At 37.7% G+C, this 57,671-nt stretch carries 55 protein-coding genes and 3 riboswitches (1 of these 58 only partly in view); of the genes, 28 read left to right on the top strand and 27 right to left on the bottom strand.

Annotated features, from left to right (window positions below; genetic code table 11):
• Together ACFOUV_RS13850 and ACFOUV_RS13845 are read left to right on the top strand one after the other, a co-directional pair.
• Nucleotides 1–876: the 3' portion of a glycogen synthase gene (locus tag ACFOUV_RS13850; RefSeq protein WP_379497378.1), read on the top strand. 555 nt of this gene lie to the left of the window's left edge; only the last 876 of its 1,431 coding nucleotides appear in the window; its start codon lies beyond the left edge, outside the window; its stop codon occupies nucleotides 874–876.
• Nucleotides 877–891: 15 nt separating this feature from the next.
• Nucleotides 892–3,321 carry a glycogen/starch/alpha-glucan phosphorylase gene (locus ACFOUV_RS13845; protein WP_379497377.1) on the top strand — a complete coding sequence of 810 codons (2,430 nt, stop codon included), beginning with the start codon at nucleotides 892–894 and terminating at the stop codon, nucleotides 3,319–3,321.
• 80 nt (nucleotides 3,322–3,401) lie between these two features.
• Here ACFOUV_RS13845 and ACFOUV_RS13840 read toward each other — a convergent pair whose 3' ends face one another.
• The 4 genes from ACFOUV_RS13840 to ACFOUV_RS13825 form a co-directional block, all read right to left on the bottom strand.
• On the bottom strand, nucleotides 3,402–4,541 hold the full coding sequence (locus tag ACFOUV_RS13840) for an alpha-hydroxy acid oxidase (protein WP_379497376.1): 1,140 nt from the start codon (nucleotides 4,539–4,541) through the stop codon (nucleotides 3,402–3,404).
• Between the two features lie 33 nt (nucleotides 4,542–4,574).
• Nucleotides 4,575–5,237: a methionine ABC transporter permease gene (locus ACFOUV_RS13835; protein WP_379497375.1), complete on the bottom strand. Its 663-nt coding sequence runs from the start codon at nucleotides 5,235–5,237 to the stop codon at nucleotides 4,575–4,577.
• Nucleotides 5,230–6,255, bottom strand: a complete 1,026-nt coding sequence (locus ACFOUV_RS13830; RefSeq protein WP_379497418.1) for a methionine ABC transporter ATP-binding protein — start codon at nucleotides 6,253–6,255, stop codon at nucleotides 5,230–5,232. The genes ACFOUV_RS13835 and ACFOUV_RS13830 overlap by 8 nt, the downstream gene beginning before the upstream one ends.
• A gap of 130 nt (nucleotides 6,256–6,385) precedes the next feature.
• A riboswitch (SAM riboswitch) is annotated at nucleotides 6,386–6,496 on the bottom strand.
• Nucleotides 6,497–6,615: 119 nt separating this feature from the next.
• Nucleotides 6,616–7,785, bottom strand: coding sequence for a pyridoxal phosphate-dependent aminotransferase (locus tag ACFOUV_RS13825; protein WP_379497417.1), 1,170 nt, complete (start codon nucleotides 7,783–7,785; stop codon nucleotides 6,616–6,618).
• Nucleotides 7,786–8,056: 271 nt separating this feature from the next.
• Between ACFOUV_RS13825 and brnQ the strand changes: the two genes are divergently transcribed.
• Entirely contained in the window at nucleotides 8,057–9,415 is a 1,359-nt protein-coding gene (gene brnQ / locus ACFOUV_RS13820; RefSeq protein WP_379497374.1) for a branched-chain amino acid transport system II carrier protein, read from the top strand.
• Between the two features lie 907 nt (nucleotides 9,416–10,322).
• On the opposite strand, the gene ACFOUV_RS13815 is transcribed toward brnQ, so the two are convergent.
• From ACFOUV_RS13815 to ACFOUV_RS13800, 4 genes are all read right to left on the bottom strand, one after another.
• A complete protein-coding gene (locus tag ACFOUV_RS13815) occupies nucleotides 10,323–10,967 on the bottom strand; it encodes a GntR family transcriptional regulator (RefSeq protein ID WP_379497373.1) in 645 nt (214 codons plus the stop codon).
• A 788-nt stretch (nucleotides 10,968–11,755) separates the two neighbouring features.
• The gene (locus tag ACFOUV_RS13810; protein WP_379497372.1) at nucleotides 11,756–12,322 is read right to left on the bottom strand and encodes a 5' nucleotidase, NT5C type; all 567 of its coding nucleotides are present in this window, start codon (nucleotides 12,320–12,322) and stop codon (nucleotides 11,756–11,758) included.
• 10 nt (nucleotides 12,323–12,332) lie between these two features.
• Nucleotides 12,333–13,439: a bifunctional diaminohydroxyphosphoribosylaminopyrimidine deaminase/5-amino-6-(5-phosphoribosylamino)uracil reductase RibD gene (gene ribD / locus ACFOUV_RS13805; protein ID WP_379497371.1), complete on the bottom strand. Its 1,107-nt coding sequence runs from the start codon at nucleotides 13,437–13,439 to the stop codon at nucleotides 12,333–12,335.
• Complete coding sequence (locus ACFOUV_RS13800; RefSeq protein WP_379497370.1) at nucleotides 13,432–14,187, bottom strand: GTP cyclohydrolase II; 756 nt, start codon at nucleotides 14,185–14,187, stop codon at nucleotides 13,432–13,434. The genes ribD and ACFOUV_RS13800 overlap by 8 nt, the downstream gene beginning before the upstream one ends.
• Before the next feature lie 228 nt (nucleotides 14,188–14,415).
• Here ACFOUV_RS13800 and ACFOUV_RS13795 point away from each other — a divergent pair, with 228 nt between their 5' ends.
• On the top strand, nucleotides 14,416–15,144 hold the full coding sequence (locus ACFOUV_RS13795) for an EcsC family protein (protein ID WP_379497369.1): 729 nt from the start codon (nucleotides 14,416–14,418) through the stop codon (nucleotides 15,142–15,144).
• On the opposite strand, the gene ACFOUV_RS13790 is transcribed toward ACFOUV_RS13795, so the two are convergent.
• Nucleotides 15,141–15,728: a TetR/AcrR family transcriptional regulator gene (locus ACFOUV_RS13790; RefSeq protein ID WP_379497368.1), complete on the bottom strand. Its 588-nt coding sequence runs from the start codon at nucleotides 15,726–15,728 to the stop codon at nucleotides 15,141–15,143. The genes ACFOUV_RS13795 and ACFOUV_RS13790 overlap by 4 nt on opposite strands.
• A gap of 170 nt (nucleotides 15,729–15,898) precedes the next feature.
• On the opposite strand from ACFOUV_RS13790, the gene ACFOUV_RS13785 reads away from it, so the two are divergent.
• Genes ACFOUV_RS13785 through ACFOUV_RS13775 form a run of 3 tightly spaced genes read left to right on the top strand, consistent with a single transcriptional unit; the run spans nucleotide 15,899 to nucleotide 20,204 of the window.
• Complete coding sequence (locus tag ACFOUV_RS13785; protein WP_379497367.1) at nucleotides 15,899–16,816, top strand: ABC transporter ATP-binding protein; 918 nt, start codon at nucleotides 15,899–15,901, stop codon at nucleotides 16,814–16,816.
• Nucleotides 16,813–18,417 (top strand): ABC transporter permease, encoded by a 1,605-nt coding sequence (locus ACFOUV_RS13780; RefSeq protein ID WP_379497416.1) that lies wholly within the window; start codon nucleotides 16,813–16,815, stop codon nucleotides 18,415–18,417. Before ACFOUV_RS13785 ends, ACFOUV_RS13780 begins: the two co-directional genes overlap by 4 nt.
• Nucleotides 18,418–18,467: 50 nt before the next feature.
• Entirely contained in the window at nucleotides 18,468–20,204 is a 1,737-nt protein-coding gene (locus ACFOUV_RS13775; RefSeq protein WP_379497366.1) for an ABC transporter ATP-binding protein, read from the top strand.
• 62 nt (nucleotides 20,205–20,266) lie between these two features.
• Here ACFOUV_RS13775 and ACFOUV_RS13770 read toward each other — a convergent pair whose 3' ends face one another.
• The gene (locus ACFOUV_RS13770; RefSeq protein WP_379497365.1) at nucleotides 20,267–21,880 is read right to left on the bottom strand and encodes a catalase; all 1,614 of its coding nucleotides are present in this window, start codon (nucleotides 21,878–21,880) and stop codon (nucleotides 20,267–20,269) included.
• A gap of 225 nt (nucleotides 21,881–22,105) precedes the next feature.
• Here ACFOUV_RS13770 and yfkAB point away from each other — a divergent pair, with 225 nt between their 5' ends.
• Entirely contained in the window at nucleotides 22,106–23,218 is a 1,113-nt protein-coding gene (yfkAB, locus tag ACFOUV_RS13765) for a radical SAM/CxCxxxxC motif protein YfkAB (protein ID WP_379497364.1), read from the top strand.
• Nucleotides 23,219–23,468: 250 nt separating this feature from the next.
• Nucleotides 23,469–24,377, top strand: coding sequence for a homoserine O-acetyltransferase MetA (gene metA, locus ACFOUV_RS13760; protein ID WP_379497363.1), 909 nt, complete (start codon nucleotides 23,469–23,471; stop codon nucleotides 24,375–24,377).
• Between the two features lie 85 nt (nucleotides 24,378–24,462).
• Here metA and ACFOUV_RS13755 read toward each other — a convergent pair whose 3' ends face one another.
• Both ACFOUV_RS13755 and ACFOUV_RS13750 read right to left on the bottom strand, forming a co-directional pair.
• Complete coding sequence (locus tag ACFOUV_RS13755) at nucleotides 24,463–25,230, bottom strand: DUF3891 family protein (RefSeq protein WP_379497362.1); 768 nt, start codon at nucleotides 25,228–25,230, stop codon at nucleotides 24,463–24,465.
• Between the two features lie 111 nt (nucleotides 25,231–25,341).
• Nucleotides 25,342–25,827, bottom strand: a complete 486-nt coding sequence (locus ACFOUV_RS13750) for a QueT transporter family protein (protein ID WP_379497361.1) — start codon at nucleotides 25,825–25,827, stop codon at nucleotides 25,342–25,344.
• A 7-nt stretch (nucleotides 25,828–25,834) separates the two neighbouring features.
• Nucleotides 25,835–25,879: riboswitch (PreQ1 riboswitch) on the bottom strand.
• Between the two features lie 186 nt (nucleotides 25,880–26,065).
• Here ACFOUV_RS13750 and ACFOUV_RS13745 point away from each other — a divergent pair.
• Nucleotides 26,066–26,926 (top strand): VOC family protein, encoded by an 861-nt coding sequence (locus ACFOUV_RS13745; RefSeq protein WP_379497360.1) that lies wholly within the window; start codon nucleotides 26,066–26,068, stop codon nucleotides 26,924–26,926.
• Between the two features lie 782 nt (nucleotides 26,927–27,708).
• Complete coding sequence (locus ACFOUV_RS13740) at nucleotides 27,709–28,662, top strand: calcium/sodium antiporter (protein WP_379497359.1); 954 nt, start codon at nucleotides 27,709–27,711, stop codon at nucleotides 28,660–28,662.
• Between the two features lie 45 nt (nucleotides 28,663–28,707).
• Here ACFOUV_RS13740 and ACFOUV_RS13735 read toward each other — a convergent pair whose 3' ends face one another.
• The 6 genes from ACFOUV_RS13735 to ACFOUV_RS13710 all read right to left on the bottom strand — a co-directional run bounded on the left by ACFOUV_RS13735 (nucleotide 28,708) and on the right by ACFOUV_RS13710 (nucleotide 32,971).
• Entirely contained in the window at nucleotides 28,708–29,307 is a 600-nt protein-coding gene (locus ACFOUV_RS13735) for an alpha/beta hydrolase (protein WP_379497358.1), read from the bottom strand.
• Between the two features lie 17 nt (nucleotides 29,308–29,324).
• Complete coding sequence (locus ACFOUV_RS13730) at nucleotides 29,325–29,933, bottom strand: flavin reductase family protein (protein ID WP_379497357.1); 609 nt, start codon at nucleotides 29,931–29,933, stop codon at nucleotides 29,325–29,327.
• A 29-nt stretch (nucleotides 29,934–29,962) separates the two neighbouring features.
• Nucleotides 29,963–30,898, bottom strand: coding sequence for a ring-cleaving dioxygenase (locus ACFOUV_RS13725; RefSeq protein WP_379497356.1), 936 nt, complete (start codon nucleotides 30,896–30,898; stop codon nucleotides 29,963–29,965).
• Nucleotides 30,895–31,329, bottom strand: a complete 435-nt coding sequence (locus tag ACFOUV_RS13720) for a MarR family winged helix-turn-helix transcriptional regulator (protein WP_379497355.1) — start codon at nucleotides 31,327–31,329, stop codon at nucleotides 30,895–30,897. The genes ACFOUV_RS13725 and ACFOUV_RS13720 overlap by 4 nt, the downstream gene beginning before the upstream one ends.
• A 143-nt stretch (nucleotides 31,330–31,472) precedes the next feature.
• The gene (locus ACFOUV_RS13715) at nucleotides 31,473–32,237 is read right to left on the bottom strand and encodes an ABC transporter permease (protein WP_379497354.1); all 765 of its coding nucleotides are present in this window, start codon (nucleotides 32,235–32,237) and stop codon (nucleotides 31,473–31,475) included.
• Nucleotides 32,234–32,971, bottom strand: a complete 738-nt coding sequence (locus tag ACFOUV_RS13710) for an ABC transporter ATP-binding protein (RefSeq protein ID WP_379497353.1) — start codon at nucleotides 32,969–32,971, stop codon at nucleotides 32,234–32,236. The genes ACFOUV_RS13715 and ACFOUV_RS13710 overlap by 4 nt, the downstream gene beginning before the upstream one ends.
• Before the next feature lie 1,221 nt (nucleotides 32,972–34,192).
• Between ACFOUV_RS13710 and hflX the strand changes: the two genes are divergently transcribed.
• The gene (gene hflX / locus ACFOUV_RS13705; RefSeq protein WP_379497352.1) at nucleotides 34,193–35,449 is read left to right on the top strand and encodes a GTPase HflX; all 1,257 of its coding nucleotides are present in this window, start codon (nucleotides 34,193–34,195) and stop codon (nucleotides 35,447–35,449) included.
• Between the two features lie 16 nt (nucleotides 35,450–35,465).
• Entirely contained in the window at nucleotides 35,466–36,374 is a 909-nt protein-coding gene (locus ACFOUV_RS13700) for a macrolide 2'-phosphotransferase (RefSeq protein WP_379497351.1), read from the top strand.
• A 64-nt stretch (nucleotides 36,375–36,438) separates the two neighbouring features.
• On the opposite strand, the gene ACFOUV_RS13695 is transcribed toward ACFOUV_RS13700, so the two are convergent.
• Entirely contained in the window at nucleotides 36,439–36,891 is a 453-nt protein-coding gene (locus ACFOUV_RS13695) for a YaiI/YqxD family protein (RefSeq protein ID WP_379497350.1), read from the bottom strand.
• 170 nt (nucleotides 36,892–37,061) lie between these two features.
• Here ACFOUV_RS13695 and ACFOUV_RS13690 point away from each other — a divergent pair, with 170 nt between their 5' ends.
• The 10 genes from ACFOUV_RS13690 to argF all read left to right on the top strand — a co-directional run bounded on the left by ACFOUV_RS13690 (nucleotide 37,062) and on the right by argF (nucleotide 45,081).
• The gene (locus ACFOUV_RS13690) at nucleotides 37,062–37,571 is read left to right on the top strand and encodes a GNAT family N-acetyltransferase (protein ID WP_379497349.1); all 510 of its coding nucleotides are present in this window, start codon (nucleotides 37,062–37,064) and stop codon (nucleotides 37,569–37,571) included.
• 165 nt (nucleotides 37,572–37,736) lie between these two features.
• Nucleotides 37,737–38,123 carry a GntR family transcriptional regulator gene (locus tag ACFOUV_RS13685; protein WP_379497348.1) on the top strand — a complete coding sequence of 129 codons (387 nt, stop codon included), beginning with the start codon at nucleotides 37,737–37,739 and terminating at the stop codon, nucleotides 38,121–38,123.
• The gene (locus ACFOUV_RS13680; RefSeq protein WP_379497347.1) at nucleotides 38,120–39,010 is read left to right on the top strand and encodes an ATP-binding cassette domain-containing protein; all 891 of its coding nucleotides are present in this window, start codon (nucleotides 38,120–38,122) and stop codon (nucleotides 39,008–39,010) included. The genes ACFOUV_RS13685 and ACFOUV_RS13680 overlap by 4 nt, the downstream gene beginning before the upstream one ends.
• A complete protein-coding gene (locus ACFOUV_RS13675) occupies nucleotides 38,994–39,740 on the top strand; it encodes a hypothetical protein (RefSeq protein ID WP_379497346.1) in 747 nt (248 codons plus the stop codon). Before ACFOUV_RS13680 ends, ACFOUV_RS13675 begins: the two co-directional genes overlap by 17 nt.
• Nucleotides 39,737–40,414 carry a hypothetical protein gene (locus tag ACFOUV_RS13670; RefSeq protein WP_379497345.1) on the top strand — a complete coding sequence of 226 codons (678 nt, stop codon included), beginning with the start codon at nucleotides 39,737–39,739 and terminating at the stop codon, nucleotides 40,412–40,414. The genes ACFOUV_RS13675 and ACFOUV_RS13670 overlap by 4 nt, the downstream gene beginning before the upstream one ends.
• A gap of 55 nt (nucleotides 40,415–40,469) precedes the next feature.
• Nucleotides 40,470–40,650, top strand: a riboswitch (cobalamin riboswitch).
• Between the two features lie 140 nt (nucleotides 40,651–40,790).
• Nucleotides 40,791–41,273, top strand: coding sequence for an acyl-CoA thioesterase (locus ACFOUV_RS13665; protein WP_379497344.1), 483 nt, complete (start codon nucleotides 40,791–40,793; stop codon nucleotides 41,271–41,273).
• Between the two features lie 75 nt (nucleotides 41,274–41,348).
• Nucleotides 41,349–41,642, top strand: coding sequence for a DUF3219 family protein (locus ACFOUV_RS13660; protein ID WP_379497343.1), 294 nt, complete (start codon nucleotides 41,349–41,351; stop codon nucleotides 41,640–41,642).
• Between the two features lie 152 nt (nucleotides 41,643–41,794).
• On the top strand, nucleotides 41,795–42,361 hold the full coding sequence (locus ACFOUV_RS13655; RefSeq protein WP_379497342.1) for a GNAT family N-acetyltransferase: 567 nt from the start codon (nucleotides 41,795–41,797) through the stop codon (nucleotides 42,359–42,361).
• A 62-nt stretch (nucleotides 42,362–42,423) separates the two neighbouring features.
• Entirely contained in the window at nucleotides 42,424–43,620 is a 1,197-nt protein-coding gene (locus tag ACFOUV_RS13650; RefSeq protein WP_379497415.1) for a class I SAM-dependent rRNA methyltransferase, read from the top strand.
• Nucleotides 43,621–44,115: 495 nt separating this feature from the next.
• Entirely contained in the window at nucleotides 44,116–45,081 is a 966-nt protein-coding gene (argF, locus tag ACFOUV_RS13645) for an ornithine carbamoyltransferase (protein ID WP_379497341.1), read from the top strand.
• Nucleotides 45,082–45,230: 149 nt separating this feature from the next.
• Here the strand turns inward: argF and thrB are convergent, their stop codons facing one another.
• Genes thrB through ACFOUV_RS13630 form a run of 3 tightly spaced genes read right to left on the bottom strand, consistent with a single transcriptional unit; the run spans nucleotide 45,231 to nucleotide 48,471 of the window.
• On the bottom strand, nucleotides 45,231–46,115 hold the full coding sequence (gene thrB, locus ACFOUV_RS13640) for a homoserine kinase (protein WP_379497340.1): 885 nt from the start codon (nucleotides 46,113–46,115) through the stop codon (nucleotides 45,231–45,233).
• Nucleotides 46,112–47,173: a threonine synthase gene (thrC, locus tag ACFOUV_RS13635; protein WP_379497339.1), complete on the bottom strand. Its 1,062-nt coding sequence runs from the start codon at nucleotides 47,171–47,173 to the stop codon at nucleotides 46,112–46,114. Before thrC ends, thrB begins: the two co-directional genes overlap by 4 nt.
• Nucleotides 47,170–48,471, bottom strand: coding sequence for a homoserine dehydrogenase (locus tag ACFOUV_RS13630; RefSeq protein ID WP_379497338.1), 1,302 nt, complete (start codon nucleotides 48,469–48,471; stop codon nucleotides 47,170–47,172). The genes thrC and ACFOUV_RS13630 overlap by 4 nt, the downstream gene beginning before the upstream one ends.
• A gap of 195 nt (nucleotides 48,472–48,666) precedes the next feature.
• Between ACFOUV_RS13630 and ACFOUV_RS13625 the strand changes: the two genes are divergently transcribed.
• The 3 genes from ACFOUV_RS13625 (at nucleotide 48,667) to ACFOUV_RS13615 (ending at nucleotide 50,780) form a co-directional block, all read left to right on the top strand.
• Nucleotides 48,667–48,828, top strand: a complete 162-nt coding sequence (locus ACFOUV_RS13625) for a hypothetical protein (protein ID WP_379497337.1) — start codon at nucleotides 48,667–48,669, stop codon at nucleotides 48,826–48,828.
• 189 nt (nucleotides 48,829–49,017) lie between these two features.
• Nucleotides 49,018–50,013 (top strand): D-cysteine desulfhydrase, encoded by a 996-nt coding sequence (locus ACFOUV_RS13620; RefSeq protein WP_379497336.1) that lies wholly within the window; start codon nucleotides 49,018–49,020, stop codon nucleotides 50,011–50,013.
• A gap of 104 nt (nucleotides 50,014–50,117) precedes the next feature.
• Nucleotides 50,118–50,780, top strand: coding sequence for a hypothetical protein (locus tag ACFOUV_RS13615; RefSeq protein ID WP_379497335.1), 663 nt, complete (start codon nucleotides 50,118–50,120; stop codon nucleotides 50,778–50,780).
• A 17-nt stretch (nucleotides 50,781–50,797) separates the two neighbouring features.
• Here the strand turns inward: ACFOUV_RS13615 and ACFOUV_RS13610 are convergent, their stop codons facing one another.
• The gene (locus ACFOUV_RS13610) at nucleotides 50,798–51,985 is read right to left on the bottom strand and encodes an MFS transporter (protein WP_379497334.1); all 1,188 of its coding nucleotides are present in this window, start codon (nucleotides 51,983–51,985) and stop codon (nucleotides 50,798–50,800) included.
• A gap of 225 nt (nucleotides 51,986–52,210) precedes the next feature.
• Here ACFOUV_RS13610 and ACFOUV_RS13605 point away from each other — a divergent pair, with 225 nt between their 5' ends.
• A complete protein-coding gene (locus ACFOUV_RS13605) occupies nucleotides 52,211–53,029 on the top strand; it encodes a squalene/phytoene synthase family protein (protein WP_379497333.1) in 819 nt (272 codons plus the stop codon).
• A 348-nt stretch (nucleotides 53,030–53,377) separates the two neighbouring features.
• Entirely contained in the window at nucleotides 53,378–54,934 is a 1,557-nt protein-coding gene (locus tag ACFOUV_RS13600; RefSeq protein WP_379497332.1) for a BCCT family transporter, read from the top strand.
• Nucleotides 54,935–54,985: 51 nt separating this feature from the next.
• Here ACFOUV_RS13600 and ACFOUV_RS13595 read toward each other — a convergent pair whose 3' ends face one another.
• The 4 genes from ACFOUV_RS13595 to ACFOUV_RS13580 all read right to left on the bottom strand — a co-directional run bounded on the left by ACFOUV_RS13595 (nucleotide 54,986) and on the right by ACFOUV_RS13580 (nucleotide 57,430).
• Nucleotides 54,986–55,654, bottom strand: a complete 669-nt coding sequence (locus tag ACFOUV_RS13595) for a DUF4956 domain-containing protein (RefSeq protein WP_379497331.1) — start codon at nucleotides 55,652–55,654, stop codon at nucleotides 54,986–54,988.
• Complete coding sequence (locus ACFOUV_RS13590) at nucleotides 55,654–56,415, bottom strand: polyphosphate polymerase domain-containing protein (RefSeq protein WP_379497330.1); 762 nt, start codon at nucleotides 56,413–56,415, stop codon at nucleotides 55,654–55,656. Before ACFOUV_RS13590 ends, ACFOUV_RS13595 begins: the two co-directional genes overlap by 1 nt.
• A gap of 225 nt (nucleotides 56,416–56,640) precedes the next feature.
• A complete protein-coding gene (locus ACFOUV_RS13585) occupies nucleotides 56,641–56,841 on the bottom strand; it encodes a hypothetical protein (RefSeq protein ID WP_379497329.1) in 201 nt (66 codons plus the stop codon).
• Nucleotides 56,842–56,917: 76 nt separating this feature from the next.
• Nucleotides 56,918–57,430, bottom strand: a complete 513-nt coding sequence (locus ACFOUV_RS13580) for a hypothetical protein (protein ID WP_379497328.1) — start codon at nucleotides 57,428–57,430, stop codon at nucleotides 56,918–56,920.
• Between the last annotated feature and the right edge of the window lie 241 nt (nucleotides 57,431–57,671).

Here is a 57,671-nt window from a genome sequence, read left to right as displayed (position 1 = left end):
AGTGGATTGGAATGGGATGGAATGCTTAATTGTCTGAAAAGCGCGCTATTCCATGCGGATAAAATTACAACCGTAAGTCCAAGTTACGCTGATGAGATAAAAGACCCCTATTACAGTGAAGGCCTCCATCCAATGTTATTGAATAGAGCAGATGATTTAGTTGGAGTTATTAATGGGATTGACACACGAGAGTATAATCCTTCTTCAGATCCATCCATTTTTATGAATTACCGTTCGGCTAGATCAAAAAAAAGAGAAAATCGGATGCATCTTCAGCAACAAATTGGACTTTCATATAAAGAAGACAGCCCATTATATGTCATCATTACCCGACTGGTGGAACAAAAGGGATTACATCTTGTTCAGCACATTTTGGATGAATTTTTAAATCAGGATATTCAATTTATCGTACTAGGAACTGGAGAGAAAGAATTTGAAGGTTATTTTGCGGATATTGCCTATCGTTATCCCGAGAAGGCTGCAGCTCTATTAACTTTCGATGAAGGACTCGCCCGACAATTATATGCAAGTGCTGATTTCTTCTTAATGCCATCTAAGTTCGAGCCGTGTGGATTGTCGCAGCTTATTGCTCTACAATATAAGACTGTTCCTATTGTAAGAGAAACGGGTGGTTTGAAAGATACTATCCATCCTTATAATGAATTAACAGGTGATGGGAACGGCTTTAGTTTTACGAATTATAATGCACATGATCTTCTGAATGTACTGAACTATTCGCTTGAGATATTTAATAATCCTTCTGAGTGGCAACAATTATTAAAGAATGTAAATAAAAGTCAGTTCAGCTGGAAGGATTCGGCACATCAATATGTGACAATCTATGAAAGCTTATTGCCGGAATTGGTTTATGGATAAGGGAGGAATGTTTCCTTGAAGGAGTTAACAGCAAATACATTGAAGGAACAAATATTAAAAAAGCTAATAACGGACAAGGGGAGAGATGTAAAGGAAGCGACATCCAAAGACATCTATTATGTTCTTGCTTCAATTGTAAATGAAGAAGTGAAACAGCGATGGTTTCAAACCAGGAAGAAATATAAGGATGAAAAATATAAAGAAGTTTATTACTTATCCATGGAGTTTTTAATTGGGAGACTATTGGAGAGCAACCTTTTAAACTGTGGGATGTTGGAAGAAGCTAAAGAGGCATTGGAACAGATTGGATTTGACTATGTAGAAGTTTTCGCTCAGGAGCATGATGCTGGTCTTGGTAACGGGGGATTGGGTCGTCTTGCAGCCTGTTTTCTAGATTCGTTGGCATCTTTAAATTACCCGGGTCATGGATTTGGAATCCGTTATCGCTACGGTCTGTTTGAACAGCGAATCATACACGGTAATCAAGTGGAACTTCCCGATTACTGGTTAACGGATCCTTATCCATGGGAAACAAGAAAAGAGGAAGAAGCGGTTGTTATTCAATTCCATGGTGATGTACATATGCATAAGCGAAATGATGGCGCACTTGAATTTGAATATCAAAACACGGATAAAGTAATGGCTGTTCCCTACGATATACCAGTTGTTGGATATGAAAACGATACAGTTAATACCTTAAGATTATGGAGTGCGGAGTCCATTTTCCAAAATAATACCGATACACTGGAAGAACACAAGCAATTTTACCGCGATCTTGACCATGAACATTCGATTGAACAGATTTCAGGTTTTTTATACCCGGATGATTCCAGTTATGAGGGAAAGGAACTTCGTCTTAAACAGCAATACTTTCTTGTCTCCGCCAGTATTCAAAACATCCTCAAACATTTTAAATTAAATAATAAAATGTCCCTGCGTCATTTGGCTGAAAAAGTTGTCATTCAAATTAATGATACCCACCCAAGTCTAGCAATTCCCGAACTGATGCGGATATTAATGGATGAGGAAGGTTTTAGTTGGGAAAAAGCCTGGAAAGTAACGACGAATGTTTTCGCATATACCAACCATACGACATTATCGGAAGCGCTTGAGACATGGTCAATGGAGATGATGCAGAACCTGCTGCCGAGGATATACATGATTATCGATGAAATTAATGAAAGATTTTGTAAAGGGATCTGGTTTGACCATGAAGAGTTAAGAGAAAAGATTCCGGAACTTGCAATAATCGCACATGACCGTGTTCATATGGCAAGGCTCGCTATTGTAGGTAGTTTCAGTGTAAACGGGGTCGCTAGAATTCATACGGAAATTTTAAAGAAACAGGAAATGAAAACTTTTTACAACCTTTTTCCTGATAAATTCAATAATAAGACAAATGGAATTACGCATCGACGTTGGTTGTTACAGGCCAATCCAAAAATGGCAGACTTAATAACCGATGTTATTGGCCCGCAATGGATCAAACGACCAAAACAACTGATCAGCCTATTAAAACATTCCAATGACAGTGCTTTATTGGAAAAATTTGATCAGGTAAAACATGAAAATAAAAAAGTATTAGCCAATTATATTCATCAACATTTGGGTATAACCGTCGATGAAAGGTCTATTTTCGATGTACAAATCAAACGGCTACATGAATATAAACGCCAGCTTTTAAATATATTCCATGTCATATATCTTTATAATGAATTAAAGGAAAATCCAAATCAGGATATGACACCACGTACATTTATCTTTGGAGCCAAAGCTGCTCCAAGTTATCACTTGGCGAAGGAAGTTATTAAACTGATAAACACAGTGGCATCCATCGTCAACTACGATCCGGTTGTAAAAGACAGGCTGAAGGTTATCTTTATGGAAAATTATAATGTCAGTTTAGCGGAAAAAATTATTCCTGCAGCGGATATTAGTGAACAGATTTCTACAGCCAGTAAGGAAGCCTCAGGTACAGGAAATATGAAAATGATGATGAATGGTGCATTGACTCTTGGAACCATGGACGGTGCCAATATTGAAATACATGATTTGGTTGGAGATCAGAATATGTTCATTTTCGGTCTGACTGCTGATGAAGTACTGAATTATTATCAGCATGGAGGTTACCATGCAAGAGATATTTATAATACCGATGACCGGGTTAAGCGGATATTGGATCAATTGAATCAGGGCGAGTTCGGGGCGCATAATATAGAATTTAAAGATATCTACTATAATATTTTGTATCATAATGATCCTTATTTTGTACTAAAGGATTTTGAAGCCTATTTGGAAACACATGAACTGGCAGAGCGTGCCTATCGTGATCGAATGACCTGGTTAAATATGAGTGTGACAAACATTGCCTACTCGGGGAAATTCTCTAGTGATCAGACGATTCAGGAGTATGCGACAGATATTTGGAAGATAAAGCGGGTGTGAAAGGATAGAAACCCAGCCATAAATAAAACTTAATAAAAGCCACCAATTTTATAATTAATTGGTGGCTTTTATTGAATTCTCTATAACGTCAACGTAACTTTCTTAGCTGCTTTTATGTTTACTGCGCCTGATAATGCAAGTGAAACACTAGTCTCCTGTTTAAAATTAGTAAGTACCTTTTCTACACCTTCTTGTCCACCTAGTGCTAAACCATACACGTATGGTCTGCCTAGTAAGACGGCATCTGCACCTAATGCCAAAGCTTTTACAACATCTGACCCGCGCCGAATACCACTATCAAGCAGAAGAGGAATTCTTCCATTCACCTCTTTAGCAATTCTGGGAAGAGCCTCAATGCTAGAAACAATCCCATCCATTTGCCGCCCACCATGATTGGAAACGATGATACCGTCTATTCCAGCTTCTATGGCAAGTTTCGCATCCTCAGGGTGCAGAATCCCTTTTATTACAACCGGTAGGGAGGTTCTTTTTTTAAGCTCTTCTACATGTTTCCAGTTAAGTGCAGGATGGAAAATGTTCGTTAAGATTGCTTGGATAACAGAATCATCGTCTTGGCTTGGCAAGGAATTCAAGAATACCTTATCGTTAATATAATTTGCTTTTCCGTAACCTTCTTTAAGTGGAGAGAAGCTATTACGTATATCTTCTTCCCGCCACCCCAGCATGATCGTATCGACGGTTAAAACAATGGCTTCGTAACCAGCCTCTTCGGCTCGGTTTACCATGCTATAGGAGATATTTTCGTTATTAGACCAATATAGCTGGAACCATTTTGAACTGCCGGGAGATGCTTTACTTACTTCTTCAATGGAAAAGCTGGAAACAGTGCTTTGAATAAATGGCACCTGATGTGAAGCAGCAGCTTTCACAACAGCTAATTCGGCATCTTCATGTGCTAACTTCAACATTCCAACCGGAGAGAGCAAAAAGGGCTGTGGATACGTACGTCCGAATAACTCAATACTTGTATCAGCTGCAGAAACATCATTTAAATACCTCGGCACGATAGACAACTTATTAAAGTCTGTTGTATTTATCCTTAATGTTTCCTCTCCGCCTGCACCTGACCGTATGTAGCCAAATGCCGCTTTAGGTATTACCTTACTTGCGGCTGATTCAAGATCAGAAAAATTAAGTGGGAAGGCTTCGGATGAAACAATCTGTTGTATAAAGGAATCTTCTATATTATTGATTGTCAAAATAGTCACCTCATCAAAGTATAATCAAGAGCATCAATCTTTTTTCAATCTTGCTGCTAGTCTATTTCCAATGGATTGGATACCTTGTACGATGATAATTAAAATAAAGACAGTCACGTACATAACATCCACTTCATAGCGAAGATGTCCAAAACGATAAGCTAAGTCACCGAGACCACCAGCACCAACAAGGCCTGCCATTGCTGTAGCTCCAATTAAGCTAACCGTGGCAATTGTCAGCCCCAAAATAATAGCTGGTCTTGCCTCTCTTAACATAACATTCCAGATAATTTGTCTGGTTTTGATACCCATTGCTTTATAGGCTTCAATTACACCGTTATCCACATCAAGTAATGCAGATTCAATTAACCTCGCAATATATGGGGCGGCATTGATAACCAAAGGTACGATAACACCCTTCACTCCAATAGTTGTTCCGACTAGCAGTTTTGTAAATGGCAGAATAAAAAACAGCAAAATAATAAATGGAACAGATCGAATAACATTAATAAATAAATTCAGTATTTGATAAATCCATCTATTCTCCAATGATTGTCCAGGTCTGGTTAGAATTAATAATATAGCTAAAGGTACTCCAATCAGAATGGCAAAGAAGAGGGAAATAAGTACCATTTGAAACGTCTCTACAACTGCTTCAGATATAATGGGAAACCACTGTTCGATAAACTCATTCATTTGTTTTCCCCTCCAATTCTTCTGTGGATACACCGTTATCGTCTAAAAATTTCAAAGCATTTGCAACTTCTTGAGACTCTCCGACTAGATGTATGACCAGGTTTCCTACAATTCCGTTTTTCAGTTCCATAATATTGGCTGTTAATATATTTGGTTCTACTTTAAATCGATGGCTCAGTTGAGCAAGCAAGGGTTGTCCGGTATTTTCGCCGATAAATGTCAATCTTGTAACCGTACCGTTTAATTTAAGCTGCTCTATTAAGCTATCAGATAACTTCCGTTGTGAGATTGTATTTAAAAATTTCTTTGTCGTTTTTTCTTTCGGGTTAGTAAATAGATTAATTGCTGTTCCTTGTTCAATCAAATCCCCATTTTCTATCACATATACATAATCACAGATTTTTTGAATGACATTCATTTCGTGAGTGATGAGTAGTATCGTTATTCCAAGCTCTTCGTTAATTTTTAAAAGTAAATCGAGAATGGAATTTGTTGTTTCTGGATCAAGTGCACTTGTTGCTTCATCACTGAGTAGGATTTGTGGTTCCTGTGATAATGCTCTTGCAATCGCAACACGTTGTTTTTGTCCTCCTGATAATTGAGAAGGATACGTATGTTTTTTTTCTAATAAGTCAACAATACCCAAATATTTATCTACACGGGTCTCAACCTCTTTTTTGTCATAGCCAAGAAGCTTAAGTGGAATTGCGATATTATCATATACCGTGGCCGTTTTCAGCAGATTAAAGTGTTGAAAAATCATACCGATTTTTTGCCGCGTTTTTCGTAATTTTTCCTGGGACATTGAGGTCATTTCTACTCCGTTTATGGAAACAGTGCCACTGGTTGGTTTCTCAAGTAAATTAACACAACGAATCAAGGTACTTTTACCTGCTCCACTATAACCAATTACACCGTGAATTTCGCCCTTCTTCACGTGAAGATTAACGTCATTTAGCGCTTTAACAACTCCATTTTTAGAAGGAAATACTTTCGTGATGTTGTTTAGTTTAATCATATATGTAAACATTCCTTTCAAAAGAGGCTGGCATCCTGATGAAGACCTCTATTTTTAGTATTCCTTACCCTTTAATTCAAAAAAGCCTCTCATTATAAGAGAGGCTAGTAAATTATAAATTCACGTTCCTCTCTCATCTTCCAAAACGTAATGTTTTGCTGGATTTAGCACCTTTCTATGTATAACACATAAAGGTTGCCGAGCATCAACGGGCCAGTCCCTCAGCTACTCTTGATAAGAGATTTATTTATTTATTTGTTTGTTTCGAGTTATTAGATAAAGTTACATTATATCAATCATTTCGTCAATACTTATTTTGAAAAAAGGATATTCCATTAAAACATCCTTATTATCAAAAGGTTATGGATTAAATATATTTAGCTTCTCAATTCTGGAGATGGCTTCTATGATGCGCGCTTCATCGACAAGTAATCCAATTCGTACGTATCCCTCTCCATACGTTCCAAAACCATTTCCAGCTGCAACTGCGACATCTGCTTTTGCCAACAGATAGTCTGCAAATTCCTCGCTTTGAAATTCCTCCGGTACTGGGAGCCAGGCAAAGAAGGACCCTTTTGGTGCGTTTACTTTCCACCCGATTCGATTACATTCAGTAATCAATGTGTTACGTCTACCTTCATATAAGTTAACCAGATCATCGACACATTCCTGACTACTAGATAAAGCAGTTGCTGCTGCATGTTGAAGCGCTGGGAAGATACTTACAAATAAGTGATCCTGTAAAAGATTGATCGCTTCAATCATTTTTGCATTACCTACAGCAAAACCTACCCGCCATCCAGCCATATTATAGGTTTTTGATAATGTATACAGTTCAATTCCAACTTCTTTTGCATCCTCTGCCTGCATGAAACTGACTGGTTTATCACCATCAAATCCAATAGCGCCATAGGCAAAATCATGAACAATACCTATGTTATTACATTTTGCCAATTCAACAGTTTCATCAAAAAATGCAACAGATGCTGTTGCTCCGGTTGGGTTGTTCGGGTAGTTTAAGTAAAGTAGTTTCGCCTTTTCTTTCTGTTTATCGGTTAGTTTTTTATAGTCAGGCAAAAATCCTTGTTCACTATGTAAAGGCATCGTATCATAGGTGACATTAGCTATACCTACACCAGACAAATAATCAGGATAACCGGGATCGGGAAGTAGAAGCAGGTCACCCTCATTCATTAAGGCCAAGGGTAATTCAACTAAACCGATTTTTGTACCAAATAAAACAGCAATCTCTAAGTCGGGGTCAAGATCTACATTGTATTCCCTTTTATAAAAATCAGCTGCTGCTTGCTTAAATTCATCGGTGCCTCTAAATGGTGAATATTTATGTGTATCTGGATTTTCAACCGATTTTTGCAATGCCTGGACAATATGCTTCGGGGTTGGTTGATCCGGATTCCCCTGGCCAAGATTAATCACATCCCGTCCTTCAGAAACTGCTACAGCAACTTTTTTCACCAAGGTTGCAAAGAATTGGGAAGGTAGTTTATTTAAACGATTAGAAACTTCCATCATAAAACACCTCATTTACAATTAGTTCAAATAATTATCTAAATATTATATCCTTATATAACATATGTGTATAGTAGAACATATTATTATATGAATATCCAACAGGAATGCTTTGTTTAATTTACAAAAATTGTCACATAAATTTCCTGCGATATATTGCATTTTGTTGAAGAAGGTAGTATGATATCTTCATTGAGACATTACACACAGCTCATTAAATATTTTGAAAATTTAATAAAGTATTTGAGCTTACAACAAGGGGGAACAACTTATGAAGGACAAGCTACCTTTTTCTTCTTATATGGCAATCGGATTTATGTTATTTGCATTATTCTTTGGAGCGGGCAATTTAATTTTCCCAGCTCAATTAGGTCAAAACGCAGGAACCAATTTATGGCCAGCGGCATTTGGGTTTTTAATTACTGGTGTAGGACTTCCATTACTAGGGATTTTGGCAATGGGCTTCTCGGGCAGCCGAAACTTGCAGGAACTTGCCGGCAGGGTGCATCCGATATATGGTATCTTCTTCACTGCATTGCTTTATCTGACAATTGGACCGTTCTTCGCTGCTCCTAGGACTGGAACAGTAGCGTTCGAAGTAGGGATCGCTCCATTTGTGAGTGAGGGGTCACAACAAACGGTATTGCTTATTTTTACCATTATCTTTTTTGCCATTGCTCTTTTATTCTCCTTATTTCCAGCGAAAATCGTTGATAACGTAGGTAAATTATTGGCACCATTTCTTGTCGTATTGCTTGTAGTTCTCTTGCTGGTTGCATTATTTAATCCAATGGGTTCGATTCAGGCACCACAAGAAGCATATCAAAGTGGAGCATTTATGGGCGGATTCCTAGAAGGATATAATACGATGGATGCATTGGCTTCCCTTGTATTTGGTATTATCGTTATAAATGTCATACGGTCGCTAGGGATTACTTCTAAAGGAGAAATTCTTAGGGCAACAGCTAAGTCAGGAGTTATTGCAATTTCACTTCTTGGAATTATTTATGTTGGTATTGCTTACCTAGGAGCAACAAGTACTAGTGTTCTAGGTTTATTTGATACAGGTGGCCCGGTACTGAGTGGTGCGGCATCCCATTACTTTGGAATGTTTGGATCAATTATGATGGCTATTGTCATAACATTGGCCTGTTTAACAACGGCAATCGGGTTAATTACAGCAAATGCTGAATATTTCCATACACTACTTCCAAAAATAAGCTATAAAGTGTTAGTTGTGTTCTTCTCCACATTAACTTTTGTAATTGCAAACTTTGGATTGGCAAATATTATCACTTATTCGATACCGGTATTAATGTTCCTATATCCATTAGCAATCGTACTCATGTTGCTTACATTTATTTCACCATTGTTTAATCATGCGAGAGTTGTTTATGTTGCAACCACTGCAGTTACATTCTTGATTAGTATTTTTGATGGATTGAAAGCATTATGTGATTCACTTGGTATGGATTACTTTAGCTGGATGAAACCAGTAGTGTCCTTCTATGAACAGGTTCTTCCATTCTACGATCAAGGTCTTGGATGGTTGCTGCCGGCATTAATTGTAATCTTAATTACAGGACTAGTCTCAAAATTTCAGAAAGTAAGTAGTGCTCAGGAAGCATGAAAAAGCACATGAACGAAAAACCTGTTTTCCTCTCTATATGAGGTAAACAGGTTTTTTTCATTATTCAACTTTCGTAGCAATAAATAGGTTCAAGTAGGTAACCGGTGTAAACTTAGGATGTCTCTACTAATTACCTTGCTCAACTTGGTAAAAATAAGGATATTTACATAATGTTTACTGCTTTTTAATCATCGCAGAGTTGAGATGAAATGCGAAGTAACTGCTTTTCCCTCCGTCCGGGATCACTCTGGGCGGATGCTTTCCGCGGGCACGGCCTCAGCCTCCTCGAGAAAACCACTCTGCGGGGTCTTCGGACACGTGCTTTTCCCGCAGGAGTCACCGCCCTCCGCTCACCCGGACTAGTGAAGCTGTATGATGCTATTTTAGCTATAGCAAGTATAGTAACTATCAGTAACCTTCTAAACAGCTCAGGGAAATACACGGAGACTCCTACGGGAAGAGAGGCCTAGGTGAGACACTGAAATGCGTTAGCATGAAGAGGCTCACCAGCCGCCCGCGGAAAGCGAAGTATATTTCCCAGAGCGGTCGCGAAGTTTCTGCATACGGATAGAAAACGAGCAGTTACTTCGTAGTTTATACAAAATCCAACGTAAGAAAAATGAATAGAGTTTAGAATCTCAATGTATCCGGAATGCTTTAGTGCAAACAGTTCATCCAAAGTTAACTTGAGTTGTGTGTCTTCCTAATTCTATCCAGGATAATTTATCCATTTCATTGTGCGAAAGTTGAGTTCATTATAGTAGAAAGTATAAGTTTTTGGGAAGAGTAACACCATTCAGTTCCAGAGGTAAAATTGTGATGGACTAATCGTTATCGCCGAATCTACATCAACATCAATTCAATACGCTCCCTTTATCTCAGGTGAACGTTTGTTCGACGATTACCTTTAGAACATCGTAATATTACGAATCCAGTTTTCTTTCATAATGGATGAGAGAGTTGGTATATCACCCTTCTTCATCAGTTCGATAATTTCCCAGTGTTCATCAACCGACTTTTCAGTCAGTACAATGGAATTGTGATAAAATTGCCTTCTTACATGAGCCTGTAAAGCTTCTAAGATGCTGTCTATGTATGGATTATTTGCTGTAGCGACTATTATTTTATGAAATTGTTCATCAATTTTTAAAGCGGAATAATAATTTTCCGAAAGAATGGCATGGGCAAAGCGTTCATTTGTTTGCTTTAGTTGTTTCAAAGTCTCTTCATTTAATTTAGGAATGGCTAATTCTGCTGATAATGATTGTAATGCTGCTAGTGGAGGGAGTAGATCTTTAATAGCTTCTTTCTCTACTTCTGTAACTTGTGTCGCTTTACCTGGGTACATTTTTACAAATCCCTGAGATTCCAGTAACTGCAAGGATTCCCGGATGGGTGTTCTGCTGACACCTAAAGCATTAGCAAGCTCAGTATCATTTAATTTCTCCCCTGGTAGTAACGTTCCATCAATAATCCATTGCTGAATCTGGTTATAGGCGTTTTCCTTTGCTGATAAGCGAATTGGTTTTGAATGATCAATTGGTATTGGCAAACTATTTCACACCTTCCCTGGAAAATTATAAAACTCTTTATTAAAAGTATACATGAAATTGCTTACAATTGGAATATGCAATATATCACATCAGGAATATTTTGGAAGTTACTGTAAAAATCTGGGAAGTTTGAGATGTAATTATAATACGTGTCGGTTAATGGAAAAGGAACTTTGATTAATGTTTGGGACAGCTGTTACTCAACTCACCGTAAAGAATCGTTGTTTTATAATCTTCGTATTTGAGATAAACTACGAACTAAGTTAAGTAACTTCGGCGACCGCTCTGGGGAAATATACTTCGCTTTCCGCGGGCGGCTGGTGAGCCCTCCTCGTGCTTCGCCCTGCTGGGTCTCACCGATGCCTTTCCTCCCGCTGGAGTCTTCGTATATTTCCCCAGAGCTGGTTTTAAGCTTACAAATTGCTAACTGCATTAGTGATTTATAAAAATCATATCACACAGCTTCACCAGTCCGGGTGAGCGGCGGGCGGTGACTCCTGCGGGAACAGCACGTGTCCGAAGACCAGAAGAGTGGTTTTCTCTTCGGGGCTGAGGCCGTGCCCGCGGAAAGCATCCGCCCAGAGCGATCCCGGACGGCGGGAAAAGCAGTTACTTAAAGAAACCAAACAACCAGCAGTTACTTCGCAGTTTATATATTATGCGGCAAGGCGGAGTGCGGAGGAGTGCGGAATTTATTTTGGGATGAGTATTCGTAGTTCAACCTTAAAAAAAGCCATGAGAAAAAGATATACCGATGAGAATCCGGAATATCTTTTCCTAACATTATTTATATTTTAATATCCTTTAAAAAGTCCGACCAGCCTTCAATCCTTGGAATGTTTTGTAAGTGTCGATTATAAGCTTGGTCTTTCACATATAATTTAGTTGAGCCGGCTAGAAGCGTTTGGAGAACAGCAGGTTTATCATCCACATAGTAATCAAGCTTCAGTTTTTGTATGGTATAGATCTTCTCTTCGTCCTTCATACCGTAGAAAAAGTGGTTATTCTGTACTGGAAATCCTTGTTCTTTTAACCACTCTTTTGATCTTTCTCCATGTTCTTCAGGGCGTGCTGTAATATAGTAAATTTTATGGCCATTTTTTTCAAGTGCGTGTAATGTTTCAACTGCACCAGGGAAAGGAGGACAGGATGTATAATAGATTTCTTCCAGGGAGTTGTTCCACATTGCTTTCCCTTGTTCATCTGACATACCAAAAGCTTCATGTATCTCGACCCGCTTTATATTGCTAAAAACTTCGATGCCGATCGCTTTCTTTAATTTTTCATTATAAATATGAAATGCATGTTCTCTCAAATTAATTAATGTATCATCAATATCAAATCCAAATTTCATAAATAACCCCTCAGTTATCGTATTTATTAGGATATCTCGGATAACCGACAAACTTGAAGTCTGGTCCAATCCGGTTTATATCTGTATGTTCCAAATCAATGGCATCTTTCATCAAGTCAATACCTGCACCCTCAAAGAACGTAGGTGCTTCTTTCCCGCCAATTAATTTCGGTGCAAAATAAAGAACTACTTTGTCAATCAGCTTATTTTTGAGGAACGAAGCATTTATATTCCCACCACCTTCGATTAACAGGGAGGAAATGCCTTTTTCTCCTATCTGTGTGACCACATCAACCGGATCTGTATGTAGGGTCCCACTAGTTTCCAATACAGTTATGTTCCGAGCTTCCAGTGCCTTTCTTTTTTCTTTATCATAGTCTTTACAAGTAAAGATTATTGTTTCTGCTTGGGTTTCAGTAATAACCTGTGATTCTAAAGGAATTTTTAACTTGGAATCCATAATGATGCGGATTGGGTTTCGTCCATTCGGAATTCTCGTCGTTAATGCTGGGTCATCTTTTAATACTGTATTTACTCCAACAAGAATTGCCATATTTTCATTTCTTAATTGATGAACATCCTGTCTTGCTTCCTCTGATGTAATCCATTTGCTATTGGAAGTATGGGTTGCAACTTTTCCGTCTAATGTAATTCCTGTTTTTAATGTAATAAACGGTTTCTTTGTCACAATATATTTATTAAATACTTCATTCATTTTTTGGGATTCCTTTTCCAGTAATCCGGTAACGACCTCGATACCAGCGTCTTGTAATATTTTAACGCCATTACCGGCTACAATTGGATTTGGATCCAGGGTGGCGATAATCACCTTTTTAATACCTGCTTCTACGATTGCTACAGCACATGGACCTGTTCTTCCGTAATGAGAGCATGGTTCAAGCGTGACATAGATTGTCCCACCTTTTGCATTTTCACCAGCCATCCGTAATGCATGAATTTCTGCATGCGGCTCACCGGCCTTTAAGTGGGTACCTATACCAACGATTCGATTATCGTTAACAATAACCGAGCCAACGAGGGGGTTAGGATCTGTTTGGCCCTTCATTGCTTGTGCATTTTTTAATGCGAGATCCATATAGAACTCATCATTAGTCATTGGAGCAAGTCCTTTCTTCTTTTAAATGTCCCGATTTTATCACCTTCGTTTGCAGGTATTTTTCGTTGTACTCGGAGACATCCCCCCATAAAGGTGTGCGTCCTGCAACAAGCATCCCTGAGTTTTCCAATGCTTCCATCTTTTTCGGATTATTAGTAATTAACGTTACTGGTTTCAGACGTAATGTTTTAAGTACTTTAATGGCATCCTCGTAGTCCCTGGAATCATTGACAAATCCCAGACTTTCATTTGCTTCCACGGTGTCGTAACCATTCTCCTGGAGAACATATGCCATTGCCTTACTGAACAGACCGATACCTCTACCTTCGTGATTTGCCAAGTAAAAGAGTGCTCCAGTGCCATGTTCTTTAATTTTCTTCATCGATTCTTTTAATTGGAAACCACAGTCACAGCGTTTACTACCGAAAATATCTCCCGTATGGCAGATGGAATGCATACGGATTAGTGCTTCGTCAGCATTTTCGAAATCTCCATAGACAAGTACACTCGATTGTTGGAATTCGGCCAGATTGGAAGATGACAATTTTTCAATTATCTTTTCGTAGTCTTCGGTTACTTCATCGTAATTCAGCCAGCAATACCACTGGAAGATGGTAGTCTCTCCATATAAATTAACAGGCAGTTGGATTGGCCCAACTAAATATATAGCACGATCCTGAGATCTGATTAATCGTATTTTGTCTTTCAGAACGGAAAACACTTTTGATTCAAGCTTCATTTGTACCATTGTTAAAACTCCCTTCACTTTCACCTTAGTATAATTAAAAATAGCATTATCATCAATTTTATTTTCTCGAATTAGCATAATTATTTACTAAACTTTTAATTGTTCGTGTTTTATAAAGTATAATTATGCTTAATTGAATTGATAAGTGTAGGCAGTAGGTACGAAGGGAACCTTTCATTGGGGCTATACGTATAATAAAATAGGTCACTAACTAGAGGATGATTAATAATGGCGGATAACTATGAATTAAAAGCCTATCAAGAAGTACAGGCATGGAGAATGAAAGTAATGAAGCAATCCGGATTGGTAAACCGATTTTCAAAAAAAGCACAGAATAAGATTAACAGCTGGATTCCGGAAAAAGCGCATAAAATAGTAACAGATAGTATTAAAAATATGGTCAAAGCTACTTTAACCGGCTCACATATGACGACGAAAAAACAACCAGAAAAAGATATGAGTCTACGTGAAAGGGACGAGCTTATAAGAGGAAAACATACATCGTATCGAAAAACAGCGGTAATTGAAGGTGCTGGTACTGGTGCAGGTGGCTTATTGCTTGGAGCAGCTGATTTTCCACTATTGTTATCCATAAAAATTAAATTCCTATTCGATGCTGCAGCTATTTATGGGTATGACACGAGTAAGTACGAGGAGCGTTTATTCTTGCTTCATGTTTTTCAACTGGCTTTTTCCAGTGAAGAAAAACGGAGAGAGACATTATTTATTATTGATAATTGGGATGAACAAAAAGAAAAACGCTTAGATATGGATTGGCGTGTGTTCCAACAAGAATATCGCGATCATATTGATTTAATAAAGATGTTTCAGTTAATTCCTGGATTTGGAGCAATTGTCGGTGCATACGCGAACCATAATTTAATGGATCAGCTTGCAGAAACGACGTTGAATGTTTATCGAATGCGGGAATTGGAAATGCAACCAAGGGACTATTAATCGTTGCCTTTCCCAATAATCCCATAAAAAAACAACGTTGTAATTTCTTCGGTCATTGGTAATATTTTTTGATAAATATCTTTCTTTTGCATCGCATCCTTTAGTATCTGAATATAAAATATAATGGCCTCATTAGATATATCATGGTTAATATAACCTTGCGCTCTTCCTTCATTGAATAACTCAATCAGTCTTGGGAAGATTTTCTCCGTATAAAGCTCTTCCATATAATTGATCCCTGTGGAATATTCTTTCATGAAATAAGTATAAAAATCTTCATGAATATTATCTGCTGCTTTCTTTTTATCAAAAATAATTCCCTTGATTTTATCGGGAAAAGCAATGTTCCTATTAAATAATTCTTCATACTCTTTCCAAATCTGATCTACATAATAAATAAGCACCTCATGGGCTAAGTTATCTTTACTTTTAAAGTAATTATATATGGTTACTTGAGATACATTAGCTTTCTTTGCAATTTCAGCAATCGATACCTTCTTTACACCATTATTTATAAATAAAGATAATGTTGCTTTTAAGATTATCTTCTTTTTCATCGCTTTCCGTCGCTCGAAACCGTCCATATTATTCACCTCCATAAATAGTTTAATAAAATTTATGTAATAAAACAATGTAAAAATTTCATAATTATATTGATAAAGGAATTATATTTATATATTATGAACTATATACGATAAAATATTTCATAAAATGCTTGTTGGAAGGATATTTTTTCCAAAGAGGGGGAGGAAGTATGTCCGTTTTAAAAACATCGAATTTAACAAAGAAGTTTGGAAAATTTACTGCACTAGATGGCGTTAATATTGAAGTGGGAAAAGGAGAAGTTTTCGGTTTTATAGGGCCCAATGGTGCTGGTAAATCAACAGCTATTCGTGTATTGCTTGGTATTTTGAAGGCTACAGAAGGAAGCGTAGAGATTTTTGGTAAGGATGCATGGAGTCATGCTGTAGAAATCCATAAGCGTATCGCATATGTACCAGGAGACGTAAATTTATGGCCAAACTTAACCGGTGGAGAAGTTATAGATCTTTTCATAAAATTGCGTGGGGCTAATAATAAAAGTAGACACGAAGAATTAATGAAGCGATTTGACTTGGATCCAACAAAGAAATGTAGAACATATTCAAAGGGGAACAGGCAAAAGGTTGCGTTAGTAGCTGCTTTTTCATCTGATGCAGACTTGTATATATTAGATGAACCGACATCAGGGCTGGATCCTCTGATGGAAAATGTTTTTCAGGAACTTGTAATGGAAGCAAAGAGTAAGGGCAAGAGTATATTGCTTTCCAGTCATATTTTATCTGAAGTTGAAAAATTATGTGACCGGGTGGGTATTATTCGTCAAGGTAAAGTGATTGAAACAGGTACACTAAGCGAGCTACGCCATTTAACCCGTACCCATTTTGTAGTAGAGACGAAACAGCCAATTCCATCATTGAATGAATTAAAAGGTGTCCATAGAATAGAAGAGGATAATCAAACACTTTCTTTCCAAGTCGATTCTGAAGAACTAAATGAAGTGATGAAGTATATTAGTCAATTCGAAATAGTTAAATTAGAAAGTGCACCTCCAAAGTTAGAGGATTTATTTATGCGCTACTATGAAGGATCTGGAAATCCTGCAGAATCAGGAGTGGGAGGTGCGGGATAATGAATCAGCTGTTTAAAAATACGGGGCGGCTATCTCGTTTTATATTTAGAGAAGATCGCGTTCGAATTCCTATTTGGTTAATTTCTTTATCTGGTATAACAATTGTCATTGCACTTGCATTTATTGATCTGTATCAGAATGAAGGGGAGAGGCAGGCAATGGCTGAAACAATGTGTAATCCTGCAATGACTGCGATGGTCGGCCAAGGTTATGGATTGGATAATTATACAGTTGGAGCTATGATGGCTCACCAGATGTTGCTTTTTACTGCTATTACCGTTGCGATTATGAGTATATTACTGGTTACACGACATACACGGGCAGAAGAAGAGGATGGACGTATTGAAATGATTCGTTCTTTGCCGTCAGGGCGTCTGGCGAATCTAGCTTCTGCAATGATAGCAGTGAGCGTTACAAACGTGCTATTGGCATTGATTACCGGATTTGGAATGTATGCTTTAGGTATCGAGAGCATGGACTTGGAGGGCTCCCTCTTGTATGGAGCATCTTTGGGAGCCACTGGTATTTTCTTCACTTCTTTGACAGCTGTCTTTGCCCAACTCTCTGAAAGCTCCAGAGGAACGATAAGTCTTTCTCTTACTGTATTGGGTCTTGCATATCTTATTCGTGCTATTGGTGATGTTGGAAGCGAAATCCTCTCCTGGTTTTCACCTTTAGGTTGGACGCTAGGTACAGAAGTTTATGTAAATAATTATTGGTGGCCCGTTTTATTGTTGCTCGTCGTATCATTTGTTTTAGCTCTTCTTGCATTCTATTTAAATGCAATACGAGATTTAAATTCTGGATTTTTACCATCAAAACCCGGGAGGAGAAATGCTTCTGTATTCCTACAAAGTCCAATTGGGTTAAGCTTTCGACTTCAGCGGACAACTATTTTTGCCTGGGCTGTAGGGATGTTTGCGATTGGTATTTCCTATGGGTCTGTTCTAGGTGATTTAGAATTGTTTATGGAAGATATTGAAATGATGCAGCAAATAGTAAAGCCGGTAGAAGGATTTTCATTAACGGAGCAATTCATAACGATGTTAATGGCAATTATGTCTATGATTAGTGCCGTTCCTGCTTTAATGGTTGCTATGAAGATAAAGGGCGAAGAAAATAAAAATCGAACAGAACATTTATTAACCCGTTCCGTATCTCGTACACGACTTATGGGAAGTTATTACACCCTATCGATTGCTACAAGTTTTATGATGCAATTTCTGGCTGTATTTGGTCTTTGGTTAGCGGGTTCAGCAGTAATGGAAGAACAAATTACTTTTGGTACGATGTTTAGTGCTGGGATGGTTTATCTGCCAGCAATCTGGGTGATGATTGGTGTTGCAGTATTACTTGTTGGTTTTATACCAAAATTCACTGGGTTACTATGGTTGTATTTAATTTATTCCTTCATTGTCGTTTATTTAGGGGATTTGCTGCAATTTCCGGCATGGCTAAGTAACTTATCTGCCTTTGGTCATATCCCACAAATACCTGTGGAAGATATGGACTTTTTAAGTGTGGCCATATTGATGATCATTGCAATTATTGTATCAGTTGCAGGATTTGTTGGTTACAATAGAAGGGATATAGCTGGTTAGGCCTATTCATTTTTTATGACAATGAAAACATTAATGACAGGAGTTCTAGTATGGAAAAGAAGCAAAAAGAAGGCTTAAAACCATTTATATCCCTAGTTTTATCAACAAGCATCCCCAAAATGGCTGTAACTTTTGGTTTAATAGGGAGTATTATAACAATGCTTGTCGGGCTCACCATCCCATTACTAACAAGAGAATTGGTGGATGGATTTTCAGTAGAAGCATTAAGTACGACACTTATCATTATTATTTTTGTCGTTTTCATTTTACAAGCCGTTGTAGATGGAGTTTCCACGTATTTACTATCGGCTGTTGGGCAAAAAATAGTAGCCCGCTTGCGTGAAAAGATGTGGTTCAAATTGATTCGATTACCTGTAAGCTATTTTGATAAGCATGCAAGTGGTGAGTCGGTAAGTCGTGTTGTGAATGATACTGGAATTGTAAAAGATTTAATTTCACAACATTTTCCTCAGTTTATTACAGGATTGATTACAATTATTGGTGCGCTGGCAATTTTACTTATTATGGATTGGAAAATGACATTATTAATGTTAATTGCGGTTCCAGTTACTTTCATTATTATGATTCCACTCGGAAAGAAAATGGCAAAAGTATCAAAAGGATTGCAGGATGAAACAGCAACCTTTACAGGAGAGATTCAACAAACGTTGAGTGAATCCCGTCTAATGAAATCTTCAACAGCTGAGAAGGTTGAAGAGTCAAAAGGACTTTCGGGCATTGGGAAAATGTATCAATACGGTTTAAAAGAAGCGCGTATTTTTGCTTTAATTGGACCATTTATGTATACGGTAATGATGTTTGTTATTGTCGTTATTATCGGATACGGAGGAATTCGAGTAGCAGATGGAACAATGTCAACGGGTTCTCTTGTTGCATTTTTACTGTATTTATTCCAGATTATTTATCCAATTACATCATTCGCAATGTTCTTTACTGAACTACAAAAAGCGAAAGGTGCAACAGAGCGAATCTTTGAGATTTTAGAAGTACCCGAGGAATCAGGTCAGGATGGAGTGGAAGTAGATATTTCAAACCTACCTGTTCACGTTTCAGGTGTTTCCTTTGCATATAGTGAAAATGAACCTGTGCTTGAAAATGTATCATTTGATGCGAGGCCAGGAGAAATGGTTGCTTTTGCTGGGCCGAGTGGTGGCGGGAAGACGACTTTATTTGGATTGCTGGAAAGATACTACGAACCAACTGGAGGAGAGATACGTATTGGCGATACAACAATACGTAAGTTATCTATGAAATCATGGCGGAGCCAAATAGGATATGTTTCTCAGGAAAGTGCAATGATGGCTGGAACAATCCGTGATAATTTAACATATGGCTTAAAGAATTCGGATAATATTACGGATAAACAATTATGGGAAGTTGCAGAAATGGCCTATGCGGATCAATTTATTAAGAATTTCGCAAACGGGTTGGACACCGAAGTAGGAGAACGGGGAGTGAAACTATCAGGTGGTCAAAGACAGCGAATTAATATTGCCCGTGCATTCTTGCGAAATCCGAAAATATTAATGCTAGATGAAGCAACAGCTAGTTTGGATAGTCAATCAGAACATGCAGTCCAAGAAGCGTTAACTCGGTTAATGGAAGGCAGGACAACCTTTGTCATTGCCCATAGGTTATCAACAATTGTTGATGCAGATAAGATTATTTTTATTGAGAAAGGTAAATTGACAGGGCAGGGGACACACAAGGAGTTAGTTGAAACACATGAGTTATATCGTAAGTTTGCCGAACAGCAGTTGACATAGGTCGGCATTAAACAAACGTTTGATCCATAAATATAACAAAAAAAGAAGCCAATTGGCTTCTTTTAATAAGGTTCTGCGTCGTGACCTTTCTTAACTGCTTCTTCAGGTGCTTTTTCTGCATCTTTAGCTCCTAGTGGGTTTTGGCTTGTTCCATCCTTATCCATCATTTTGCTTGCATTTTCCAACCCTTCACGTAATCTGCGTCCGTATTCTTCATCAGCTGCTTCCGCAAGAGCGATCATCTTATCCTGAATACGCTGATCACATTCAGATAAATCGCCAACAAGGTTGGAAATCAACTCATCTTTTTCCCAGTCTTTAAACATGCGGTATGTTTCACCAGCTTGTTTTGTATTATTATTTCGATCAATGGATTCGCGTACAAGTTTACCTTCTACTTGTGGTGTATGATCTGAACCAGTCTGTTCTGCTTCTTTCAGCCCACCAAGTACGGAAGGTTCATAGTTCACATGTGGATTTTGACCAGGTGCTTTATCATTTTCATAACGCAATTGTCCACCTTCCTGATTCGTGGCAACACGTTTTTTAGCAGCATTAATCGGCAACTGCAAGTAGTTTGCACCTACGCGATACCGTTGCGTATCAGAATAGGAGAAGGTTCTGCCCTGGAGCATTTTATCATCGGAGAAGTCAAGACCGTCCACGAGAACTCCAGTACCAAACGAAGCCTGTTCTACTTCATTAAAATAATTTTCCGGGTTTTTATTCAATACCATTTTCCCTACAGGTAGCCATGGGAACTGGTCCTCTGGCCAGAGTTTTGTATCATCAAGTGGATCAAAATCCAATTCAGGATGCTCATCATCACTCATAATTTGTACAAATAGCTCCCACTCCGGATAATCACCTTTCTCAATCGAATCATATAAATCTTGTGTAGCATGGTTAAAGTTTTTACCTTGTATTTCTTCTGCTTCTTTCATTGTTAGATTTTTAATTCCTTGTTTTGGTTCCCAGTGATATTTAACAAGTACAGCTTCTCCCTCACTGTTTACCCATCTATACGTGTTTACTCCGGATCCTTGCATCATTCGGTAGTTTGCAGGAATTCCCCAAGGCGAGTAAATGAATGTAACCATATGAAAAGATTCTGGAGAATTGGAACAAAAATCAAAGAAACGCTCACTATCCTGAATATTTGTTACCGGATCAGGTCGGAATGCATGAATCATATCCGGAAATTTCATGGCGTCGCGAATGAAAAATATTTTAATATTGTTACCAACTAAGTCCCAGTTACCATCTTCTGTGTAAAATTTAACTGCAAAACCACGAGGATCCCTTACAGTTTCAGGGGAGTGCATGCCGTGTACTACCGTTGAAAATCTTACAAAAACAGGAGTTTGTTTTCCTTTATCTTGAAATACTTTTGCCCTTGTATATTTTGAGACCGGATCTTCACCAACTGTTCCATAAGTCTCAAAATAACCATGTGCTCCAGCTCCACGTGCATGAACAATTCGCTCAGGAACTTTTTCTCTATCAAAATGACTGATTTTTTCAATGAAATCATAGTTCTCAAGCGTAGCGGGTCCACGATTGCCGACAGTTCTTATGTTTTGGTTGTTTGTAACGGGGTGCCCCTGTCTGGTGGTTAACGTATCGTCATTTTCCACATTTCCGGATTTATTCTGTTTTGATGGATCTTTAGTCATTCGTTCTCCTCTTTTCCATTTAGATTTTCGGCTGTAGCCAAATAAAGACTCATATTAACTATAATTACCCTGGAACACTGAAAATAATCGAGTTATCCAAAAATAATCACTCGGGTAAAAACTATATTTCCATATCGAGTGATGTAAGTTTTAAGAAGTGGTTAGTAAAGGTAACTAAAAATGTTAATATAAGGAATATAGAGAAAGGAAGTTGGATCAGTGAATATGAAAGAGAAGACTATAATTCCTGCCAATGATCCATGGGAAGCATACATGGACGTGGAACAACATGGAGAGATGACCTTATCCAATATTGAATTTACGACGACATATATGTGTAATATGCGATGTGCTCATTGTGCTGTAGGTTACACATTGCAAAGTATGGACCCTGAAGCGTTGCCGATGGAGATTATTCAACGAAGACTGGATGAAATCCCCCATCTTCGCACACTAAGTATCACTGGTGGGGAGCCAATGATGAATAAAAAATCAGTAAGGGAATATGTACTTCCATTGTTGAGATATGCTCATGCTAGGGGAGTGAAAACACAAATAAATTCTAACCTGACATTACCATATAGTCGCTATGAAGAGATTATTCCATATTTGGATGTCCTGCATATTTCCCATAACTGGGGAACAGAGAATGAATTTGCAGAAACGGGATTTGCGCTGATGGAACGTAAGCCTTCTGAAGAGAACCGCAAAAAATATTTTAAGCGAATGGTGGAGAACTCCCAGCGTCTTGCTAAAGAAGGGGTAATGGTATCAGCAGAAACGATGCTTAATAAGCGTACATTTCCATATCTCGAAAAAATTCATAATCATGTTGTCGAAATGGGTTGTGCTCGACACGAGATTCACCCAATGTACCCCGTCGATTTTGCCAGTAATCTGGAAATACTAAGTCTGGATGAAATGCAAACAGGAATTCAACGTCTGTTGGATCACCGTAATGAAAATATGTGGATGTTGTTTGGTACACTTCCATTTTATGCTTGTAGTTCTTCAAAGGAAGAATTAGAGCTTTTAAAACGCTTGTATAAAGAGAGGAATGTGACCATTAGAAATGACCCGGATGGTCGCTCGCGTCTTAATGTAAATATTTTCACAGGCGAAGTAATTGTAACTGATTTTGCTGATGAGCCTTCACTTGGTAATATCCAAACAACGTCTTTACTGGATTCCTATGCAACATGGTTGAAAACAAATACCGCAAAAAGCCTCAACTGTCACTGTCCGGCAGTTAAATGTCTGGGGCCAAATGTTTTAGTAAAGAATGCATACTATCCAAATGCTGATTTTGAAAAGAGAAGTGCCAATATTAGTGTATAACTAGTGTATAACTATATTTCAGTCAGGCACATATCCAGTAAAAACAAAGGAAAAAATGTTAGTAATTAAAAGAAGAGGGGATTAACAACAGAATATAGCAACAATTTGATTAACCTTTGACATATGGACCCTTTCTTCTGATAAACTAATAGTATTACCTAAAAAATTCATTGAATTAGTATTGACAATCGTTTGAATATCTAATAGATTTTGATACAACTAGGAATGTCTAAGAAAGGGGGCTTTTTATATGCCTATAAGAATACCAGCTCAACTACCGGCAAAGGAAATTCTTGAAAAGGAAAATATATTTGTGATGGAGGAAGAACGTGCCACAATGCAGGATATTCGTCCATTAAATATATTAATCTTAAATTTGATGCCTGAAAAGGAAAAAGCGGAGGCCCAGCTGCTTCGATTTCTAGGGAATACACCCATCCAGGTAAATATATCTTTTTTAAGGATGACAACACATCATTCGAAAAATACAAGTAAGCTTCATTTAGACACTTTCTATCAGTCGTTTTCTGAGGTAAATAAAAAGAAATTCGATGGAATGATTATTACTGGTTCTCCGGTAGAACTTATTCCATTTGAAGAAGTTGATTATTGGGAAGAACTACAGGATATTATGGACTGGTCCCAAGAGAACGTAACTTCAACTTTACATATATGCTGGGGTGCACAGGCTGCATTTTACCACCATTATGGAATAAATAAATATGAATTGCCGAAAAAATGTTTTGGTATATATGAACATGAAGTATTACTACCTAATGAAAATCTTGTTCGCGGGTTTGATGACCATTTCCTTGCACCACATTCTAGATACACCGATATTGAGTATGAGCGGATAAGGAATCATCCGGAACTTCAAGTACTGGCTCATTCCGATCAAGCTGGAGTTTTTCTTGCTGGATCCAAAGATGGTAAAAATATAATGGCTACCGGTCATTTAGAATATGACGCTACAACGTTGGCGGAGGAATATCAACGGGATCATGAACGAGGTATTAAAACACAAATGCCGGAGAACTATTTCCCAGATGATGATCCGGAAAAGGCACCATTATATCGATGGAAAAGCCATTGCAGTCTGTTGTTTTCGAATTGGCTCAATTACTATGTATACCAGGCAACTCCCTATGAATGGGATTGATTTCGAAAAAGTATTAAAAAGCTGAACTTCCGCGTGTATAGGTAGTTCAGCTTTTCTTATTTTTGATTACTCTACAAGCAGGAAATTACTCCGGCAAAATGGTGATTGGTACTTCCTCAAAAGAAGCCTCTTCATAACTATCAATTAATCCTTTCGTAGCAATCGTATCTTTTGCAATAACCTTTTGTTTTAAAGTAATCTCAATTGATTCCTCAAACGGAAAGTCATTTATCACTACGGTATGATCATTTAGCCATCGAAGTTGTATTTTCTGTTTACAGAATTCATGGAGAGTGGTGCTGGTTGGAATACCTTTTTTAAAAAAAGAATGCTCATTTTGTTTTTCAGCACCTGGCTCATTCATACAAATGTATAATGAAAGGTTATCTGCAAGCTGGAGAAGACTATAATGAAATTCAAACAAACGTTTGTTGAATTTGTTTAGTGTGTCAATTATCGTTTGTTGACGCATTTCCTCATACGTAACAAATGCCTGTGCTTCAAGTGAAGTATTGTTCAATAAAAAGCGTTTATAATGCTCGCTACAAAGCATTCCAGCATAGGGATCTACTTTTTGTACTTCATCAATACCGTGTTTATATAGAATGATTTTGGGTAGGTTAGGAAAATCAAAAAAGGAAAATGGTACCTTTTCTTTATCATTCAAAAAGGGTTGCTTATCAAACTCCTTCCAACCATGATCATGTTGATAAGCAGCGTATTCAACCGACTCACGAAGTTCCATACCATGAAAATAATCCGATTTCCACTGCTTCATAATATCTCCTGAGATTTGGGCGTGGTGATCCTGCTGAATTAATACAAAATGCTGGTCATGTTCTCTGACAATCATTTAAACTCCATCCTTTCCGGTGTGGAATGTACTATCAGTATAAGCAATGTTGTCGAGCGGGCAAAATAAAAACTTCATCATCCGCAAAATTAAAACGAATGATGAAGTAATTTAAATTAGTTTATCAAAATGTAATCTTTTATTTAGAGCATAAATGATTGGAATACCGATTGCCAGCACAACAAATTCGCCAATAGCTGTAGTAAGCCATGTAAATAGGAATGGCAGTGCCAATGCTAGATTCAATTCAAATGCAATAATAAACATATTGAATGTGAAGACTATTGTATTTGCAACAAGAAGCACCCAAATATTTTTTATATATTTTGCAAGTAATATGATAATACCCAATGAGATAGCTGAATGGGCAACTCCGAAAACCAAATCATACCACCCTAATGGGGAGAATAAAAGGTTATATAAAAATACACCTAGTACAATTCCGAAGAAGTAACGTTTATCAAACACAATCAGGTGATTGAATACTTCGGAAATGCGGAATTGAATATTTGTAAACCCAAAAGGTATAATAAGTGCAGATACAGCAATATATAATGCTGCTAATAAACCATTAATTACAAGTGTTCTTACGGTCATTGTAAATCTCTCCTTAGTTTTTTTTCGTGGGATGGTTACGAACCACGTAAAGCAATGCAAGCAAGTATAATACAAAAACAAATAAAAGAAAAGCCTTTTTTATTTACTTCTTACTATTTTTAATAAGGGTCATTTGACAATAATAAAAAAAATCATTATAATACTTACATAAAGTAACTAAGTATAAACATGTAATTAAAAGTAAGTTAAACATAAAAAAGTGTAAAGGGAGATAGTTATGGAAAAGAAATTTTTCGAACAACCGACAATATACGTAGGAGAAGTTAATATAAATGTGACAGACTTAAAGAAATCCATTACTTTTTATAAAGATTTTATGGGATTTAAAGTATTGGTAGAAGAAGAATACAAAGCAGTTCTATCTGCGGATGGTAAAATACCATTATTAACATTAGAACAGCCAGAAAATGTTGCACCAAAAGAGGCAAGAACGACCGGATTATATCACTTTGCAATTCTCTTGCCAACTCGCGGAGATTTATCCGCATTCCTGAAACACATTATACAGGCTTCTGGTGGCCAAATGCGTCTAGGGGCATCCGATCACTATGTCAGTGAGGCTCTATACTTTGATGACCCGGATGGAAACGGCATAGAGATTGCTCATGACCGTGATTCTTCTGAATGGAATTGGTCTGATAATCAAGTATCCATGGCAACAGTAGCGCTAGATGGAGATGATTTACTTGCTGAAACAGAAGAGGGTTGGAAAGGGATGCCAACCGATACGGTCATTGGACATATTCATCTTCATGTTTCTGATATAGAAAAAACAAGAAGGTTCTACGTGAATGGTCTTGGGTATGACGTCGTTACGGAATTTCCAGGGGCGCTTTTCACATCACATAATGGCTATCATCACCATATAGGTTTAAACGTCTGGAATGGAGTCGGTGCGCCTACACCTACTGAAAACAGCGCAGGATTGAATTGGTTTACACTGAATTTCCCTGATGAGGATGCGCTTCATAAAACAAAGATAAATTTGGAAAAAGTAGGAGCTTCGGTGAAAGCAGAAGAAGATTATTATGTAACGGAAGATCCTTCAGGAAATACGATTCAGCTAAGACTAAATTAATAATGAAGAAGAAGCTACTGGAATTCATTTTCAGTAGCTTCTTCTTCATTATGTATAGAAATATTTCTTTTTATCATTAATCACCTTTCGACCAATAAAATAGGTATCAAACAGGTAACTGGGGTAAACTTAGCATGTCTTTACTAACCAGCTTGCTAAACTTGGTAAGAATAAGGATATTTTCGTAATGTTTAATGCTTTTTAATCATCGCAGAGTTGAGATAAAATGCGAACTAACTTTAGATTTATTTTCAGGAGAAATGCGCTCTTGCTGCCGTCCATGATCGCTCTGGGCGGATGCGCATCCTTAGGGCACGGCCTCAGCCCCGAAGAGAAAACCACTCTTCTGGTCTTCGGACACGTGCTATTCCCGCAGGAGTCACCGCCCGCCGCTCACCCGGACTGGTGAAGCTGTAGGATGATATTTTAGCTATTAGCAGGTGTAGTCATTGTCATTGTCAGCAACCTTCTAACCAGCTCGGGGAAATATACGGAGACTCCTACGGGAAGAGAGGCATCGGTGAGACACTGAAATGCGTTAGCATGAAGGGGCTCACCAGCCGCCCGTGGAAAGCGCAGTATATTTCCCCGAGCGGTCGCCGAAGTTTCTATATACTGATATGATTGAAATCAACCAGCAGTTACTTCGGAATTTATGTAAAATGCGAAGATAAAAAATAGCAAAATTCTGCGAAAGTTGAGTCACTAGTTGAGATTTATTTTCTAATTAAGGGTAAAGTAATAATATGTAATAAAATAATCTATAAAAGGAAGAACACAACATGGCTTACATTTTATTAATTTTAGGATTTGCTTTATTAATTAAGGGTGCGGATTGGTTTGTTGATGGTTCCTCCAATATTGCTGCATTGCTACGTATATCACCGATTCTTATTGGTCTTACAATTGTCGCCTTTGGTACAAGTTCTCCGGAGCTGACAGTAAGTATTTTTGCTGCATTGGATGGCAGTGCAGATGTAGCGATGGGTAATGTGGTTGGGAGTAATATATTTAATATTACATTGGTAGTTGGTTTGGCCGCATTTTTATATCCATTAAAGGTACAGAATGAAACAATTAAAAAAGAAATACCTTTTACGTTGTTATCTACCGCTGCGTTACTAATTGTTATGAGTGATGTTTTTCTTCAAGGTGAAATGAATAACTTGATTACTCGAGGTGATGGTTTCATTCTTCTCTTGTTCTTTAGTATTTTTATGATTTATGTTTTTGAAATTGCTTTTAAGGATAGGAATGCTTCAAAGGAGGAACCTTTGCCTGAAGGAGTTACATGGGGGAAAAATATTACTTTCTCGCTAGTTGGACTGGCAGCTATCATTATTGGCGGAGAATTGGTTGTATCGAATGCAACTGAAATAGCATATTCACTTGGTATGAGTGAAACATTAGTAGGTCTTACCATTGTAGCTATAGGAACTTCTCTCCCTGAACTCGTGACGTCCGTATCGGCAGCGTTGAAGAAACAAAGTGAAATTGCGCTAGGAAATATTGTTGGAAGTAATATTTTTAATATCCTTCTAGTTCTAGGTGCATCGTCCGTTATCACACCACTTGCATTTGATGGAAAAGTTTTTATTGACCTGTTCATTATGGTTGTTTTAACGATAATATTATTAATATTTTCCAGAACGAATTTCAAAATTGGAAAACGCGAGGGTCTCATACTGGCGTTGGCGTATGTCGCTTACCTTATCTATGTGATTATCAGAAATTAAAGACTCCGAAGTTCTACCCATTTAACTGGAAGAACTTCGGAGTCTTTAATTTTTATACCATGTTGTTGCTGCTTGTACTTCATCCATTGTCAGTTGATGGCCTCTGTTTTCCCAGTGGAGTTCTACATCGGAACCAGCGTTTTCTAATAACGTTTTTAGTTCTTCTGATTCCTGTGCAGGACAAATTGGATCATTCGTACCGGCTGCAATAAATATACTTTTACCTGAGAGATCGGGCAATTCGATTCCTCTTCTTGGAACCATTGGGTGATGCAAAATCGCTCCTTTTAATGCATCTTTATAATGGAATAGCAAGCTGGCGGCAATATTTGCTCCATTTGAATAGCCGACTGCAGTAATATTGTTACGGTCAAACTCATATTTTACGGATGCCACGTCCAAAAATTCATTTAATTCTTTTGTGCGGAAGATCAAATCATCTTCATCAAATACGCCTTCAGCTAATCGCTTGAAAAAGCGGGGCATTCCATTTTCAAGCACATTTCCGCGAACACTGAGAACATTTGCTTCCTTATCAATAATTTCTGCAAGTTGAAGAAGATCCTCTTCCGTCCCTCCTGTACCATGCAGTAATAATAATGTTGGTTTTGATTGGTCATTTCCTTTTTTAAAAATATGTTTCACTACTTATTCTCCTCTCTTTACTTCGGTCGTTCCATTGAAAAGATTTCTCCGATTTTTGCATAATTCGTACCAGCTAATCTGCTGACTGCACCGAGTTTAGTAGGATCAATTCTTCCATCTGTATATAATTCTTTTGCAATGTGAAAGTGAACGACTTTACCGATTATTAAATCCGTACTAACTGTATTGTCTTCGCCTAATTCAAGGGCATGGTCCAAGGTGCATTCCATTCGAATTTTTGCTTCATTTATCCCGGGAACTGTCACTGTTTCACTATCTGTAAGTGTAAGGTCAGCCAGTTTTATCTCACTTTCATCCGGTGCAAGGGTAGCAGCGGTTTTGTTAATCTCTGCTACATTATCTTCATCAACGATGTGCACTACAAATTCTTTTGCTTTCAGAATATTATGTGCTGTATCTTTTGGTTCACCATCTCTTCGCTGAATAGAGACGGCAATCGTCGGAGGGTTAGAGGAAACAATGTTAAAATAACTGAATGGAGCTCCATTAACTGTACCATCTTCTGCAACGGTGGTTACAAATGCTATTGGTCGAGGTATAATACTGCCAATTAATAGTTTGTAATTTTCCCGTTCGGTATTGTTAGTTGGGTTAAACGAAAGCATCCGATATTCCTCCTTCGATAATTGGATGATCAATCCAGATTTTTCACTTCAATTGGAATCAATGTTTGATTAAGCTGCTCGCGGTACTGCTCATATTGTGCTGGCAATTTTAATTCAGAACCCATTGTTTCAAAAGACTCATCATGAGCAAAACCTGGTGGATCAGTTGCGATCTCAAATAGTAATTTCCCATATTCTCTGAAGTAGATGGCATTGAAGTAATTTCTATCCTTAACTTGGGTTACCCCATAGCCTTTCTCACTGATATATTTTTGCCATTCAAGCTGATCTGCATCATCCTTAGCTCTCCAAGCAATATGGTGAACTGTTCCAACACCCATTTCTCCAGAACCACTTGACGCTGTTTTAATATCGATGGTATTACCGATGTCACCGTAGGAAAGAAAACGTGAAATTCCATTTTCTTCACCAATTTTTTCAAGTCCCATGACAGTTTCGAGTAGTTGCATCGTTTTCTCTGGATCTTCAGATAGTAATGTAGCACCAGCGAATCCTTTAATCGCTACGTCAGGGGTAACATCTCCAATGGACCAACTATTTTCCAGACCGTCAGCTCGTTCAACAAGCTCCAGGTGGAGTCCGTGTACATCGTCAAAAGATAGATAGTTTTCTCCGAATCGTTCGGATATGTTGTAGCCGATATTGAATTTCTCCAGTCTTTTTTTCCAGAAAGAAAGTGAGCCAGAAGGTACGGCATAAGAAGTTACCCCAACTTGTCCATCCCCGATTTTTCCTTGTTTTGCTCCTGCCCAAGGGAAAAAGGTAATAATGGAACCAGGCCGGCCACCTTCATTACCAAAATAAAGGTGATACGTCCCAGGATCATCGAAGTTAATCGTCTTTTTGACGAGGCGCAGTCCGAATACACTCGCATAAAAATCAACATTTTCTTGAGGATGTCCGACGATTGCGGTTATATGATGGATTCCCTCTGTTTTCTTCATTTTCCAGATTCCCACTTATTACCAATTTTTTTCAGTACATCAATTAATACTTGTTTGTCTTCGGTAGAAACGTCTTCAAAAATTTCTTCAATTACCTTTTGATGTTTTGGGAAAATATCATCCATTAGCTCTTTTCCCTGTTTCGTTATTTGAATGTAGACCACGCGTCGATCCTCCGAACAATCGCTTCTCTCGAGCAGCCCTTTATTTTCCAATTTATCAATAACATACGTAATGGAACCGGTATTGATCAAAACTGCTTCAGAAATCTCTCTAATTGTTTGTCTGCCTTTATGGTATAATGCTTCCAGAATCGTGAAATCGGAAGTCCGCATTCCGTGGCTACTGATATCTTTTTTAATAATTTCTTCGAGTGTTCTTGATGCTTTCATGAGTACGACAAAAGCTTTTAATGAAAAATTCTCACTCATTTTTTATCCTCCGATTCTACTTTATAGGAATATATTTATTTTGAATTAAAATAGTTTTAATTAAGTATAATGATAACGAATGTTCAGTTTGATGTCAATACATAGGGTTGGATTGGACAGTAGGAGAAATAGGGTGTTACTTCTTAACTGTTTTCCTGCCTAATCTTCAACATCTGCATTTGCTTATTGAAAAGTGTAGGATACGATAAAAATCCAAGCATAATACTCGTAACTGCTGCAGTTGTTAATAGCAGAAAGAGAATCAGCAATTGGAATTGAACTGCCTGAACAGGGTCTGCACCTGCAATGATTTGACCACTCATCATACCTGGCAACTGTACGAGACCAATTGTTTTTTGGCTCTCAATTGTCGGAATTAAGCTTGCTTTAATGGAGGTAATCAGTGATGTATGGACAGCCTGCTTTGGTGTACCACCAAGCGAGAGAATCAATTCCGTTTCATCTTGACGTGTTTCCACTTCAGAGGTAAAACGATTTAGAAACAAAATAGAAAGTACCATCGAATTACCAACGACCATTCCACTTATTGGAATGATATATTGAGCTGTTGCTGGAATGATATTGAAACCAAGTAATATACCTTGTGTAAGTATTTCTACAAAAATAAATGTACCTATCAGTTTCCAGGTGATACCCCGAATCGTCGCGCCTTTTTTCCTTGCATTTTGTGTAGCTGCGCCAATCATGAGTGTAATCATTAGTAATATAAAAATGTAGTTCTCGGATTCAAAAACGAATGTAAGAACATAGCCAACTGCAAGAAGCTGAATAATGGAACGTATTGTTGCAATGATTGTGTCTCTTTCCAGCCCCAGGTTCAATGTTTTGGATAAGACAATCGGTATCAAGACAAAAATAAGGGATAAGGCCAGTGTTAGAAAGCTCATTCAATCTCCCCCTGTACAAACCGTTTTACGCTATCGTTTTGAGGGTCACTCAGGAGAGAACTTTTTCCGGACTCCATCAACTTTCCGCTCATCATGACCCACGTATAGTTACCTATAGATAATGCCTGCTGTAGATTATGGGTAATCCAAATGATTGTTACCTCAAATTTCTTATTAATTTTCGTAATCAATTCCTCAACGTCCTGCTGGGAGACGCGATCAAGTGAAGATGTAATTTCGTCCAGCAAAAGGATTTTTGGTTTGTTTACAAGTGTTCTGGCAATCGATACCTTTTGAAGTTGACCACCAGAAAGATCTTTGACATTTCGATGTAAATTTTCGGCACCTAATCCTACATCCATTAGTAGATTTATTGCTTGTTCTTCAGGCAATTTTTCTCCTTTTAATGTTAATGGCATGGACAGGTTTTTATAGACACTTCCGCTTACCATCGTCGCACTTTGTAGCGCCAGTCCTACTGTACGCCTAAGCTCTGTTGGCTCATACTGGTTGATATCCTTGCCATCAATTATAATCTCTCCTGAGTCTGGGGGAATTAGACCATTGCACAATCTGAAGAGTGTCGTTTTTCCTGCTCCAGATGGTCCGACTAATGTAGTGATTTTTCCTTTTGGAAAGGAACCGGTTATATCGCTAATGATAGGTGTGTCTCCATCTGAATAATTTACATGATTAAATTGTACTGCTGATTCTGAGTGATTGTTACGTGTCATGGTGTCCTCCCTGGAAGAATAGTTATCGTGAACATATTTATTTTCCCTCTTGTCCTCTATAGAGTTTACCAAATTAGTCTGATTCATGTCACATATGGCTAATGGGGCCTAATTCTACATCCCGAAAGCTCTTATTATAAAAGTTACAACCTATACTGTAATTGTAATAAAAATCCTTTAATTGAAGGGATGATGTATGATGACATTTCCAACTTTAGAAGGGAAAATAGCAATTATTACAGGAGCGGCAACGGGTCTTCCTTTTTAGTGTTACTCGTATTTGATCAGTATAATAGTTTAGGTATTAGGAATTTAGTACGATTGCTGATTAACATACGGTTTAGTGAATAAAAGGAATGCAAAAAGCATGGTCCACGATGGACCATGCTTTTTACTCCCAGCAAAGGGATGCGCGGAAAATTTGTATTTCAATCTTCTAACACGACGTACTTTGACGAAATCGTCAACAAGCTTAATACTTTTTACTTAACAGATGAATCTCAAGACGGTTGCAAAGAACATTCGCAATCTCATCTTCATACTCTTCGAAATCTAACCAATTGCACTTTTACAAAAAACTTCTTACTGCTTTAACACTTCAAACGTTGAACCATTTTAGTCCCTGACGAGTATATTATCCGTCAGTAAAGCAAATTTTCCGCCAAGGCTGTGCATATCCTCATTGGAATTCACATGTAAACAAGTTGCTTTGTAAACTTTAGCAAGTTGTTTTCAAAATTCCTACCAATGGTGGTTCGCCTTGTATTATATATATACCCGTATTATGTGGAATTAAACCTTATTTTTAAATGATTTAAAAATAGTTTTGGAATAACAGGTAACTCACCTTTCAATTAAATATATTCCGAACAGTGCCTGTCACTCCCCGAATTTTGTCGAAGGTTTGGTTGGGTGGAATTATTGTCTAAAAAATCGCATTGTGCTAGACTTATTGTAATCTAATGAGAAATGAGGTTTTCCTTTTGGCATCTCTAAGACTTCGTATCCAAGGTTTGAATCGTTAATTTCATACGTTCAGGCTCTGTTGTGTTGCAGAGTAATGGGATCAGTCTGCCTTAAGAGGAAACTCTTTATATACGTGTTACGTTAGCGAAGAAGGGGAGTAATCTACCTTCTTTTTTGTTATCTGAATTAGGGTGAGTTTACAGTGCACAGACAGAGGTCTGTGTTTTTTATTAGAATAAAATGGAGGGAAATAACATGAAAAACAACGCAATATTAGTTGGGGTGAATACATCTCAGAATGAAGAGGAATTCTCTTATTCCATGGAAGAGTTAGAGAACTTGGCAGATGCCTGTGGTATACAGGCAGTAGAAAAACTGACGCAGAACCTGGAACGGATTCATCAAGGGCATTATCTAGGTAAAGGGAAATTGGAAGAATTAAAAGAAATGATTGATAAGGAAGAAGCAGACGTAATCATTTTTGATGATGAGCTTTCACCTTCACAAATCAGAAATATTGAGAAAGCAACCGATTGTGAAGTCGTTGACCGTACGATGCTCATCCTTGAGATTTTTGCAAGACGCGCAAAAACAAGAGAATCGAAACTTCAAGTTGAAGTCGCCAGGCTAAGATATATGCTGCCGAGGTTAATTGGAAGCCGTGAATCACTAGGACGTCAAGGTGGTGGTTCAGGACTGTCAAATAGGGGGTCTGGTGAAACGAAGCTGGAAACAGACCGAAGAAAAATTGAAGAACAGATTACCAAATTAAATAGAGAACTAAACAGCCTTGTTAATCAACGGGAAACGCAGCGGAAACAACGTGAAAAAAGTAATATGCCGGTTGTTTCGTTAGTCGGTTATACGAATGCTGGGAAATCAACGATGATGAATGCGGTGTTGGATTACTATAATTCGGGAATAGATAAACAAGTATTTGAAAAAGATATGCTTTTTGCTACCCTGGAAACTTCTGTGAGAAAAGTAGAGCTCGATACAAATCAAACATTTCTTTTGACAGATACCGTGGGATTTATTAATAAATTACCGCATCATCTTGTGAAGGCTTTCCGTTCAACATTGGAAGAAGTTCTTGGAGCGGATCTTTTAATTCAAGTATTAGATGTGTCCAATCCTCATCATGCCGAGCATCAAAGGCTGACAAATAATATTTTGGATGATATTGGTATAGATGGAATACCGGTAATTTATGCGTATAATAAAGCGGATGCTTCATTAGTGGAGTACCCAGTTGTAGAGGATAATCGAATCTATTTGTCAGCTAAAAATAGAGAAGGTTTGAAGGAATTAACAGAGATGATTAAAGAAGTAGTCTTTTCATCTTATATTACTTGTGAGCTGCTTATCCCATATACGGGAGGAAAGATTGTCGCCTATTTTAATGAGCATGCGAATATTCTTGAAGAATCCTATGATGAACAAGGTACGAGATTGGTAGTGGAATGTAAAACAGCAGATGCTAATAAATACGAAAAGTATGTAATAAAATAAGAAGGAAGTGATCTACTTGTCATTATCCAACGAACAAGTTATTGAAAAAGCAAGGAATCACGGTTTGAGTATAGATCTGGAATCTTTACAGTACAATGAATCAGGTCTTGATTTTCAAGTGGTTTTTGCTACGGATTCTGTAGGAGAGCATTGGGTACTGCGTTTTCCTAGACGGGAAGATGTTGTTCCCTCAGCCAGGAAGGAAAAAAGGATATTAGAGTTGGTAGGACCGAAAATTTCTGTTCAAGCACCGAAATGGAATATTTTCTCAGATGAATTAATCGCCTATAAGCTCTTAACCGGAATACCTGCGGGAACAATTGACCCGGAAAAGAAAGCATATGTATGGGAAATTGATGAAAAAAACGTTCCAGATGCTTATCATACAACGCTCGGTGCTGCAATGGCTGATCTGCATCAAATCAATCATATGGAGGCAATGGCTGCTGAGTTAAGTATTCAGACGCCAGACGAAATAAAACGCTCCATGATTGTGAGGATGGAGAAAGTAAAAGATGAATTTGGTGTAAGTGATGAATTATGGGAAAGATGGCAAAAATGGGTTACGAATGATAATCTTTGGCCAAAACAGACGGCATTGATTCATGGAGATTTGCACCCTGGTCACATACTAATTGATGAGGAAGCACGGGTAACTGGATTGATTGATTGGACAGAGACAAAAGTGGATGACCCTGCAAATGACTTTGTATCTCATTACATGGCATTTGGTGAGGATGCACTAGAAAAATTGATTGAATCCTATAGGAAATCAGGCGGCTATGTATGGTCTAATATGTATGAACATATTATAGAACTCTCTGCTGCCTACCCTGTAGCCATTGCAGAATTTGCGATGAAATCTGGAATGGATGATATGAAATTAATGGCGAAACAGACATTGGGTTTGCTTGATAAAGAATAAAGAAATACCCATTAGCAGTTCATTACTGCTGGTGGGTATTTCTTTATATTTCTTTCAACGTAGATCAATCAGAGAGCAACTGATTTAGTGTGCTATTGAAAAGTGTCCTGAATTTTTCTTTATCTTCAGTTGTAAAGGGTTTTGGGCCTTTTGTTCGCTTTCCGCTCTTCCGTGCCATTGCAGACAAATATCGTGTTTGCAAGAGCTGGTCAATATTTTCATTTGTATATGTAAATCCTTTATGGTGGAGCACCGTGCACCCTTTTGCTAAACCTAATGATGCCAAACCGTAGTCCTGTGTGACGATCACATCATTCCTTCTTGCTAGTTTCATGATCCGGTAATCAGCTGCTTCAGCTCCAGTATCCACATAAATGGTTTTCACACCATCAGGGTCATCCGCAGTAGAGAAGTGGGATAGACTTGTTACCATTATAACAGAAATATCCTTCGCCTTAGCCTCCTTAATAATAACCTCTTTAACAGGACAAGCATCTGCATCAACATATATTTTCATTGTAATCTCTCCCGGTAGTTCAATTGATAGTGATATTAATGTCTGTCATACGTTTTGTCAATAAAAAATTCATTACGGATGCCAAAAAGGATTAAAACGGTTTTCAAATTGCGCATTATTGATTATGATAATCGATAGCGTGCTTTTATTTAGAAAGAATGGGTGATTACATGGAATACAAAATTGATAAGATGTTAGATGCGGATTGGGAACAGGTGCGAAATATATTCATACAAGGGATTGAAACGAAGAATGCTACCTTTGAAACAGAGGCTCCGTCCTGGGAAGAATGGAATCAGGGACATATCCAGGAGTGCAGGCTGGTAGTAAGAGATGGTGAAAAAGTACTTGGGTGGGCAGCGTTAAGCCCTATTTCAAGCAGGCGTGCATTTACCGGTATTGCTGAACTAAGTATATATTTCAGCTTAGATAGCGTTGGGAAAGGTATTGGCACAAAGTTGATTCAAACCGTAATCGAATCAAGCGAAGCGGCAGGATTTTGGACGTTGCAATCAGGAATTTTCCCTGAAAATATATCAAGTATAAGATTACATGAAAAAGCCGGATTCCGCATGATCGGTATACGTGAGCGTATGGGGAAATTAGATGACGTTTGGCGGGATGTAGCAATGATGGAGCGAAGAAGTGAGATTGTCGGGATAGATGAAACGATGAAGTAAAATTTAAAGAAACGCTGAAAATAACATTACCAATTTTATTACGCATAAAAAAAGATGTCTGACTTAGACATCTTTTTTTATATTAACCTATTGTATTTTTCAAATAATAGCAGTATACTACATTACACGAGTAATGCACTAACTCGCGTGAAGGGAGTTGCAGACTTGATTCTTAATTCCAATGGGTCAAAACCAATATATATACAAATTGCAGAATGGATCGAAACAGAAATATTAAATGAAAACCTTAAAGAAGATGAAAAAGTTTATTCCCAATATAAGCTTGCAGAGATATTTACGATTAATCCTGCAACAGCTGCAAAGGGATTAAATATACTTTCTGATGAAAAAATTCTTTATAGCAAACGAGGACTTGGGAAGTTTGTAACCAAAGATGCAAAAGCAATCATTATGGATAAACGGAAAAATCAGACACTAAAGGGTTTGCTAAAGGAAGTGGCATTGGAGGCAGAAAGGTTAACCGTTGGGGAAGAAGAGTTAATTAAAATGCTTCAGGCTATTCAGAACGAACGCAAGGGGGATGCGGAATGAACGTTATTGCATGTGAGGGGTTATCAAAAAAACGAGGGCGACTTAAAGCTTTACATGATTTGTCCTTTTCGATTAAGGAAAATACGATTACCGGCTTAATCGGTAGAAATGGGGCAGGCAAGACTACGCTTTTAAAGATACTTGCTGGTTATTGGAATGAAACATCTGGTGAGGTTAGCGTATTTAAAGAAAAACCATTTAATAATTTAATAGTCTCGGCAAATGTCATCTATGTGGATGATCAAATGGATTTTTTCGCGAGGCTGACATTAAAAGATATTTTAATTGAAGCAGAAAGATTTTATGAAAACTGGGATAAAAAGTTAGCAATGCGTCTCTTTGATTATTTTTCCTTTCATCCAAACTACTTTCATACACAGTTATCCAAAGGGAAAAAGAGCACATTCAACATGATTATCGGCTTGGCATCACGTTGTGCAATTACAATGTTTGATGAACCGACTACTGGAATGGATGCTGCAGTCAGGAAGGATTTTTACAGGGCACTGCTGAAAGACTATCTTGCACATCCAAGAACAATCATTATTTCTAGTCATCACTTAGAAGAGATTGAGGATTTACTTGAAGATGTGCTGCTAATTGATCAAGGTAAAAAATATTTTCACCTTTCCATGGATGAATTGAAAGAATATGCAATTGGTTTGACGGGAAGAACGGAAATAGTCATGCAGTGGGCAGCAAATAAAGAGGTAATCCACACAAGAACAGTAGGGGTAGACACAACTTATTGTGTCATAAAAAATGATTTCTTCCAGCTAGATAAGGCGAAACAATTAGGTATGACTCTTTCACCCGTTTCTGCTAGTGATTTATGCGTGTATCTGACCAATAAATCGAAAGGGGGAATAGATGATGTCTTTAAATAGGATGGGTTTAGCTACGGTAGTGAAAAGGCAGTATCAGTATAAAATGAAAGCCTACGTTGGAGTTTTCAGTTCACTGATAGTGTTACAATGCTTGGCGATGCTCTTTTCATTAACCGGATCGGGATCCAGTGGTTATAGCTCGACGGGTTTTAGTATTGATATCACTATATATTCTGGGATTAATATCGTTATTTTTACGTTTCTTTGGGCATTTATTCATAGCATTATTATGACGACAAAAGCGGATTTGCAAAATGGATTTACTTTTGTTTCCAATCGTTTAAGCAATAACCTGTCAAATGCAGCATTTTTATTAACAGCAAGTATTATTGGTGGAATTACTACCATATTATCCGGGTTTTTGCTGCGTGTGATTGTATACTTCTTTATCGATACAGAGCACCTTCATGGAGAGGGATTTATCTATCAACCGATAGAAGTTATTTCGGGGATGGCAGCTATGGTATTCTATTTAATCCTTGCTTGCTCTGTTGGGTATTTACTTGGGACCATCACACAGTTACATCGAATGCTTCCTGTCATATTGCCAATTGCTATAATAGGTTTTTTAATCGTTACACAAGAGCAGTCAGGCTATATTTTTAAAATAGCAGAATTCTATTTCCAGGAAACTAGTTTTTTACTTTTTGTATTAAAAGTAATGATGACCTCGATTCTTTGCTTTGTAGGATCAATCTTGCTTTCAAATAGATTGGAGGTTAGGAAATGAATATGTTCATGCCTTTCATCATTTTATTGATTATTGCAACAGTTATTATTTACTCACTAAGATGGTTGAATAGACAAAGGTTTGCCAAAAAGGGCTATTGGCTGCTGGGAGGATACGTATTACTTTTATTGCTTTCCGTTGGAGTTTACTATTTAATTCCTGTTCCTCAGGAGGATTCAGAAGGGGAGCCGGAAGATATTCATACAGCAAAGTTACAAGGGGTAATCTATGATGGGATACCAATTGAATCGATTCGGCAATATTTGGATAAGGAGTGGGAATTTCCATCTAATCAGGAATCTATTCATATAGGTTATCAAGGGAACATAGATCATAGTATTCAAATTGCTGTAGAAAGGTCAGGAAATACAGATAGTATAGAAGCAAGCTTTTACCAAACACCGGTATATATAATGAATACAAAAATTACGGAATCTCTTCAACCTGTAAATGTAGAATTTTTTTCTGGAAATCTAATGGTGGAAACTCCTGAAAGTATGTATCTTGAGTTTTCCACTTATGCAAAAGAATTTCCTGTGAAACAGTTCACTGGCCAACTGAAAGATGACTGGTGGGACGATGTTGAAATAAGTGAACAGTTATTGTATCTGAAAGTTCCTGAAAACATAGAAATCAGTAGTGACTCGGATGTTTGGATAGAATATGTAAAGTGATTGGGGGAGCGTTCGAGACAATGAGCATTTAATATATTATGTTATACTAAATGAAATAAATATTTCGCTTTATGGTGACTTTGTATACAAAGTTGAATAGGGGAAGCTGGTGAAAATCCAGCGCGGTCCCGCCACTGTGAAAGAGGAGAATCCATCGAATTCCCTGTTTTAATAATGGGAAGGCAATGGGTTTGCTGATTCTGAGCCAGAAGACCTGCCATAAAAAAAGTAGCATTTAAATCCTACGGGAGATAGGAGGGTGCATGAACTAATCTAATTTCTGTGCATTTTTTTGCAATGATAATGATTAGTGTCATTCACAGACATCTTTCGTAAAAGAAGGTGTTTTTTTATTTGATGAAGGAGAAGATGCAGAATGGATAAGATAGCTATTAGCGAGACCAAAACAATTCAAACACGATTAGTTATGCCACCTGATACCAATCATTTAAATACGATTTTTGGTGGGAAAGTTCTTGCCTATATTGATGAAATTGCCGCTTTAACTGCCATGAAACATGCTAATAGTGCTGTTGTAACAGCTTCCATTGATTCAGTTGATTTTCTATCTTCCGCAAAAGTTGGAGATTCATTGTCCTTGGAGGCTTATGTTACATTTACGGGGACAAGCTCCATGGAAGTCCATGTCAAAGTAAGCGCCCATGACTTAATAAGAAATGAAAAGAAATTAACGACAGAATCATTTCTTACCATGGTTGCAGTAAATGAAAATGGAAAACCTGTTCCGGTCCCTGGGGTATTCGCGGAGAGTGAATTGGAGAAGGAGTTATATTCATCGGCACCGGCGAGAAAAGAGAATCGCCTACGACGTAATGCTTATAGGCAGAAACAGATTTAATGGCTAGGAGTTGTCCGACTAAACAATTTTACTGAAAACGGTTAGTATTTATACTAAATGGTTGGAGGGATTAACATGAATGAAAAAGTTGTGATTAACGACGTAACGATTGATGCTATAAACTTTCAAGAAGAAACAGTGGAAAGAGATGGAAGGGAATTAAAGAAAGTAAGATTTGATTTTAAAGTAACCGCAGAGGGTTATCATGACATCACCACGTTGCTGTATAAAAATGACTTCATGGTAAAGATGCCTGCTAAAAGCCTTGAATTCCCAGCTGTTATTCACCGTTACTCCACCTCTATTACTAATTTGTATGAAGCAGGGGCAGTTGGCGATTTTAAATTGGAATTGTTGGAGAAATCCTAAGATACACCTGTGACGGTCTTTTTCATGGGTTTTTTGGTATATACCATAAAATTCACTACACAATGATCCGATTACCCTTTTATTTAGAGAAGGAATCTCCATCTGAATAGAGAAATAAATAATAATGAAATTTCTAAGAGAGGTTGTTACATATGAATCCGTTTCTAATTGATTTTCCACAAGAATTTGAGACAGAGCGATTGTTGATTAGGGCTCCCAAATCCGGAGATGGGAAAGCAGCAAATCAAGCAATTAAGGCATCTATTAATGAGTTGAGACCATGGATGCCATTCGCCAGGAACGTACCAAGCGAAGAGGAAACAGAAATTAATATTCGTCAGGCTTATATCAAATTTCTATCAAGGGAAGATTTGAGGTTTCATGTATTCTTAAAAGAAACGGGTGAATTTATTGTTTCTTCGGGCCTTCATCGAATCGATTGGAATGTGAGAAAGTTTGAAATAGGTTACTGGGCAGATAGCCGCTATACGGGAAATGGTTATGTTACGGAGGCTGTTGCTGGTTTGACCGATTTTGCTTTTAAGAAACTGCGAGCAAATCGTATCGAAATTCGCTGTGATGCCAAAAATAGAAAAAGTCGCGCTGTGGCAGAAAGGTTAGAATTTAATTTGGAAGGAATTTTAATTAATGACGATATGTCTGCAGATGAAAGTGAGCTAAGGGACACTTGTATTTACGCGAAAATTAGTAAAAGATAGACCTGCTTTCCCTTTGGTCCTTAACATGCGATAATGACAAAAAAATAGGATTGGATGAAATGATGACACAAATAATTGAATTAAAGGTAAAACCGGATTTTATCGGTCACTATAAAAATAAATTTCCATTGATTAATAAGGATGCAGTTGTGAATAACGAGTCATTGTCGTTGGAAGGTACCCTTGTCCATCTTGTGGATGATAATGGTAACTTTCTTGGCAAAGGATATTATGGAAATCAAAATAAAGGAATTGGATGGGTACTTTCTTTTAATGAGGGGGAGAAAATCGATTCCGTCTTTTTTAAAAATAAAATTTTGACAGCAATTAATAAACGTCAATCGTATTATAAAGATGAAAATACAACTGCATTTCGTCTTTTTAATGGAGAAGGTGATGGTATTGGCGGACTGACAATTGATTATTTTAATGGTTATTATTTAATCAGTTGGTATAGCCAAGGGATTTTTTCTTTTAAGGAGAAGGTTATAAGTGTCTTAGATGAACTTGGTGATTACAAGGCTATATATGAGAAAAAACGCTTTGATACGAAAGGGCAATATATAGATGACGATGATTTTGTAAAGGGTGAGCGTGGTGAATTCCCACTACTTATTAAAGAAAATGGCATGAATTATGCCGTTTATTTAAACGACGGAGCAATGGTAGGTATTTTTCTCGATCAGCGAGAAGTACGCCAAGCACTTCGAGATAAGTATGCAAAAGGTAAACATGTGCTGAACACTTTCTCCTATACGGGAGCATTCTCTGTTGCTGCTGCGCTAGGTGGGGCAACCAAAACGACAAGTGTTGATCTTGCCAAACGCAGTAAAAGTAAAACAATCGAACAATTCAGTGTCAATGGAATTGACTTCGAGCAGCAGGACATCAAAGTCATGGATGTTTTTGATTATTTCAAATATGCGAAACGGAAAGAATTGAAATTCGATTTGGTTGTGTTAGACCCACCAAGCTTTGCACGTTCAAAAAAGCACACGTTCAGTACATCTAAAAATTATCCAGGATTGATAAAAGATACACTGGCGATTCTTGAGAAGGACGGTATCATCATCGCATCTACAAACAATGCATCGTTTGGAATGAAGAAATTTAAAGGTTTTATTGAGAAAGGTTTTAAAGATATGAGTATGAAATACAAAATTTTAGAGGAATTTTCGCTGCCAGCTGATTTTCAGGTGGATCGGAATTTTAATCAAGGAAATTACTTGAAGGTAGTTATTGTGCAAAAAGTAAATTAATGAAAAACCCGATTTGATTCAAAATTCTTATCGGGTTTTTTAGATGGTAAAAGACAGTTTCCATCTGTTAAAAAAAGATTAGGATATTTTCGCACAGTTGTTGTTTTATAAAACTCCCAGTTGAGATGAAATGCGAACTAGGATAAGTAACTTCGTCGACCGCTCTGGGAAATATACTTGCGGTTCGCGGGCGGCTGGTGAGCCCCTTCATGCTAGCGCATTTCAGTGTCTCACCTATGCCCGCGGAAAGCATCCGCCCGAAGCGATCCCGGACGGCGGCAAAAGCACAAATCCTGGAAATAAACCTAAAATTACTTCATAGATTATAGATTTTGTGCCTGAAACAACAATGCCTTTCGGTAGGACGAATAACCGCAGTCCCGATCATTAGAAAAGAGCTAAAGATTATTTTAATAAAAAGCACAAAAACCATTGTATATTTATTCTTTTTGTTGCATAATAATTCATACAAACAATTATTAAGGGAGCGTTCATATGATCACAAAAGGGAAGGAAATTAATTTTCAGCAACAAGAACTAAAAGGGCGAGACTTTTTAACACTTGCAGATTATAGCCAGAATGAAATCAATTATTTACTTGATTTGGCTGATTATATAAAAAAACAAAAACAAGAGGGGGTCGCATTTGAGCCGCTTAAAGGAAAAACATTAGGGATGATTTTTGAAAAATCTTCGACAAGAACACGTGTATCCTTTGAAGCTGGAATTTATCAACTAGGTGGGCTGGGGATCTTTTTAAGTTCAAAAGATATTCAGATTGGTAGAGGGGAGCCGATTTCAGATACTGCACAAGTTCTGTCTGGTTATTTGGACGGTATCATGATTCGGACTTTTTCTCAAGATACAGTTGAAGAGCTTGCTGCGTATGCGAATATCCCTGTCATTAATGGGTTAACAGATTTGTATCATCCATGTCAGGTACTTGCAGATTTGCAAACAATTAAAGAAATAAAAGGTAAGCTAAAAGGCATGAAAGTCGTTTATATTGGAGACGGAAATAATATGGCACATTCACTGATGATTGGAGCTGCGATTATGGGAATGGAGCTTGTAGTTTCTGCGCCTGAAGGGTATCAGCCAGATTCGGTGGTTACCGAAAAGGCAATTGAATTAGCCAACGAACATGATGCTAAGATTAAGATAGAGAAAGACCCGTCTATTGCAGTTAAGGATGCGGATGTTATTTATACCGATGTATGGGCAAGCATGGGGCAGGAAGAGGAACAGATGAAAAGGGAATTTGACTTTGATGGTTACCAGGTCAATGAGGCATTATTGGCTGAGGCTAAGAGTGACGTAACCTTTATGCACTGTTTACCAGCACATCGGGGTGAAGAAGTATCAGCTGAAGTGATTGATGGGAAGCATTCTGTTGTCTTCCAACAAGCGGAAAATCGCTTGCATGCTCAGAAAGCATTGATGACCGCTTTGATGGGATAGCGATTAGAAAAAAGAGATTATCGAAAAGGCCATAATCTACAAGATTATGGCCTTTTCGATGTGTATACATTTCGTACGTTTATGTGAGCTATGGTTGGCTAAGTAAGTCGTTTCCATTATTCGTACTATTAATCTTTCATACGGTTAGTCTATTTTACAGTCAGACCTTGGACATCCATCTCCAATAACTTCACTTGATAATTTCCTAGTAGATCTTGCATTTGCTCCACTACGGATTGCCCGCTTCCCTTAGGTGCGAAAGATAGCATTGTAGGACCCGCCCCACTAATCACAGTTCCGTAAACGCCATATTTTTTGGACTCATTCCTTATTTTATTAAAGTTAGGAATGAGATTTGCACGATATGGTTCATGGAAAATATCTCGTTCCATCATTTTTCCTGCAAGTTTATAGTTTCCCGATAAAAGAGAAGCAACGACAATATTGCTAATACCGCTAGCACTTGTTGCATCGTTTCTCGAATAACTATCTGGTAACACATTTCTTGCTTCATCTGTCTTTAACTCGACATTCGGAATATATAAGATTACATCAACATCTAATGTTGGCATTTGAATCCAATCAATTTCATCTTCGGTTACGATTGAAATGACGAGACCGCCATATAATGCTGGAGCAATATTATCGGGGTGTCCTTCTATTTCTGTACCATAACGTAGTTTCGCTTCAGAGGTTAATGAAAGATCGCAGACTTGATTAGCTAATTCAATTCCTGCAATGATTGCAGATGCACTGCTTCCAAGCCCACGAGCCAAAGGAATATCGCTCGTTTCTACTACTTTACATGGAGTAAGTTGCTTGTGGTGGCGTTCAGCAGTTTGCTTCGCTATTTTATAAATAAAATGTTCTTTATAATTAGTTCTGTTGGAAGGAGAAGAATGGGAATAGAATTCCCATTCTTCAGACTCTGTCACTTCCAATGTTAAGTAAAGATTTACAGCTAAGCCCATGGAATCGAATCCTGGTCCGATATTAGCCGAGCTTGCTGGAACAGAAATTTTGAATGACTTCATTTCTTTATCATCTCTTCGATAAAACTCGTTACAGCTTCTTCATCGTTTGGGAGAGATACTGGTTTTATGTCCATCTGATCAATTGCTGTTTGTGGATCTTTTAGGCCATTTCCGGTCAATACGGCAACTACTTTCGATCCCTTTTTAATTGTTCCATTAGCACATTGCTGGATAACCCCTGCAATGGATGCACATGAGCCAGGTTCTGCAAATATTCCTTCTTTGCTTGGTAACAATTTGAAGGCATTTAAGATTTCCTCATCTGTAACAGAACCGATCATTCCATTTGATTCTTCTCTTGCCTGAACTGCTAAATTCCAGCTTGCTGGATTTCCGATTCGGATTGCGGTGGCAACCGTTTCTGGATTAGCGATTACTTTATCTTGAACAATCGCTGCAGCACCTTCTGCTTCAAACCCAAACATTTTTGGAAGGCCAGTTTGTTTGTGTTCGTTATATTCTTTAAACCCTTTCCAGTAAGCACTAATATTACCAGCGTTACCAACAGGGATGGCAAGAATATCAGGAGCTGACCCTAATTGATCACAAACTTCAAATGCAGCTGTTTTTTGTCCTTCTAGACGGTATGGATTAACAGAATTAACTAATGCTACAGGTGTATTTTCGCTAACTCTTCGTACCATTTTCAATGCTTCATCAAAGTTTCCGTCAATTTCAACAATTTCGGCACCATACATGACAGCTTGAGCCAGTTTTCCAAGGGCGACTTTTCCTTTTGGAATAACGATGATTGCCCGAATTCCAGATCTTGCAGCATAAGCAGCGGCTGCGGCAGAAGTATTACCAGTCGACGCACAAATTACTGATTTACTACCCTCTTCAATCGCTTTTGCAACTGCAACGACCATTCCTCTATCTTTAAACGACCCAGTTGGGTTAGCTCCTTCTACTTTTCCATATAATTCTATACCTAATTCTTTGGATAAATTAGGGAAATGGATTAATGGTGTATTTCCTTCCATTAAAGTAAGATCAGGTGTATTTTCTGTGACAGGTAAATAATCTTTGTAATGACTTAGAAGCCCTTGCCAACTCATGTAACAGCATCTCCTTCAACTTTGTAATAGCTTTTAACTTCCAGAACAACATCCAAATCCTTAAGCTTCTCAAGAGCGTTACGGAAATTCTCCAGTGATGTTTCATGTGTTATAAAGATAATCTCTGCTAGCTCATGCTTTTTGTCAGGAGTCTGAAGGATTCGCTTAAAACTGATTTCTCGCTCATGGAAGAGAGTGGAAATCGTTGAGAATACTCCCGCTTCATCTTTTGCATATAGTCTAACATAATATTGTCCACGGCGTTTATCCGGAGTTTTCAATTCTTTTTTAAAGTGTGGTTCGATGAATTGATTTCCTGTTACACCTAAACGCAAATTTTTAATGGCGGAAATAACATCGGATACGATTGCGGTTGCGGTTGGCAGACTCCCGGCTCCAGGACCGTAAAACATCGTTTCACCGACAGCTTCCCCATATACATATACAGCATTAAATTCATTTTTTACAGATGCAAGGGGGTGACTTTTAGAGAGAAGTGTTGGCTGAACATTAACTTCAAGCTCATGATTATCAAAATTTGCATAACCAATTAGTTTCATTGTATATCCTAATTTGTCTCCATACTGTAAATCTTCTAATTCAATACCTCTAATACCAGTAACTTCTACATCTTCAAGATCGACAGCAGTGGAAAAGGCAAGTCTCCCTAAAATAGCCATTTTTCTTGCGGCATCCAGACCATCTACATCAGAAGAAGGATCTGATTCAGCAAATCCGAGCTCTTGTGCTTCTTTCAATGCATCCTCATAGCTTACGCCTTCGCTATCCATCTGCGTTAATATGTAATTTGTTGTACCATTTACAATTCCCATCAACTTTTGAATATGATCTGATGAGAGACCATCTACAATACCCCTTAAGATAGGTATACCGCCTGCGACACTTGCTTCATAATAAAAGTCACATTTATTTCTGTTGGCAGCATCTTGAAGTTCCGGTCCATGCAATGCAACAAGGTCTTTATTGGCAGATACAACATGTTTTTTTGCGGAAAAGGCTTTTAAAATATGTTGTTTAGCTTCATCAATTCCACCCATTACTTCTACTACAATATCAATCTCTGGATCATTTAAAACATCGTCTGGATTGGTTGTGAGTACGATTTCGTTTGTATTCACATCACGATTCTTTTCCAGGTCCCTAACTAAGACGCTTTTGACCTGTACACTGCAGCCAAGCTGATGTGCAAGTTTTTCCTGATGGTTTTCAATTAGTTTAATTACTCCCGAACCAACAACACCTAAACCTAATAGTCCTACAGATACTTTATTTTCCATATAATCACCTCATATAACTTTCTCATTAAAACATCAAATAGTATATTTAATCCATTTAAACATGAAAAGCATAGTATGGCAATAGTGAATTTTTGAATAATTCGTTTGAAACGTTTTCATTAAAAGGGAGCATGATGAACCAATATCGTTTTTAATCAATAAACTAAGTATATAACCCAAAATTGGGAGGGATACATGATGGGTGAAGTAGTGTCTGGAGCGATATTTATTACTTGTTTGGGCCTGGGGTTCACGATTGGACTTCTTTTCGGAAGTATGGAGGTTGGCGGAACAATTGGTCTTGTTGCTGGATTAATTAGTATTATTATATTAAGAAAAAATGACAAATATCGTTAAATTGACTGGCCATTTCAGGACGTATTGTACGTAATACGTTATGGAAAGGTCATATTTATTCGTTTAAATAGGTTTACTTGTTATTATAATGGAGGAGACAGAAATTTCATTTGACAGTGCATGACTGATTTTAGGAGTTATGTCCAAGTAGAAAGTCTTTTTTCTATGATTTATCAGGAGGAGATTAATATGAACTTAGCAAAATTCCCAAGAAGGAAGTACACATCTAGTTATACACCAATAGAAAAGTTGAGTCGTCTTTCAGAAGGTCTTGAAGGGCCATCCATATATCTGAAACGAGATGATTTACTTGGACTTGCAGCCGGCGGGAATAAAACAAGAAAATTAGAATTCCTTGTTGCGGATGCTTTGGATAAAGGTGCAGATACGTTGATTACAGCAGGAGGAATTCAATCAAACCATTGTCGTTTGACGCTCGCAGCTGCGATTAAGGAGAATATGAAGTGTATTCTAGTGCTAGAAGAAGGGATATCCAATGTAGAAGACCCTGATTTCAACGGTAACTTTTTCTTGTATCACTTGCTTGGTGCAGAAAATGTTATCGTCGTTCCAAATGGTGTAGACCTCATGGCAGAAATGCAAAGAAAAGCCAATCAGTTAACCGAACAAGGACGTAAACCATATGTGATTCCTGTTGGGGGATCGAATGTTGTAGGAGCTACGGGGTATGCAGCTTGTGCCCAGGAAATAATGACTCAATCATTTGAACAAGGACTGAAAATAGATGCAGTAGTATGTGTCAGTGGCAGTGGTGGGATGCATGCGGGATTAATTGCAGGACTTTACGGCAATCAGACCGGAATTCCTGTCATTGGTATCAATGTAAGTAGAGGGAAATCTGAACAGGAAGAGAAAGTTTCCCAACTTGTCAAGGATACTGCGGGTCATATAGGGATCTCCAATACGATTCCTGATGAGGCTATATTGTGCTTTGATGAGTATGTGGGTCCAGGCTATGCGTTACCAACACCTGAAATGGTTGAGGCAGTTCAAGTATTTGCTAGAGAAGAAGGTGTTTTGCTTGACCCGGTATACACAGGAAAAGCAGCTGCTGGACTTATAGATTTAATTAAACAAGGCTATTTTAGAAAAGAGGATAATATACTATTCGTACATTCCGGTGGTTCACCAGCTTTGTATGCGAATACCGATTTATTTAAATAGATCTAGAAAGGTTGGGGGATATATATTCGGGTACCCCCCTTTTTTATCGACAAAAATCGGGGAGTGACAGGCACCCATAGTAATATGAAAGGATGGTTGGACATATGGACCTTTTCCTGTTTGCTATATTTACTTTCCTTTATATTGCATTACTGATTTGGGGAATTAAACTTGCTGCGAAATATGGTTGGTCGAGCAGTGCGAATATCGTGTTGTTCGTCGTAGTTGGTCTTATTTATGATAATGGAATACTTGCTTTGGGCCGATTTATAGGAGAAGGTAATATTTTGGAAGCATTAAATTTAGCGAGGTATTGGCTTCATGCATTTTTTACACCTTTATTAGTTATTTTCTCTTGGAATACAGTGAAGCGTGCAAATATGAAGTCAGTAAAGTCCAAAGGGGCTATGTATGTTACTATTCTCATTACTATTGGACTGGTTATCATAGAACTGATTACCGAAGTTGTTGGAATATCACTGAAAGCAACATCAGATTATGGCCTTTTAAGCTATGAAAACGTTGAACCTTCGAACGGTCCGCCAATGATGGTATTGATTATTAGTGTTATATTGCTTATTGCTTCCATTATTGTTTGGTGGAGACAGAAGTGGATTTGGTTTTTTATTGGGTCAGCCATTATGATTGGTGGGAGTTTTATTCCTATTCCAATCGAAAGTGGAGCGGCAACAAATTTATTCGAGCTAATTTTAATGACATCACTTATTGCAACCAAGTCCTTTCAAGATAAGAAATCTTCTAGATAAAAAGAGCAAAACCACTATTAATCAGTGGTTTTGCTCTTTATACCTTTCGACAAATTTCGGGGAGTGACAGGCACCCGAATGGATCGGATGGCTGTAAGGAGACCTAGTGAGATAATGATTCCCCCTATAATCGCGTTATTTTCGATTCCGGCATGATCAACGACAATACTACCTACGAATGAGCCGACTGCGACACCTAAATGCAATGATGAATTATTCAGGCTGATTAAAATATCGGAATTGCCGGGTGATGATTCAATCAAATAGCTCTGCATCGGAGGTGTAATAGCCCAACTCATTGTGCCCCATACAACCATAACAATAAAGAAAAATGGGACGGAAAATGTAGAGAACGGGACTGCCAATATAGCTACAATAAATAGAATAATGACAGAAAGTATTGTAGGTTTGGAGCCAAAGTAATCTGAAAATGAACCACCAATCGCTCCACCGCTGACCGCTGCTACGCCAAATACTAAATAGACGACACTCACCCATACACCATCAAGTCCCATTGTGTCTTTTACAAATGGAGTTAAATAGGCATATAGTGTCGTGTGTCCTGCCAACACTAGAAAGGTTGTTGCATGCGCATACAGTACCTTGCTATTCTTTAAGGTACGCATTTGATCGCCAAAGGAGACAGCCACCTGCTCAGGAGTAATTTTTTTCATGAAAAAGTATACTCCTGCAATAGAGAACAATGTTAAAATTGAAATCAAGATAAATGGTGCGCGCCATCCAAATGCATTACCGAGCATCAGTCCAAATGGAATACCAAGGACAAGCGAACCACTCACGCCCATATTTACGATTCCAATTGCACGTCCTCGATATTTTGGTTCTACAATAGTGGAAGCCATTGTGACGCATAATACAATTAGTAGCGATGCACTTGCTGCTGAAATAATTCTGCTTAAGAACAGTACACTGTATACGGGGCTGAACACTGCTAAGATATTACTTAGTAAGAAAATAAACAGTGTAAATATAGTCAAATTTTTTCTTTCCAATTTAGAAGTAAGGAATAATAAAATCGGGGAAGCTACAGCAAATACAAGAGAAAAAATCGTAATCAATAACCCTGCCTGTCCGATGCTGACATTCAAGTCAATTGCAACTAAATCTAATATACCACCTATGATCAATTCGACCATCCCAACTACAAAGGAGACAATCGTTAATAAATATACTCGTTTATCCATTATTCATACGCCTTTCTTGAAAAAATACAACAATTCAATATTAGACCTAAATGCATTCCGCTAGCAAGCGAAAACAGCAATTATAGATATATTGTAAATAATAAACCAATATATTTCGACAAATTTCGGGGAGTGACAGGCACTAAAAGGGACCAAACGGGAAAAAGGTGTGCGTTTTTGTTATACTTAAATTACCTCGTGAATGTCCAAAGGAGGAGAAATTCGTTGAGTAGTCAAGCTAAATTGGAAAAAGAAGCAATGCATGTATTGAAACTTACGAGCAGAACGTTTTATATACCTATTAAGTTATTGAATTCTACGTTAAAAAAGACAATAGGGTCTGCTTATCTTTGCATGAGAGCAATAGATGAAATTGAAGATCATGAACAATTGGATTCGGAAGTAAAGCAACAATTACTGCAGGGAACAAGTAACTTATTAAAGACTGACTTTGATTCAAATGCATATAAAGAGCTTATAAAACCTTATCAGTCATTATTGCCTGAAGTTACGGTACGTCTTAGCGACTGGCTAGAATTCTGCCCGGATGGAATCGTTGATAAAGTTAAAGAGTCAACCAGTGAAATGGCAGAAGGTATGGCGAAATGGGTCAAAAAGGATTGGGTCGTCAAAACCAAGGAAGATTTGGATGAATATACATATTATGTGGCAGGTCTTGTTGGTGTTATGCTGTCAGATATTTGGAGATGGTATGATGGAACTGAAACCGATCGTGATTTAGCTATTGGTTACGGAAGAGGCTTACAGGCAGTTAATATTCTCAGGAATAAGGATGAAGACGCAGAACGTGGCGTACGCTTTTTCCCCGACGGCTGGACCAGGGATGATATGTTTGTGTATGCAGAGGATAATTTAAACAAAGCAGACCAATATATGAAGCAGATTGAAACCAAAAATATTCTTTTATTTTGTAAGATCCCTTATGAATTGGCGAATCGGACACTAAAGGCTTTAAAGAGCGGTAAAGAAAAGATATCCAGAGTAGAAGTTGAAACTACAGTTGATCAAATAATAAAGGAATAAATACAAAAATACACGTCTAGGAATAGGCGTGTATTATTTTTTGATTAATTTTCATAAAATTAAAACCTTCAACAAGTTTTTTCTGCGTATTATATCAAACAAAAATAAGTTTCTAAAATATTAATGTACTGCATTCAATTGTGGAACGTGGGGTATATTATTTGTAAGATTAATAATTAATATCTATAATGAAAACTTGTGTTACTAAATTGAGCAAGTTGGTGGAATATCGTCATTGAATTGTTGATTATAACTATTTCAACGATTCAAATTTCATCCGATGGTCTTTAATGACTAAGCAGACTTATATTATGGATACTTGCTCCTAATAAAATCAGGAGGTAAAGCGTGGATTCGAAGAAGAAGAAGAAGGGCCTTGATTGGCCAGTATTTATAATTAGTGGAGGATTTTTAATTGCATTTATTGTCATATCATTAATAAATAATGAAATGGTTGGTGATGTAGTCAATACATTATTTGCCTATTCATCCGATTTATTCGGTGCTTATTGGCAATTACTATTACTTGCAAACTTTTTTATTGGGCTTGGTTTAGCTATTTCGAAATATGGAAAGGTCAAGTTGGGGAAGCAGGATAAACCTAAATATAGTTATTTTGGTTGGGTTTCTATGATTTTGGTTACCTTACTTGCGAGTGGTGGTGTATTCTGGGCTGCTGCTGAACCGATGTATCATTATGTAGATACACCGCCGTTATTTGGCGGTGGGCAATTTAATAATACGAGTGCTGCTTTTGCCCAATCTTTTATGCATTGGGGTTTTACAGCTTGGGCGATTTTGGGAACTCTCGCGGTAATTGTTATGATGTATGTCCATTACAATAAGGGCTTACCCTTAAAACCAAGGGGATTATTATACCCGATTTTTGGTGAAAAAATATATCATAATAGTTTACTCGGTTCATCTGCTGATATTTTTTCCATTATAGCAACGGTTGCTGGTACATTAGGACCGCTTGGTTTTTTGGGATTACAAATATCATATGGTTTAAATCATTTATTTGATGTACCAAACACTTTAACAGTAAGTATTATTGTAGTAATGGTACTTGTTCTAATTGCTGCGATATCAGCTGCTACAGGAGTTGATCGAGGAATTTACCATTTGAGTAATTGGAATGTTAAATTCACGATTTTATTAGCACTAATAGTTCTTGTAGTTGGACCTACGACGTTTATCATGGATGCATTTGTCGGTGGTACAGGTTTTCATCTGCAAAATTTCTTTACGATGAGCATGTATCGTGGAGATGAGGGCTGGCTTTCATTCTGGACAATCTTTTTCTGGGGTTGGTTTATCGGTTATGCCCCGATGTTGATTGTATTTATTAGCAGAATTTCCCGTGGGCGTACGATTCGTGAATTAATTCTTGCGGTATCGATTGTGGCGCCGATTGTAAATAACTTTTGGTTCTCCATTGTTGGTGGTACAGGGGTATTTTTTGAAAATGAGAATCCTGGATCTATATCGAATGCATTGAATGAAGGCGGTATGCCTGCTGCAGTGATGGCGATTACGGATCAACTTCCAATGGGGACATTAATGGGCTTAGGGTTTCTTCTAGTCTCTATTGTGTTTGTAGCTACAACTACGGATACAATGTCGTATACGGTTGCTGCTACTATCACAGGGAATGATCATCCAAAACGCTGGCTTCGTGTAATCTGGGCATTAATTTTTGGTTCAACAACGATGGTAATTCTAACAATTGGAGAAAACAGCATTGCATCCATACAAAACTCCATTGTTATAACTGCAGTTCCAGTGTCATTACTATTGCTGCCACCTCTGTGGAATGCACCAAGAATAGCAAAGAAAATGGCTTTGGAACAAGGACTCGTATGGCAACGTGAAATGAAAAAGAAAGTAGATAAGAAATATTAATTCATATACAAGCCATCCAACTTTCATCTGCAAAGTTGTATGGCTTTTTTCTTATTGTTGATTTTCTAAATATGTGAGAGAGACTTTTAAGTTCGCGTTTTTTTCACGAATACGGTCGAGTAAATCTTTATCTTTCGTCTCACTTTTGCTTCGTATTGCATATGTGTACATGATCATCGTTCCTAGATTGGTAGTTTCCACCTGTCGAAGAGAATGATGTAAGGTAAACTGGCTAAAAACATCTTCCAGCAGGTTTTCATGATTCAGATTTTCTGGTACTGTAACTTTTAGAATTTGGGTATCTTTGCCTTTTCCATAATCAAGTTTATACAGGATGTAAAATAGTATACTTGCAAAAATGGTAAGGATAATTGCTAAATCAAATTGGTAAAGACCACTTGTCATCCCAACGGAAAGTCCGAAAAAGATGTAAGCAATATCCTTTGCATCTGTTACTGCGCTCCTAAATCGTATTAAGGAAAAGACAGCAAATAATCCAAACGCCACTCCAGCATTTCCGCTGACCACATTCATAACAACGGATACAACGACACTCATAATAATAATCGTATGAACAAAATTTTGCGAATACCTTTCTCCTGTAAAGGTAATTTGGTAAATTTTTGTAATAATAATACTTAGAACGGTCGCTACAGCCATTGCCAGCAAACTCATAAATATAGTAGATTCATTGCCATTAATTTGAAATAAGTCATTCATTATATATTTCCTCCTATGAGTACGTTTTCTTTAACAGAATTATTTGTAATTGTATGATCTTTTAATACTTCCAGACTAGTGCAGAACTTGGAAGCACTTCTTTGTTCGCAGTCTAGTTCCTGTAAGATGCGTGTTAACCAAAGTGGTACACTGTCGTTTACTTTTACTTCTAAAACTATTAGATTTTGATCAATAAAATGACTTCCATATGTTCCATTTTCCAGTGAAAGGTCATTATTCCTACATCTAAGATTAAAGTCAAATGTAATTCGTAAATCCGCATCAGTTATACCATGAAGTGCATGTCGCCCGTAACTGACAATCATTTCTGGTTTTAATTGATATAGATTCCGAAAATAATCAATCTCGCGGAGTACCTGTTTATTTGATGTTTCGTAATTATCAAGGCAATCCTCCTTCATTTCGATGTAGCGATAGGCTTCTTGCAGTGAAAGGAGCATTCTTCGTTTATTTACAACTTTTTTGTGCTTCTGTTTAATTTCAAAAAATGCTGTTCCTGTAATATCCGTGTCATTGTAAACTCGCAAACGCAACTTTTGGCGATACTTCAATTTGTTCTTCGTTTCAAAATAAATTTTGTGGTCATTACTTTCAAAATATAAGCTTGTAACGGTATACTTTCCGTTTTGACCGAACTTGTCGGGACGCATATAAGGTGAAATTAAGTTAATTAAATTTTTATACTGCTCTTTTGTAATTAGATATTTTTGTTCTTTTCTTCTAAAAATCTCTATGGCCATACGAATCATCCTCCTAACGACAATAGTAGACGCTTAACATAAAATCCTACTGTGAAGAAGATTAGAGTTTACTGATAAAGTGATGTGGAAATATTAATGTATTGTAAAGAAGGGAAGTCAAAAAAACGCAAAGCTCTGCGCCCTGCGTTTTTCCTTAGTGGATAAGTTGAAATTAGCTTATCTTCTTGTAATAATAATCAGTTGCCATTTATTACTGATCATCTATTAAAAGAGCTTATTGAATAGCGCTTTTAACGCAAGATAGATTAATGCCAATGCGAACACAATAATAGCAATTGCTCCTACGAAAACAAGTACACTAATAATAGTCGCTGATAGAAATGTTACTGCAGCATTCGTAGCAACCGCAATTAGAGCGAAACCAGCTAGAATCGCCGCCAAGAAAATTAATGCCAATTGATACATTATCATCCCTCCTCACTTTATCATATGAAAAAAATGAAGAGCTGATTGTATGATTATATTAGTATGTCACTTGTCACTAAAAGCATTGGAAGGATTCGATTCTGTCTAAATCAATGCCAAAATATACCCATCTGAATCCGGTCCATCTAAAACCGGCAATGGAATTTCTGCCAACAAATGTTGGATAAAACCAGAAGGCATCCCTTCTTAACCAAATATACGTAAATCTGAATAAACACCCACGTATTCCACCAGGGTCAACGGCATACGTTTGAAACTGTGACTGTGTTGGTGTGAAGCTTGGTGGCGGAGTTGTTGGTGCCCCAGTTTGTTGGCCGCTCCCTGGAGGTCCCCCAGGCCCACCAGGACCGCCTGGGAATCCACCAGGTCCTCCGGGAAATCCACCAGGACCGCCTGGGAATCCGCCGGGTCCCCCAGGCCCACCAGGACCGCCTGGGAATCCGCCGGGTCCCCCAGGAAATCCGCCAGGTCCTCCTGTTCCTCCCGAACCGAAAAATTGACCTAGTAAATAACCTGGAAGATTAAATTGTCTTTCCTCATCATCATATGGTGGTTGATTATAACTCATCTATTACTTCCTCCCCTATACACTTATGAAATTCGTTCTCTTTAATATATGGGGGAATAGTCCAGTTGGGGATTAATTTTGGCAGAATGGGCAAAAAACAACGAAGAAGATATATAAACAGATGATCTTAATTTGAATTCTGAGTAATGGACGAACAAAATGTTTGAGAAAATAATCTTGTAAGGAGTCCTATTGCGTGGTAAGATAATCTTGCATTTTACGAACAAATGTTTATGGAAGA

It is taken from the genome of Oceanobacillus longus, from assembly GCF_042650085.1.
Lineage (GTDB): Bacteria > Bacillota > Bacilli > Bacillales > Amphibacillaceae > Oceanobacillus > Oceanobacillus longus.
The sequence above is the reverse complement of the archived record's forward strand: the minus strand, read 5'-3'. Positions and strand labels throughout refer to the sequence as shown.

Bases quoted from the DNA above. Each gene is read 5' to 3' on its own strand.
- ACFOUV_RS13835 (WP_379497375.1), bottom strand. From the start codon at position 5,237: ATGAATGAGTTTATCGAACAGTGGTTTCCCATTATATCTGAAGCAGTT.
- ACFOUV_RS13830 (WP_379497418.1), bottom strand. From the start codon at position 6,255: ATGATTAAACTAAACAACATCACGAAAGTATTTCCTTCTAAAAATGGA.
- ACFOUV_RS13825 (WP_379497417.1), bottom strand. From the start codon at position 7,785: ATGGAAGTTTCTAATCGTTTAAATAAACTACCTTCCCAATTCTTTGCA.
- brnQ (WP_379497374.1), top strand. From the start codon at position 8,057: ATGAAGGACAAGCTACCTTTTTCTTCTTATATGGCAATCGGATTTATG.
- ACFOUV_RS13810 (WP_379497372.1), bottom strand. From the start codon at position 12,322: ATGAAATTTGGATTTGATATTGATGATACATTAATTAATTTGAGAGAA.
- ribD (WP_379497371.1), bottom strand. From the start codon at position 13,439: ATGACTAATGATGAGTTCTATATGGATCTCGCATTAAAAAATGCACAA.
- ACFOUV_RS13800 (WP_379497370.1), bottom strand. From the start codon at position 14,187: ATGGTACAAATGAAGCTTGAATCAAAAGTGTTTTCCGTTCTGAAAGAC.
- ACFOUV_RS13795 (WP_379497369.1), top strand. From the start codon at position 14,416: ATGGCGGATAACTATGAATTAAAAGCCTATCAAGAAGTACAGGCATGG.
- ACFOUV_RS13790 (WP_379497368.1), bottom strand. From the start codon at position 15,728: ATGGACGGTTTCGAGCGACGGAAAGCGATGAAAAAGAAGATAATCTTA.
- ACFOUV_RS13785 (WP_379497367.1), top strand. From the start codon at position 15,899: ATGTCCGTTTTAAAAACATCGAATTTAACAAAGAAGTTTGGAAAATTT.
- ACFOUV_RS13775 (WP_379497366.1), top strand. From the start codon at position 18,468: ATGGAAAAGAAGCAAAAAGAAGGCTTAAAACCATTTATATCCCTAGTT.
- ACFOUV_RS13770 (WP_379497365.1), bottom strand. From the start codon at position 21,880: ATGACTAAAGATCCATCAAAACAGAATAAATCCGGAAATGTGGAAAAT.
- yfkAB (WP_379497364.1), top strand. From the start codon at position 22,106: ATGAAAGAGAAGACTATAATTCCTGCCAATGATCCATGGGAAGCATAC.
- metA (WP_379497363.1), top strand. From the start codon at position 23,469: ATGCCTATAAGAATACCAGCTCAACTACCGGCAAAGGAAATTCTTGAA.
- ACFOUV_RS13755 (WP_379497362.1), bottom strand. From the start codon at position 25,230: ATGATTGTCAGAGAACATGACCAGCATTTTGTATTAATTCAGCAGGAT.
- ACFOUV_RS13750 (WP_379497361.1), bottom strand. From the start codon at position 25,827: ATGACCGTAAGAACACTTGTAATTAATGGTTTATTAGCAGCATTATAT.
- ACFOUV_RS13745 (WP_379497360.1), top strand. From the start codon at position 26,066: ATGGAAAAGAAATTTTTCGAACAACCGACAATATACGTAGGAGAAGTT.
- ACFOUV_RS13740 (WP_379497359.1), top strand. From the start codon at position 27,709: ATGGCTTACATTTTATTAATTTTAGGATTTGCTTTATTAATTAAGGGT.
- ACFOUV_RS13730 (WP_379497357.1), bottom strand. From the start codon at position 29,933: ATGCTTTCGTTTAACCCAACTAACAATACCGAACGGGAAAATTACAAA.
- ACFOUV_RS13725 (WP_379497356.1), bottom strand. From the start codon at position 30,898: ATGAAGAAAACAGAGGGAATCCATCATATAACCGCAATCGTCGGACAT.
- ACFOUV_RS13720 (WP_379497355.1), bottom strand. From the start codon at position 31,329: ATGAGTGAGAATTTTTCATTAAAAGCTTTTGTCGTACTCATGAAAGCA.
- ACFOUV_RS13715 (WP_379497354.1), bottom strand. From the start codon at position 32,237: ATGAGCTTTCTAACACTGGCCTTATCCCTTATTTTTGTCTTGATACCG.
- ACFOUV_RS13710 (WP_379497353.1), bottom strand. From the start codon at position 32,971: ATGACACGTAACAATCACTCAGAATCAGCAGTACAATTTAATCATGTA.
- hflX (WP_379497352.1), top strand. From the start codon at position 34,193: ATGAAAAACAACGCAATATTAGTTGGGGTGAATACATCTCAGAATGAA.
- ACFOUV_RS13695 (WP_379497350.1), bottom strand. From the start codon at position 36,891: ATGAAAATATATGTTGATGCAGATGCTTGTCCTGTTAAAGAGGTTATT.
- ACFOUV_RS13690 (WP_379497349.1), top strand. From the start codon at position 37,062: ATGGAATACAAAATTGATAAGATGTTAGATGCGGATTGGGAACAGGTG.
- ACFOUV_RS13680 (WP_379497347.1), top strand. From the start codon at position 38,120: ATGAACGTTATTGCATGTGAGGGGTTATCAAAAAAACGAGGGCGACTT.
- ACFOUV_RS13675 (WP_379497346.1), top strand. From the start codon at position 38,994: ATGATGTCTTTAAATAGGATGGGTTTAGCTACGGTAGTGAAAAGGCAG.
- ACFOUV_RS13670 (WP_379497345.1), top strand. From the start codon at position 39,737: ATGAATATGTTCATGCCTTTCATCATTTTATTGATTATTGCAACAGTT.
- ACFOUV_RS13665 (WP_379497344.1), top strand. From the start codon at position 40,791: ATGGATAAGATAGCTATTAGCGAGACCAAAACAATTCAAACACGATTA.
- ACFOUV_RS13660 (WP_379497343.1), top strand. From the start codon at position 41,349: ATGAATGAAAAAGTTGTGATTAACGACGTAACGATTGATGCTATAAAC.
- ACFOUV_RS13655 (WP_379497342.1), top strand. From the start codon at position 41,795: ATGAATCCGTTTCTAATTGATTTTCCACAAGAATTTGAGACAGAGCGA.
- ACFOUV_RS13650 (WP_379497415.1), top strand. From the start codon at position 42,424: ATGACACAAATAATTGAATTAAAGGTAAAACCGGATTTTATCGGTCAC.
- argF (WP_379497341.1), top strand. From the start codon at position 44,116: ATGATCACAAAAGGGAAGGAAATTAATTTTCAGCAACAAGAACTAAAA.
- thrB (WP_379497340.1), bottom strand. From the start codon at position 46,115: ATGAAGTCATTCAAAATTTCTGTTCCAGCAAGCTCGGCTAATATCGGA.
- thrC (WP_379497339.1), bottom strand. From the start codon at position 47,173: ATGAGTTGGCAAGGGCTTCTAAGTCATTACAAAGATTATTTACCTGTC.
- ACFOUV_RS13630 (WP_379497338.1), bottom strand. From the start codon at position 48,471: ATGGAAAATAAAGTATCTGTAGGACTATTAGGTTTAGGTGTTGTTGGT.
- ACFOUV_RS13625 (WP_379497337.1), top strand. From the start codon at position 48,667: ATGATGGGTGAAGTAGTGTCTGGAGCGATATTTATTACTTGTTTGGGC.
- ACFOUV_RS13620 (WP_379497336.1), top strand. From the start codon at position 49,018: ATGAACTTAGCAAAATTCCCAAGAAGGAAGTACACATCTAGTTATACA.
- ACFOUV_RS13615 (WP_379497335.1), top strand. From the start codon at position 50,118: ATGGACCTTTTCCTGTTTGCTATATTTACTTTCCTTTATATTGCATTA.
- ACFOUV_RS13610 (WP_379497334.1), bottom strand. From the start codon at position 51,985: ATGGATAAACGAGTATATTTATTAACGATTGTCTCCTTTGTAGTTGGG.
- ACFOUV_RS13595 (WP_379497331.1), bottom strand. From the start codon at position 55,654: ATGAATGACTTATTTCAAATTAATGGCAATGAATCTACTATATTTATG.
- ACFOUV_RS13590 (WP_379497330.1), bottom strand. From the start codon at position 56,415: ATGGCCATAGAGATTTTTAGAAGAAAAGAACAAAAATATCTAATTACA.
- ACFOUV_RS13585 (WP_379497329.1), bottom strand. From the start codon at position 56,841: ATGTATCAATTGGCATTAATTTTCTTGGCGGCGATTCTAGCTGGTTTC.
- ACFOUV_RS13580 (WP_379497328.1), bottom strand. From the start codon at position 57,430: ATGAGTTATAATCAACCACCATATGATGATGAGGAAAGACAATTTAAT.